The organism is Paraburkholderia strydomiana, assembly GCF_031456815.1.
In the GTDB taxonomy this organism is placed as follows: domain Bacteria; phylum Pseudomonadota; class Gammaproteobacteria; order Burkholderiales; family Burkholderiaceae; genus Paraburkholderia; species Paraburkholderia caledonica.
Genome location: NZ_JAVDVL010000002.1, coordinates 740572 through 798242, shown reverse-complemented (window position 1 = coordinate 798242; position 57671 = coordinate 740572). Strand labels below are relative to the sequence as shown.

At 63.0% G+C, this 57671-nt stretch carries 52 protein-coding genes and 1 pseudogene (2 of these 53 only partly in view); 37 read left to right on the top strand and 16 right to left on the bottom strand.

Annotation, left to right across the window (positions count from 1 at the left end):
• The 5 genes from accC to J2W46_RS09235 form a co-directional block, all read right to left on the bottom strand.
• Positions 1–1085 carry the 5' portion of an acetyl-CoA carboxylase biotin carboxylase subunit gene (gene accC, locus J2W46_RS09255; RefSeq protein ID WP_020071265.1) on the bottom strand. The gene continues 283 nt to the left of window position 1, outside the view, so 1085 of the gene's 1368 nt are visible here — the first part of the coding sequence; the start codon lies at positions 1083–1085; its stop codon lies off the left edge, out of view.
• Positions 1086–1216: 131 nt separating this feature from the next.
• Positions 1217–1690: an acetyl-CoA carboxylase biotin carboxyl carrier protein gene (gene accB / locus J2W46_RS09250; protein WP_020071266.1), complete on the bottom strand. Its 474-nt coding sequence runs from the start codon at positions 1688–1690 to the stop codon at positions 1217–1219.
• A gap of 73 nt (positions 1691–1763) precedes the next feature.
• Positions 1764–2219: a type II 3-dehydroquinate dehydratase gene (aroQ, locus tag J2W46_RS09245; RefSeq protein WP_087752228.1), complete on the bottom strand. Its 456-nt coding sequence runs from the start codon at positions 2217–2219 to the stop codon at positions 1764–1766.
• A gap of 194 nt (positions 2220–2413) precedes the next feature.
• Positions 2414–2971, bottom strand: coding sequence for a TlpA family protein disulfide reductase (locus J2W46_RS09240; protein ID WP_310352992.1), 558 nt, complete (start codon positions 2969–2971; stop codon positions 2414–2416).
• A gap of 7 nt (positions 2972–2978) precedes the next feature.
• A complete protein-coding gene (locus J2W46_RS09235; protein WP_020071269.1) occupies positions 2979–3632 on the bottom strand; it encodes a hypothetical protein in 654 nt (217 codons plus the stop codon).
• A gap of 197 nt (positions 3633–3829) precedes the next feature.
• Here J2W46_RS09235 and mpl point away from each other — a divergent pair, with 197 nt between their 5' ends.
• The 16 genes from mpl to pyrF all read left to right on the top strand — a co-directional run bounded on the left by mpl (position 3830) and on the right by pyrF (position 22360).
• A complete protein-coding gene (gene mpl / locus J2W46_RS09230; protein WP_374726815.1) occupies positions 3830–5302 on the top strand; it encodes a UDP-N-acetylmuramate:L-alanyl-gamma-D-glutamyl-meso-diaminopimelate ligase in 1473 nt (490 codons plus the stop codon).
• The gene (locus J2W46_RS09225) at positions 5299–5901 is read left to right on the top strand and encodes a YqiA/YcfP family alpha/beta fold hydrolase (RefSeq protein ID WP_110405903.1); all 603 of its coding nucleotides are present in this window, start codon (positions 5299–5301) and stop codon (positions 5899–5901) included. The genes mpl and J2W46_RS09225 overlap by 4 nt, the downstream gene beginning before the upstream one ends.
• A gap of 247 nt (positions 5902–6148) precedes the next feature.
• Complete coding sequence (locus tag J2W46_RS09220; RefSeq protein WP_310352985.1) at positions 6149–8287, top strand: ribonuclease catalytic domain-containing protein; 2139 nt, start codon at positions 6149–6151, stop codon at positions 8285–8287.
• Complete coding sequence (gene aroE / locus J2W46_RS09215) at positions 8284–9147, top strand: shikimate dehydrogenase (protein WP_020071273.1); 864 nt, start codon at positions 8284–8286, stop codon at positions 9145–9147. The genes J2W46_RS09220 and aroE overlap by 4 nt, the downstream gene beginning before the upstream one ends.
• 59 nt (positions 9148–9206) lie before the next feature.
• Positions 9207–9929, top strand: a complete 723-nt coding sequence (gene mtgA, locus J2W46_RS09210; protein ID WP_020071274.1) for a monofunctional biosynthetic peptidoglycan transglycosylase — start codon at positions 9207–9209, stop codon at positions 9927–9929.
• 917 nt (positions 9930–10846) lie between these two features.
• Positions 10847–11827, top strand: a complete 981-nt coding sequence (locus J2W46_RS09205; protein ID WP_310352980.1) for an IclR family transcriptional regulator — start codon at positions 10847–10849, stop codon at positions 11825–11827.
• On the top strand, positions 11824–12924 hold the full coding sequence (locus J2W46_RS09200) for a 2-dehydro-3-deoxygalactonokinase (protein WP_310352977.1): 1101 nt from the start codon (positions 11824–11826) through the stop codon (positions 12922–12924). Before J2W46_RS09205 ends, J2W46_RS09200 begins: the two co-directional genes overlap by 4 nt.
• Before the next feature lie 35 nt (positions 12925–12959).
• Positions 12960–13640 (top strand): 2-dehydro-3-deoxy-6-phosphogalactonate aldolase, encoded by a 681-nt coding sequence (locus J2W46_RS09195; RefSeq protein ID WP_088175746.1) that lies wholly within the window; start codon positions 12960–12962, stop codon positions 13638–13640.
• Positions 13637–14413, top strand: a complete 777-nt coding sequence (locus tag J2W46_RS09190) for an SDR family oxidoreductase (protein ID WP_310352974.1) — start codon at positions 13637–13639, stop codon at positions 14411–14413. The genes J2W46_RS09195 and J2W46_RS09190 overlap by 4 nt, the downstream gene beginning before the upstream one ends.
• Before the next feature lie 186 nt (positions 14414–14599).
• Positions 14600–15598 (top strand): arabinose ABC transporter substrate-binding protein, encoded by a 999-nt coding sequence (locus J2W46_RS09185; RefSeq protein WP_020071279.1) that lies wholly within the window; start codon positions 14600–14602, stop codon positions 15596–15598.
• Positions 15599–15754: 156 nt separating this feature from the next.
• The gene (gene araG, locus J2W46_RS09180; protein ID WP_027805132.1) at positions 15755–17293 is read left to right on the top strand and encodes an L-arabinose ABC transporter ATP-binding protein AraG; all 1539 of its coding nucleotides are present in this window, start codon (positions 15755–15757) and stop codon (positions 17291–17293) included.
• Positions 17294–17346: 53 nt separating this feature from the next.
• Positions 17347–18363, top strand: a complete 1017-nt coding sequence (gene araH, locus J2W46_RS09175; RefSeq protein ID WP_006051875.1) for an L-arabinose ABC transporter permease AraH — start codon at positions 17347–17349, stop codon at positions 18361–18363.
• A gap of 38 nt (positions 18364–18401) precedes the next feature.
• Complete coding sequence (locus J2W46_RS09170) at positions 18402–19202, top strand: SDR family NAD(P)-dependent oxidoreductase (protein ID WP_288825089.1); 801 nt, start codon at positions 18402–18404, stop codon at positions 19200–19202.
• Positions 19199–20122: an SMP-30/gluconolactonase/LRE family protein gene (locus tag J2W46_RS09165; protein WP_310352969.1), complete on the top strand. Its 924-nt coding sequence runs from the start codon at positions 19199–19201 to the stop codon at positions 20120–20122. The genes J2W46_RS09170 and J2W46_RS09165 overlap by 4 nt, the downstream gene beginning before the upstream one ends.
• 209 nt (positions 20123–20331) lie before the next feature.
• Positions 20332–21402, top strand: a complete 1071-nt coding sequence (locus J2W46_RS09160) for an aldose 1-epimerase (protein ID WP_027779677.1) — start codon at positions 20332–20334, stop codon at positions 21400–21402.
• A gap of 142 nt (positions 21403–21544) precedes the next feature.
• A complete protein-coding gene (gene pyrF / locus J2W46_RS09155) occupies positions 21545–22360 on the top strand; it encodes an orotidine-5'-phosphate decarboxylase (protein WP_310352963.1) in 816 nt (271 codons plus the stop codon).
• A 29-nt stretch (positions 22361–22389) separates the two neighbouring features.
• Here pyrF and J2W46_RS09150 read toward each other — a convergent pair whose 3' ends face one another.
• Genes J2W46_RS09150 through thiL form a run of 4 tightly spaced genes read right to left on the bottom strand, consistent with a single transcriptional unit; the run spans position 22390 to position 25003 of the window.
• Entirely contained in the window at positions 22390–22905 is a 516-nt protein-coding gene (locus J2W46_RS09150; protein WP_310352961.1) for a cupin domain-containing protein, read from the bottom strand.
• A 23-nt stretch (positions 22906–22928) separates the two neighbouring features.
• Positions 22929–23429: a CinA family protein gene (locus J2W46_RS09145; protein WP_088175741.1), complete on the bottom strand. Its 501-nt coding sequence runs from the start codon at positions 23427–23429 to the stop codon at positions 22929–22931.
• Positions 23430–23457: 28 nt separating this feature from the next.
• Positions 23458–24015 carry a phosphatidylglycerophosphatase A family protein gene (locus J2W46_RS09140; RefSeq protein WP_020071288.1) on the bottom strand — a complete coding sequence of 186 codons (558 nt, stop codon included), beginning with the start codon at positions 24013–24015 and terminating at the stop codon, positions 23458–23460.
• On the bottom strand, positions 24005–25003 hold the full coding sequence (gene thiL, locus J2W46_RS09135) for a thiamine-phosphate kinase (protein WP_310352958.1): 999 nt from the start codon (positions 25001–25003) through the stop codon (positions 24005–24007). The genes J2W46_RS09140 and thiL overlap by 11 nt, the downstream gene beginning before the upstream one ends.
• A 96-nt stretch (positions 25004–25099) precedes the next feature.
• Here thiL and J2W46_RS09130 point away from each other — a divergent pair, with 96 nt between their 5' ends.
• From J2W46_RS09130 to J2W46_RS09120, 3 genes are all read left to right on the top strand, one after another.
• Entirely contained in the window at positions 25100–27439 is a 2340-nt protein-coding gene (locus J2W46_RS09130) for an NADP-dependent malic enzyme (protein WP_310352956.1), read from the top strand.
• Positions 27440–27859: 420 nt separating this feature from the next.
• A complete protein-coding gene (locus J2W46_RS09125) occupies positions 27860–28276 on the top strand; it encodes a ribonuclease (RefSeq protein ID WP_020071291.1) in 417 nt (138 codons plus the stop codon).
• Between the two features lie 7 nt (positions 28277–28283).
• Positions 28284–28853 (top strand): barstar family protein, encoded by a 570-nt coding sequence (locus tag J2W46_RS09120; RefSeq protein WP_020071292.1) that lies wholly within the window; start codon positions 28284–28286, stop codon positions 28851–28853.
• Between the two features lie 205 nt (positions 28854–29058).
• Here the strand turns inward: J2W46_RS09120 and J2W46_RS09115 are convergent, their stop codons facing one another.
• From J2W46_RS09115 to speE, 3 genes are all read right to left on the bottom strand, one after another.
• A complete protein-coding gene (locus J2W46_RS09115; RefSeq protein ID WP_310352953.1) occupies positions 29059–29799 on the bottom strand; it encodes a 16S rRNA (uracil(1498)-N(3))-methyltransferase in 741 nt (246 codons plus the stop codon).
• A gap of 19 nt (positions 29800–29818) precedes the next feature.
• Positions 29819–30232: a VOC family protein gene (locus tag J2W46_RS09110; protein WP_020071294.1), complete on the bottom strand. Its 414-nt coding sequence runs from the start codon at positions 30230–30232 to the stop codon at positions 29819–29821.
• A 110-nt stretch (positions 30233–30342) separates the two neighbouring features.
• Positions 30343–31224: a polyamine aminopropyltransferase gene (gene speE, locus J2W46_RS09105; protein WP_310352951.1), complete on the bottom strand. Its 882-nt coding sequence runs from the start codon at positions 31222–31224 to the stop codon at positions 30343–30345.
• Positions 31225–31536: 312 nt separating this feature from the next.
• Here speE and tkt point away from each other — a divergent pair, with 312 nt between their 5' ends.
• Together tkt and gap are read left to right on the top strand one after the other, a co-directional pair.
• Complete coding sequence (gene tkt / locus J2W46_RS09100) at positions 31537–33558, top strand: transketolase (protein WP_310352948.1); 2022 nt, start codon at positions 31537–31539, stop codon at positions 33556–33558.
• Positions 33559–33665: 107 nt separating this feature from the next.
• Positions 33666–34676, top strand: a complete 1011-nt coding sequence (gap, locus tag J2W46_RS09095) for a type I glyceraldehyde-3-phosphate dehydrogenase (RefSeq protein WP_020071297.1) — start codon at positions 33666–33668, stop codon at positions 34674–34676.
• A gap of 254 nt (positions 34677–34930) precedes the next feature.
• On the opposite strand, the gene fur is transcribed toward gap, so the two are convergent.
• The gene (fur, locus tag J2W46_RS09090; RefSeq protein WP_012434340.1) at positions 34931–35359 is read right to left on the bottom strand and encodes a ferric iron uptake transcriptional regulator; all 429 of its coding nucleotides are present in this window, start codon (positions 35357–35359) and stop codon (positions 34931–34933) included.
• A 158-nt stretch (positions 35360–35517) separates the two neighbouring features.
• On the opposite strand from fur, the gene J2W46_RS09085 reads away from it, so the two are divergent.
• The 12 genes and pseudogenes from J2W46_RS09085 to J2W46_RS09030 all read left to right on the top strand — a co-directional run bounded on the left by J2W46_RS09085 (position 35518) and on the right by J2W46_RS09030 (position 49709).
• Positions 35518–36342: an outer membrane protein assembly factor BamE gene (locus J2W46_RS09085; RefSeq protein WP_310353107.1), complete on the top strand. Its 825-nt coding sequence runs from the start codon at positions 35518–35520 to the stop codon at positions 36340–36342.
• A gap of 191 nt (positions 36343–36533) precedes the next feature.
• On the top strand, positions 36534–37331 hold the full coding sequence (gene dapB / locus J2W46_RS09080; protein WP_020071299.1) for a 4-hydroxy-tetrahydrodipicolinate reductase: 798 nt from the start codon (positions 36534–36536) through the stop codon (positions 37329–37331).
• A 57-nt stretch (positions 37332–37388) separates the two neighbouring features.
• Positions 37389–38099, top strand: a complete 711-nt coding sequence (locus tag J2W46_RS09075; RefSeq protein ID WP_214883908.1) for a MotA/TolQ/ExbB proton channel family protein — start codon at positions 37389–37391, stop codon at positions 38097–38099.
• A gap of 51 nt (positions 38100–38150) precedes the next feature.
• The gene (locus tag J2W46_RS09070; RefSeq protein WP_204522442.1) at positions 38151–38582 is read left to right on the top strand and encodes an ExbD/TolR family protein; all 432 of its coding nucleotides are present in this window, start codon (positions 38151–38153) and stop codon (positions 38580–38582) included.
• Between the two features lie 147 nt (positions 38583–38729).
• The gene (leuS, locus tag J2W46_RS09065; protein WP_310352941.1) at positions 38730–41321 is read left to right on the top strand and encodes a leucine--tRNA ligase; all 2592 of its coding nucleotides are present in this window, start codon (positions 38730–38732) and stop codon (positions 41319–41321) included.
• A gap of 91 nt (positions 41322–41412) precedes the next feature.
• On the top strand, positions 41413–41967 hold the full coding sequence (locus J2W46_RS09060) for an LPS-assembly lipoprotein LptE (protein ID WP_204522440.1): 555 nt from the start codon (positions 41413–41415) through the stop codon (positions 41965–41967).
• Between the two features lie 36 nt (positions 41968–42003).
• Positions 42004–43113 (top strand): DNA polymerase III subunit delta, encoded by a 1110-nt coding sequence (gene holA, locus J2W46_RS09055; RefSeq protein WP_310352939.1) that lies wholly within the window; start codon positions 42004–42006, stop codon positions 43111–43113.
• Positions 43114–43385: 272 nt separating this feature from the next.
• Complete coding sequence (locus J2W46_RS09050) at positions 43386–44657, top strand: glutamate-5-semialdehyde dehydrogenase (protein WP_310352938.1); 1272 nt, start codon at positions 43386–43388, stop codon at positions 44655–44657.
• Between the two features lie 205 nt (positions 44658–44862).
• Positions 44863–45279, top strand: a complete 417-nt coding sequence (locus J2W46_RS09045; RefSeq protein ID WP_020071306.1) for a CopD family protein — start codon at positions 44863–44865, stop codon at positions 45277–45279.
• 581 nt (positions 45280–45860) lie between these two features.
• On the top strand, positions 45861–46286 hold the full coding sequence (locus J2W46_RS09040; protein WP_310352923.1) for an ESPR-type extended signal peptide-containing protein: 426 nt from the start codon (positions 45861–45863) through the stop codon (positions 46284–46286).
• A pseudogene (locus tag J2W46_RS09035) lies at positions 46199–48010 on the top strand (peptide transporter); the annotation flags it as partial. The gene J2W46_RS09040 and the pseudogene J2W46_RS09035, both read left to right, overlap by 88 nt.
• Positions 48011–48017: 7 nt before the next feature.
• Entirely contained in the window at positions 48018–49709 is a 1692-nt protein-coding gene (locus tag J2W46_RS09030; protein WP_310352921.1) for a methyltransferase domain-containing protein, read from the top strand.
• Positions 49710–49891: 182 nt separating this feature from the next.
• Here the strand turns inward: J2W46_RS09030 and J2W46_RS09025 are convergent, their stop codons facing one another.
• Entirely contained in the window at positions 49892–50737 is an 846-nt protein-coding gene (locus J2W46_RS09025; protein WP_087752256.1) for a MurR/RpiR family transcriptional regulator, read from the bottom strand.
• 289 nt (positions 50738–51026) lie between these two features.
• On the opposite strand from J2W46_RS09025, the gene edd reads away from it, so the two are divergent.
• The 4 genes from edd to J2W46_RS09005 all read left to right on the top strand — a co-directional run bounded on the left by edd (position 51027) and on the right by J2W46_RS09005 (position 56007).
• Complete coding sequence (gene edd / locus J2W46_RS09020; protein WP_310352919.1) at positions 51027–52952, top strand: phosphogluconate dehydratase; 1926 nt, start codon at positions 51027–51029, stop codon at positions 52950–52952.
• Positions 52953–53224: 272 nt separating this feature from the next.
• Complete coding sequence (gene eda / locus J2W46_RS09015; RefSeq protein WP_020069319.1) at positions 53225–53866, top strand: bifunctional 4-hydroxy-2-oxoglutarate aldolase/2-dehydro-3-deoxy-phosphogluconate aldolase; 642 nt, start codon at positions 53225–53227, stop codon at positions 53864–53866.
• A 250-nt stretch (positions 53867–54116) separates the two neighbouring features.
• Entirely contained in the window at positions 54117–55502 is a 1386-nt protein-coding gene (locus J2W46_RS09010; RefSeq protein WP_020069318.1) for a GntP family permease, read from the top strand.
• Positions 55503–55512: 10 nt separating this feature from the next.
• Positions 55513–56007, top strand: coding sequence for a gluconokinase (locus J2W46_RS09005; protein ID WP_020069317.1), 495 nt, complete (start codon positions 55513–55515; stop codon positions 56005–56007).
• An 86-nt stretch (positions 56008–56093) separates the two neighbouring features.
• Here the strand turns inward: J2W46_RS09005 and purB are convergent, their stop codons facing one another.
• Positions 56094–57482 carry an adenylosuccinate lyase gene (purB, locus tag J2W46_RS09000; RefSeq protein WP_020069316.1) on the bottom strand — a complete coding sequence of 463 codons (1389 nt, stop codon included), beginning with the start codon at positions 57480–57482 and terminating at the stop codon, positions 56094–56096.
• Between the two features lie 170 nt (positions 57483–57652).
• Positions 57653–57671 carry the 3' portion of a glycosyltransferase family 2 protein gene (locus J2W46_RS08995; protein ID WP_310352916.1) on the bottom strand. Its footprint extends 887 nt past the window's final position, so the window shows 19 of its 906 coding nt (coding positions 888–906); its start codon lies off the right edge, out of view; the stop codon is at positions 57653–57655.

Genomic DNA, 57671 nt, shown 5'->3' with positions numbered 1-57671 from the left:
CCGCCCGGCATGTGCCACGACGTGAGACGTCCCGGCGACGGAATGAACTTGAACGGATCTTCAGCGTTGATCCGGCATTCGATCGCATGGCCCTTGAACACGATGTCGCGCTGACGGAACGCGAGCTTTTCGCCGGCCGCAATGCGGATCTGTTCCTGGACGATGTCGACGCCCGTGATCAGTTCGGTCACCGGGTGCTCGACCTGCACACGCGTGTTCATTTCAATGAAGTAGAACTCGCCGTTTTCGTACAGAAATTCGAACGTACCGGCGCCAAGATAGCCCATCTTCTTGCACGCATCCGCGCAACGGTCTCCAATGCGGTCGATCAGACGGCGCGCAATGCCGGGCGCCGGCGCTTCTTCGATCACTTTCTGGTGACGGCGCTGCATCGAGCAATCGCGCTCGCCGAGCCAGACCGCGTTCTTGAACGAATCGGACAACACCTGAATTTCGATGTGCCGCGGGTTCTCCAGGAATTTTTCCATGTAGACCTGCGGGTTGCCGAACGCTCGGCCGGCTTCTTCGCGCGTCATGTTGACCGCGTTGACGAGCGCTGCTTCGGTGTGAACGACGCGCATGCCGCGGCCACCGCCGCCGCCGGCGGCCTTGATGATGACCGGATAGCCGACTTGCCGCGCAATTTTCACGATCTCTTTCGGATCTTCCGGCAATGCGCCTTCAGAACCCGGCACGCACGGCACGCCGGTCTTGATCATGGTCTGCTTGGCAGTCACCTTGTCGCCCATCATCCGGATGGTTTCCGGACGCGGACCGATGAAGGTGAAGCCGGATTGCTCGACACGTTCGGCGAAGTCGGCGTTCTCCGACAGAAAGCCGTAACCGGGGTGAATCGCCTCGGCGTCCGTGACTTCCGCCGCGCTGATCAGCGCCGGCATATTCAGGTAGCTCAGATTGGAAGGTGCCGGGCCGATACAGACGGCTTCGTCGGCGAGCTTGACGTACTTGGCTTCCTTGTCGGCTTCGGAATAGACGACGACCGTCTTGACGCCCAGTTCGCGGCAGGCGCGCTGGATGCGAAGCGCGATCTCGCCACGATTGGCAATAAGGATTTTTTCAAACATAGCGGGTTTTCGACTCATCAATGGGCGCCGGGTTGCTCAGAACACCGGCTGCCTCAGAGGATCGGGCGCGCGCCGAATGCAACGGGCGCGCGGGGCGGCATGCGCACAGCGGGGGCGCAATGGGCGCCGCGTTAGCCGACCACGAACAGCGGTTGGCCGTATTCGACCGCCTGACCGTTTTCGACGAGAATTTCCTTCACGACGCCGGACTTGTCCGACTCGATTTCGTTGAGCAGCTTCATTGCTTCGATGATGCAGATCGTCTGGCCTTCCTTGACCGTGTCACCGACCTGAACGAACGGATCGGCGCCCGGCGACGGGGCACGGTAGAACGTTCCGACCATCGGCGAGGTCACGACATGACCTTGTGGCGCGGCGGCTGCCGGCGTGGCCGGAGCACCTGCTGCCGTGACGGCGGGCGCTTCACCGCCTGCCATCGGGGCCGGCTGTGAGTATTGCGGCGCGTACGAAGCGGACGGCTGCACATAAACCGGCGGCGCGTTCTTGACGATGCGAACCTTGCCCTCGCCCTCGGTCACTTCGAGTTCCGAGATGCCGGACTCCGACACGAGATCGATCAGAGTTTTCAGTTTGCGTAGATCCATCAGGAAGCCCCTTTTTTCAATGCGTGGAGTGCCGGCGCGTGTGCGGCCGGCGCAAATTAGACGTGTTTGTATTTCAGCCCCGCGACGAACCGGCGGCCAGCCGGTCGAGCGCGAATTCGAGTGCGTACAGATAACCCTTCCAGCCGAGGCCGCAGATCACGCCCTCAGCCTGGTCGGAAAAATACGAGTGATGCCGGAACGGTTCACGACGATGCACGTTCGACAGATGAATCTCGACGAACGGAATGCCGACGCCCGCCAGAGCGTCCCGGATGGCGACACTCGTGTGCGTGTACGCAGCCGGATTGATCAGGATGAAATCGGTTTTTTCTGTCCGGGCGGATTGGATGCGATCCACCAGAGCGCCTTCATGGTTGCTCTGGAACGACGCGAGTTCTACGCCGGCGTCGGCGGCGCGGTCGGATAGTGCCTGATCGATCTGCGGCAACGTCACGCGGCCATAAACCTCGGGTTCCCGCGTACCGAGAAGGTTGAGGTTGGGGCCGTGCAGTACCAGCAGTCGCGTCATGGTCGCTTCTTTTTCCGTGGAATTGGGCGCACTTTAGCGCTGATTAGAGAAACTTGTCTAGTTTCCTGCACGGACGAAGCGTTCGGGAGCCGATCGGAGTAGGGCGCCGGTCGCCTAATTTCTCGCAATTCCAGCGGATTTGCTCCGAATTTTGTGCCTTTCTCCGCAAAACCGCCGTCAAAAGATTGAGAAATTTACAGCGCGTCGAGGGTCTGTTTTAAGGCGACAGGATCGATCTGGCCTAATTTTGTCGAGCGGATGTTGCCCTTTGCGTCAATCACCACGGTGAACGGCAGGCCGCCCGCCGTATTGCCGAACGATCGCGCGAGGTCGGCACCGCCGAACCCCGTCACATAGACCGGGTAGGCCACCTTCACTTTTTGCAGGAAAGCCTGCACGTTTTTCTCGGAATCGACGCCAAGTCCGACGAACTGGATGCCTTTCTTCGCGTAATCGCGCTGAAGTTGCGAGAGCGCGGGCATTTCCTCGACACACGGCCCGCACCACGAAGCCCAGAAATTGACGACGATCGCGCGTCCTTTCAGCACGGAAAGTGAGCCAGGCTTGCCGTCGGCGGTAGTCACCGGGGCCGCCCAAAGCTGGGCGACAGCGCCTTCCTTCGACGCCGAACCGGCGGCGTGAGCGGTCGCGGTCAAACCTTCGTCGCCATTCAGCCAGTAATTGGCGAGGACGCCGCTTCCTGCCGCGACACCGGCGACGAGCGCCGCCATCAAAATGCGTCTGCTGTTCATGGTGTGTCTAGTTGGGTGAAGGCGCTACGCCGCCCGCGGCGAGCAGCGACTGGACCGTCTGAAGATTCGCGCGCGCCGTGCGTCCACGAGCGTCGGCTTTGACAGCGCCGCGCAGGTCGTCCGCCTCATAAAGCGCGACATGAACGCCTACGGGCTCCGAGTCGCGCCCTTCGCTCGCCGGCCGCCACAGAAAGCTCAGCGTCTCGACGTAGCCGCGGCCCGCAAAGTGGCGCGTTTCCGAGACGTCGTATTGAATGTTGGCGTTGAGGAAGTAGATGGCTACTTCTTTTGGGTTGTCGCAGAACGCCTGAAGATGAATGTCCGAATGCTCGCCGGCCGTGCCGCCGAGCACTGCGCCCGTCAAATAAGGGTTGAAAGGTGCAAGCCGCTCCATCCATTCGACAGCGATGCCGCGCAGGCGCCGCAGCAGCGCCGGCTGGCTGTCGCCCTGAAAGAGTGACTGATATTCGCGGATTTCTTCCTCGATCTGATCGTTATCAGGCAGCCATTCGCCGGCAATCCGGCTTTCTCCAATGACTTGTCGAGCCGCTTTGCGCTTGGCCGTTGCATAGTCGAGACCGTCTTCGGCGATCAGGCGCGCAGCCGCAATGGCGATTTCCTCGCGCACGCGCTGCGGATCAAAATGTGATTTGCGAACCATCCGTCAATCATACTAGAGATTGATGACAGCCCTTTCCGGCGGCGCTGGCCGGCTGCCGGGCGTAGCCAAAGCGGGCGAGTCCGCTTAGGGGTTCGGGAGGCGTCGGTTACAATGACGTCCTTCGCGGACGGCTCTTTTGGCCGCTCGCCGCTCTCCCATCCCTCTCAGGAAAACGCCGGGCCGCCCCACAAGTTTTCTTGCCCCTTCGGGGGCCTGGCACGAACCGCCAGGTAAGGGCCTTTCAGGAAAAAACGCCCGCGCGGCACGACAGGCTTATGCATATCCACATCCTCGGTATCTGCGGCACGTTCATGGGCGGTCTCGCGGTCCTCGCGCGCGGCGCGGGCCACACGGTGACGGGCTGCGACGCCGGCGTCTATCCGCCAATGAGCACGCAGCTCGAAGCGCAAGGCATCCGTCTGATCGAGGGTTACGACGCGGACCAGTTGAACGGTTTGAACGCCGACTTGTTCGTGATCGGCAACGTGGTATCGCGCGGTAACCCGCTAATGGAAGCGATTCTCGACCGCGGCCTGCCGTATGTGTCCGGCCCGCAGTGGCTCGGCGAACACGTGCTGAACGGCAAATGGGTGCTCGCGGTGGCCGGTACGCACGGCAAGACGACCACCAGTTCCATGCTCACATGGCTGCTAGAAGACGCGGGTCTGAATCCCGGTTTTCTGATTGGCGGTGTGCCGCTGAATTTCGGCGTCTCCGCGCGGCTCACCGATTCCAGCTTCTTCGTGATCGAAGCCGACGAGTACGACACGGCCTTCTTCGACAAGCGGTCCAAGTTCGTCCACTACCGACCCAAGACCGCGGTTCTGAACAACCTCGAATTCGATCACGCCGACATCTTCCCGGATCTGGCGGCTATCGAGACGCAGTTTCATCATCTGATCCGCACGGTGCCGCGCATTGGGCGTGTCGTGACGAACGGCCGGGAAGACCCGCTCGAACGCGTGCTGACGCGCGGCTGCTGGAGCGAAGTGGAGCGCTTCGGCGTGCAGGGCGGCTGGGAAACCCTGCCTGCGGAAGACGGTGTGCCCGTCGACGAACGTTTTGCGGTGTATCACAACGCCGAGCGCGTCGGCGTGGTCGAGTGGCAGGTGCAGGGTGAGCACAACCGTATGAACGCACTCGCTGCGATTGCCGCCGCGCGCCATGTCGGCGTGCCGCCGGCGCAGGCCGCCAAGTCGCTGTCGAGCTTTCGCAACGTGAAGCGGCGAATGGAAGTGCGCGGCAGCGTAGACGGCGTGACGGTGTACGACGACTTCGCACATCACCCAACCGCGATCGACACCACGGTGGCTGGCCTGCGGGCGCGTGTGGGCCGCGACAATACGCGCATTCTCGCCGTGCTGGAGCCGCGCTCGAACACAATGAAGCTCGGCGTGATGAAGGCGCAACTTCCGGCAAGTCTCGCAGACGCCGATCTCGTGTTCGGCTACGGCGCACCGAGCGGCCGCGACGCGCTGGGCTGGAACCTGGGCGAAGCGCTGGCGCCGCTCGGCGGCAAGGCGCACGCCTTCGACAATCTCGACGCGCTCGTGAAAGCCGTGGTCCACGCAGCGCGCCCCGGCGATCAGATTCTGGTGATGAGCAACGGCGGCTTTGGCGGCGTGCATCAGAAACTGCTCGATGCCCTGTCCGCGAGAGGCGCTTCGTGATTCTTTATCTGCACGGTTTTCGTTCTTCGCCCAATTCGTTCAAGGCGCGCGTGCTCGCGGCACGGCTCGTGGAGCTCGGCCGCAGCGACGAATGGTGCTGCCCGATGCTGCCCGTCTCGCCGTTTGAGACGGTCGCGCTCGCCGAGGCGCTCGTGGCCGCCGCCGGTACAAAGCGCGTGACGGTGATCGGCAGTTCGCTCGGCGGCTACTTCGCCACGTATCTGGCGGAAAAGCACGGCTGGCCGGCCGTGCTGCTGAATCCGGCGGTCGTGCCGCAGCGCGATTTGAGCGCCTATCTCGGCGAACAGCCGTTGTGGCACGGCGGCGGCAGCATCGTCGTCGAACCGCATCATCTTGACGAACTGCGCGCGCTCAGTGTGACGTCCATCACGCGCCCCGAACGTTATTATCTGCTGGCTGCGACCGGCGACGAAGTCCTCGACTACCGTGAAATGCTCGCGCACTATCGCGGCGCGCGCACTACGCTGATCGAAGGGAGCGACCACGCGATCAGCGAGTTCGCCGACTATGTCGACGACGTACTGGCGTTTTGCGACGCAGAAGACGTCGAGCCGCCGGCGCCACGCGAGGCTGCTTGACGGTCAGTAGGCGTGCGGCGCGGGGAGTGAAGTTGAGCGCTGAGTGCGGTTGCGAGCGGGCTTGAAAGCTCGCAGAACCGGCCCGAAACCGAAGCCGCCGACGAAATGGCACCGCCCCATCAGCAGGAGCGCAGCCAACTATTAGATTCATGCCGCCAGCGCGCGCCTCGTGCGCAGCGGATCCATTATCACGAATACGTTGCCGTGCCGTGCACGCCGGCGGATGCAAGTCAGACGAGAGTATTGAGTGAACGTTTTCTTCGAGGAATCGGGAAGTTTCAAGGCAGGCAGCGTGCTGTCGCGCCAAGGCGATGCGTTTCAGGTCGAGTTGCCGGGTGGCCGGCGCGCGAAGGTGCGCGCGAAGGACGTGCTGATCGAATTCGAGAAGCCGGGTGCGGCCGAACTGATGCAGCAGGCCGACGCCGTTGCGCAGGAGATTGACCTGGACTTCCTGTGGGAATGCGCGCCCGACGACGAATTTCCGTTCGCCACGCTTGGTGCGGAATATTTCGGCGAGCGCTTCGGCGCAATCGAACGCGCGGCGCTGGTGCTGCGCATGCACGGTGCGCCGGTATATTTCCGCCGCAAGGGCCGCGGCATGTATCAACGCGCGCCGCAGGAGCAGCTGAAAATGGCGCTCGCGGGCCTCGAGCGTAAGCGTCAGCAGGCGCTCGTGCAGCAAGGCTACGAAGAGGAACTGAAGGCCGGCCGCTTGCCGGAGGCGTTCACCGGCAAGACGGCGCTCGCGTTGCTCACCAAGCCGGACAAGAACACGATCGAATACAAGGCGCTCGAAGCCGCTGCGGCCGCGCGCGGCATTTCGCAAGCGCGTCTGATGCTCGAATGCGGCGCTATTCCGTCGGCGCGAGCTTTGCACGAGGCCAGATTCCTGTCGGAGTTTTTCCCGCACGGCACCGGCTTTCCGCCTGTCACGCCTGGCAGCGTGCCCGACGATCTGCCCGAAGCCAACGTGCAGGCGTTCTCCATCGACGACATTACGACCACTGAGATCGACGACGCGTTTTCCGTCGAGCATCTCGCGGACGGTCGCGTGCGGATCGGCGTGCACATTGCGGCGCCTGCGCTCGGCATTCAACGCGGCGACGAGGTGGACGCCATCGCGCGTACGCGTTTGTCGACCGTCTACATGCCGGGCGACAAGATCACGATGCTGCCCGATAGCGTGGTGGACGCGTTCACGCTCGCCGAAGGCGGCTTGCGTCCGGCGCTTTCACTGTATGTGATCGTCAATCGTGAGACGCAGGAGATCGTGGCGAGCGAAACGCGTGCGGAGCGCGTGTTCGTGAAGAACAATCTGCGTCACAACACACTCGACGAACTGGTCACCGAAGAGGCGCTCGCTGCGGGCACGGGCGACTATCCGCACAAGGAAGATATCGCCGTTTTGTGGCCGTTCGCGCAGGCGCTGTTCGAGAAGCGTCAGGCTGCGCGCGCGGGTTATGGTCTGCGCCGTGAGGTGCAGAGGAATACCGACTTCAACTTCTACGTCGAAGGCGAGCACATCACCATCACGCCGCGGCGGCGCGGTTCGCCGCTCGACACGATCGTCGCCGAACTGGCCATCCTGGCGAATTCGTCATGGGGCGCGTTTCTGCATGACCACGGCGTGCCGGGCATCTATCGCACACAGCGCGCGTTCGGCGCGCCCACCGGCCCCAAGCGCACTCGCATGCAGACGAACGCCGCGCCGCACGAAGGGCTCGGCGTCACGCAATATGCGTGGAGCACGTCGCCGCTGCGCCGTTACGTCGACCTGGTGAACCAGTGGCAGTTGCTCGCCTGCGTCCAACACGGCGTAACCGCGAAGCTGGCCGCCCCGTTCAAGCCCAAAGATGCCGACCTGTTCGCCGTCGTGCAAGGTTTCGACGACACGTACAGCGCGTACGCCGATCATCAGCGTCGCATGGAATATTTCTGGTGCCTGCGCTGGCTGAAGCAGGAAAACCGCAAGCAGGTGGTGGCGTCCGTCGTAAAGGGCGACCTCGTGCGGCTGGAAGAGATTCCGCTGCTGCTGCATGTGCCGGGGCTCGGCGTGCATGCGCGCGGCACGCGTCTCCAGATGGAGGTGATGTCGATCGACGAGTTGACCGTTGAGGCGTCCGTGCGTCTTCTGCATGTGCTCGACGCGCCGACTGTCACGAGCGGCGCCGAAGCTGATGAGGCCGACGACGCGGACGAAGCGGAAGAGGGCGAGGAGGAAATCGTCGAAGCGTCCGATGAAAGCGCCGAAAGCGAAGCCGAGGCGCAAGCGGAAGCCGATGTCGACGGCGCGGAAAGCGGCGCAACCTCGGCGGACAGCGTCGATAACGACAATGGTTCGAGCGATGCCGCCGCCGAGCAGCGCATCACGGAACCGGGTCGATGAGCGGGGTCGAAATGAAAGACCGTTATGCGGTGATCGGTAATCCGGTCGGCCATAGCAAGTCGCCGTTCATTCACAGCCGGTTTGCCGCGCAAACGGGCGAGCCGGTCGAATACAGCGCGTTGCTCGCGCCGGTGGACGCTTTCGTGCCGCACGTGCGCGCCTTTATCGAAGCAGGCGGGCGCGGGTTGAACGTGACCGTGCCGTTCAAGCTCGACGCGCACGCATTCGCCAGCAGTCTGTCGCCGCGTGCGGCCGCTGCGGGCGCGGTGAATACCTTGCGTATCGATCCGAACGGCGTGTATGGCGACAATACCGACGGCTTCGGTCTCGTGCGCGACATCGAGGTGAATCTCGGCGTGTCGTTGAAAGGGGCGCGCATTCTGTTGCTCGGCGCAGGCGGCGCCGCGCGCGGCGTCGTGCTGCCCATGCTGGAGCGCGCGCCGCATACGCTGACCATCGTCAACCGGACGGCCGCGAAGGCCGAGGCGCTGGTCGATCAGTTCGCACAAGCCGCGAGCGGCGTCGCGTGCCGTCTGAGCGGCGGCAACGCGCGAGCGATAGAGCCGGGCGCATATGACGTGATCGTGAATGCCACTGCGGGCAGTCTGGAGGCATCGTTGCCGGAATGCGACGACGGCGCGTTCGGCAACGGCACGCTTGCGTACGACATGATGTACGGCGCGCATCCGACGGTGTTCATGGAGCACGCGCAAAAGCTCGGAGCGCGGGGCGCCGACGGCCTCGGCATGCTGGTCGAGCAGGCGGCAGAATCGTTTTACGTGTGGCGCGGCGTGCGGCCTGACAGCGTTCCTGTGCTGGCCGAATTGCGCGCGTTGCTGACGGCGCCGTCGCACGCCTGAGACAGCATTCTTAGACAGCTTTCGTCAGACGCCCCACGAACTCGAGGACCGACACTACGATGACAGCCACGCGACGCACGAGCCGGCCAGGTCCGGCGCGATGGATCGTTTATCTTGTCGCCGTGGTCGTCTTTGCGTGGCTCGCGACGCAGGTCTTTTACTTCGCGCAGATTGCGGTGTGGAACTATGTGAACCCTCGCTCGACGGCTTACATGCGCTCCGACGCGTGGCGCTTGTCGCAGGAGAAGCCTGGTCTTTCGATGCAGCACACGTGGGTGCCGTACGACCAGATTTCGCGCAATCTGAAGCGGGCGATCATTGCCTCCGAAGACGCGAACTTCGTCAACAACAACGGCTACGAAACCGATGCGATCCTGCAGGCGTGGGAGCGCAACAAGGCGAAGGGCAAGATCGTTCGAGGCGGCTCGACGATCACGCAGCAACTTGCGCGCAATCTCTTCCTGTCGCGCGAGAAAAGCTATATACGCAAAGCGCAGGAGCTGATCATCACGTGGATGCTGGACACCTTGATGAACAAGGAGCGCATCTTCGAGATTTACCTGAACTCTGTTGAGTGGGCCAATGGCGTTTATGGCGCCGAGGCGGCGGCGCGTTATTACTACAAGACGCCGGCGAGCGGGTTGACAGCGGCGCAGTCGGCGCGGCTCGCGGTCATGCTGCAGCAGCCGAAGTATTACGACGAGCATCGCGGGTCGGCGTATCTGGCGCAGAGGTCTAGGGTGATTGCCCGGAGGATGGGGGCGGCTGAGTTGCCCGAGTGAGTTTGTTTGTCTGCGGTTGTTGTTTTGAAACCCGTTGGCCTTTCCTTGAATTCGCGGTGGTCTATTAGCGTTGCCCCTGTGCGGGGCGGCACTTACTTTCTTTGCATGCCGCAAAGAAAGTAAGCAAAGAAAGCGGCTTCAAACCGCTAGCTCATAAGCGGGTCCCCTGGCTCGGAGGGGGTAGCGGTGCATCTGGAGTCTGTGCCCTCGCGCACTCCGCCCCCGTGACAAGGCCGTCATTCTTCCGGCGACGCTTCGCGCGCCGCAGCGATCGTTCTTAGAACCGCTGCCGTTCAAACTTCTTTTCCCGTTTCCCATCGCCGTCTGTCTCGCCACGTCACTGCCTGCGCTCCGCGACGGCGCCAATCGCGAGCCGTTGGTGCTAAGCGGACCTATCCGGCGAGCACGCAGTGCGAGGCGGGAAGTATGACTGCCTTGTCACCGGTGCGGAGTGTGCGAGAGCACAGATTCCAGATGCACCACTACCCCCTCCAAGCCAGGGGCCCCACTTATGAGCTAGCGGTTTGAAGCCGCTTTCTTTGCTTACTTTCTTTGCGGCATGCAAAGAAAGTAAGTGCCGCCCCGCACAGGGGCAACGCCAATAGACCACCGCGAATTCAAGGAAAGGCCAAAGGTCCTCAACACCAACCCCAACACCACCCACAAGCCCGCGGCAACACCAAATCCCATTATCTGACCACACAAATCACATATTGGAGCTTTCTCAAAAACCCCCCTACAATCCACTCCAACAGCAGAAACCCAAAAATTCTGCGACAGCGAAAAAAACCGGAGACAAGCCAAACCATGCCTACCAAAGCCCTCAGGCAGCACCCCCGCGCCCACGCCGCGCACCCCCAAGGCCCGCTCTCCGGCCCCGCGCTGTAAGCGCAGAATCCACCGAAAAGCGAATCGCCATGAATAAAGCGATGCCGAACCACGCCGAAAGCGCAGCCGAAGCCGAACTGGCGCCACACGCCGACCATGACGCGTCTAGCGCCACGCCGCGCACAATGCCCGCAGCCAAAGCGCCACGCGCCACGCCTCAGCCCGCCGCCGTGGTCAATGGAATTGCGTTGCCGAGCACGCTGCTCGACATCACGCCGCAACAGGCCGGCACGCAGACGCTTCTGCGCGGCCTCGCGATTCTCGAAGCGGCCGCCGCCGGCGTGCGCGATCTGCGCACCTTCGGCGCCGCGCTCGGCACGACGCGCAGCACCACGCATCGGCTGGTCAGCAGCCTCGTGCAGGCGCGCTACCTGCGCCAGGTGCAAGGCGGTTATCTGCTCGGCCCCAAGCTGATCGAACTGGGCACCATCGCGCTCGAACAGATGCCGCTCACCGCGGTCGCTCGTCCGCATCTCGAATCGCTGGCGGAACAGACGCTCGACACGATTCACCTCGGCGTGCGCGATGGCGACGACGTGCTTTACATCGACAAGATTCCCGGCACGCGCGGACTCGAGATGCGCTCACGCGTCGGTCACCGGATGCCGCTGGCGTCGACCGGTATCGGCAAGGCCATGATGCTCGATCTCACGCCGGAGCACTGGCAGTCGCTTTTCGACGCATCGCGACGCGCGCTCGCCAGCGTTACCTTTAAGCCCGACAACCGTCCCGACGCGCAGACTTTCATGCAGCGCATGACGAACTACGCGGCCGGCGGCTACACGTTCGACCTCGAGGAAAACGAAGCGTCGATTCGCTGCGTCGCGGCCCCGGTGCGCGATGCGTCGGGCGCGATTGTCGCGGCGCTGTCGGTGGCCAGCACGATCCCTTATATGTCGCTCGAGCGCATGGACGAGCTGATTCCGGTCGTGCAGCGCGAAGCGCGCGCGATCTCCGAAGAACTCGGCTGGCGAGCCCCGCAACCCACAACCCGCAGGATCAAGCGATGAAACACGCGGGTTCTCCCACTCCGTCGGACGCGCAAATCGCGGTCGGCACCGCCGCCGCGAGCGCGCCAGCGAACGCCGAAACAAACGCAGAAGCAAACGCCGATGCGAACAGTCGCGCAGCGCTGATCGCGCTCGACTGGGGCACTACATCGCTGCGCGCATATCTGTACGACGCGTCCGGCAACGTGCTCGCGACGCGTGCATCGACGGCCGGCATCATGAACCTGCCTCGCAGCGCGGAGCAGGGCGGTTTCGACGCCGCATTCGAGGACGCCTGCGGCGCCTGGCTCAAAGCCGCGCCCGGCGCACCCGTCATTGCTGCGGGCATGGTCGGCAGCGCGCAAGGCTGGCTCGAAGCGCCCTACGTCGATGCGCCCGCGAATGCGGATGCGCTCGCAGCGGGCATCGTCCGCGTGAAGGCGGCTTGCGGCGCGACACTGCATATCATCCCCGGCGTGCTGCAACGCGGCGAGCTACCCAACGTGATGCGCGGCGAAGAAACGCAGATCTTCGGCGCATTAAGCGAGGATTCCCGCGACGCGGACAGCAGCAAGCGCGCGCTGATCGGCTTGCCCGGCACGCACGCGAAGTGGGCGGTGGTGCAGGCCGGGCGTATCGAACGTTTCCATACGTTCATGACGGGCGAAGTATTCGGCGCATTGCGCGAACACACGATTCTCGGCCGCACGATGGTCACGCCCGACCGTCCGGATTCCGAAGCGTTTCTGCGCGGCGTGAACATCGCGCGCGACAAGGGACAGGCGGGCGTGCTCGCGACGGTCTTCAGCTCGCGCACGCTCGGTCTAACAGGACAACTTTCGCCCGAGCAGCAGCCGGACTACCTATCGGGTCTGCTGATCGGGCATGAACTGGCCGGCCTCGAAACCGTACTGAAGCAGCAGCAAAGGTCGCTCGCGGGTCAAAGCCTGCGCCTGATCGGCAACGAAGCGTTGTGCGAGCGCTATCGAGTCGCGCTCGCGCGGTTCGGCTGCACGCAGGCCGAGCTCGTCAAGCAGGCCACCGAGCGCGGCCTGTGGCGCGTCGCTTCGCAGGCGGGGCTCGTCAGCCCGGCCGCCCGCGCAGCGCAGGCCGGCTAGTCAGCGCGCCGCCATCCACGAAACAAGGAACCGACATGCAACCTCACATCAATCTGCCCGCTCCGTACATGCCGCACGCGGGTTTGATCGCGGCGTTCGAGGCATGTCCGCTGATCGCGATCATGCGCGGCGTGACGCCCGCCGATGCGGCGGAACACGGACAGGCGCTGTACGAAGCCGGCTTTCGCATCGTCGAAGTGCCGCTGAATTCGCCGCAGCCGTTCGACAGCATTGCGGCAATCCGCAAGGCGCTGCCCGCCGATGCGATCGTCGGTGCGGGCACGGTGTTGCATCCGAGTTTCGTCAAGGACGTGAAGTCGGCCGGCGGTGAACTGATCGTGATGCCGCACAGCGATCCGGACGTTATCGTCGCCGCCAAAGCACAAGGCATGGCCTGCGCGCCCGGTGTCGCCACGCCGACTGAAGCGTTCATCGCGCTAAAAAACGGCGCGGACGTATTGAAGATGTTCCCGGCCGAACAACTCGGCTGCCATGTGGTGAAGGCCTGGCGCGCGGTGATCGCGGCGCAGGTGCCGCTCGTGCCGGTCGGCGGCATCGCACCTGACAACATGGGACCGTTTCTGAGCGCCGGCGCGAACGGCTTCGGTCTCGGCTCTGCGCTCTATAAGCCGGGCCAGAGCGCGGCGGTGACGGCTTCGCACGCGAAAGCCTTTATCAACGGATTGCGCGTTGCGCGCGCGGGTGCGAAGAAATGACACGCCTGGCGGGCAAAGTCGCATTAGTCACCGGCGCAGGGCGCGGCATCGGCGCGGCGATTGCCCTTGCGTTTGCGCGCGAAGGCGCAGCGGTGGCGCTTGCCGAACTCGACATCGACACGGCGCGGCAGACGGCGCAGCAGATCAGTTCGGAAACCGGGGCGCGCGTGTTGGCGGTGCATACGGACGTCACGCAATCGGCTTCGGTCCAGCACGCGGTGAGCGAAGCGGAAAAAAAGCTTGGACCGCTCGACGTGCTGGTGAACAACGCGGGCATCAACGTGTTTTGCGACCCGCTGACCATGACCGACGACGACTGGCGCCGCTGCTTTGCGGTCGATCTCGACGGCGTCTGGAACGGCTGCCGCGCGGTATTGCCGGGGATGGTCGAACGCGGCGCGGGCAGCATCGTGAACATCGCGTCGACGCATGCGTTCAAGATCATTCCGGGCTGTTTTCCGTACCCGGTCGCGAAGCATGGCGTGATTGGCCTCACGCGCGCGCTCGGCATCGAGTACGCGCCGCGCAACGTGCGGGTCAACGCAATCGCGCCTGGCTACATCGAAACCCAGTTGACGCATGACTGGTGGAACGAACAGCCGGACCCGGCCGCCGCCCGGCAGGCGACGATGGATTTGCAGCCGATGAAACGCATCGGCCGCCCGGAAGAAGTAGCGATGACGGCGGTGTTTCTCGCGTCGGATGAAGCGCCGTTCATCAACGCCACGTGTATCACCGTCGACGGCGGCCGCTCCGTGCTTTATCACGATTGAGCCGGCGACTGGGGCAGCAACCGGCCAACAAACAAGCAGCAAAGCAAAAAAGAAACGCAGTACAAAGCGAACCAGAAAAACGTAGCACCGTTTCACCGGACGACGCGCTGGCCGCGTGTGTCACAACCGGTACAAGAAGACGCGGCCGATACCTTCTCGTTATCAATTAGTCAGGAGACACGCAACATGAAACGTAGAATTTTCCTCACGCTGGCAGCAGCGGCGGCGGGTGTGGTCTTCAACGCGCCGGTCGCGCAAGCCGCCGATCCGGTCAAGATCGGTTTCCTCGTCAAGCAGCCGGAAGAACCGTGGTTCCAGGACGAGTGGAAGTTCGCCGAAATTGCCGCCAAGGAAAAGGGCTTCACGCTGGTGAAGATCGGCGCGCCGTCGGGCGAGAAAGTGATGAGCGCGATCGACAACCTGTCGGCGCAAAAGGCGCAAGGCTTCGTGATCTGCACGCCTGACGTGAAGCTCGGACCGGGCATCGTCGCCAAAGCGAAAGCCGACGGCCTGAAGATGATGACGGTGGACGACCGCCTGGTCGACGGCGCGGGCAAGCCGATCGCGTCGGTGCCGCACATGGGCATCTCGGCGTACAACATCGGCAAGCAGGTCGGCGACGGTCTGGCCGCGGAAATCAAGAAGCGCGGCTGGGACATGAAGGACGTGGGCGCGATCGACGTGACCTACGAACAACTGCCGACCGCGCATGACCGCACGAGCGGCGCAACCGACGCGCTGCTCGCCGCCGGCTTCCCGAAAGCGAACGTGATCGCCGCGCCGCAAGCGAAGACCGACACGGAAAACGCGTTCAACGCCGCCAACATTGCGCTGACGAAGAACCCGCAGTTCAAGCACTGGGTCGCGTACGCGCTGAACGACGAAGGCGTGCTCGGCGCGGTCCGCGCAGCGGAAGGGCGCGGCTTCAAGGCCGACAACATGATCGGCATCGGTATCGGCGGTTCGGATTCGGCGTTGAACGAGTTCAAGAAGCCGAACCCGACGGGCTTCTTCGGCACGGTCATCATCAGCCCGAAGCGCCATGGCGAAGAAACAGCGACGCTGATGTACGACTGGATCACGCAAGGCAAGGCGCCGCCCCCGCTCACGCTGACGACCGGCATGCTGGCCACGCGTGAGAACGTCGGTGAAGTGCGCGAGAAGATGGGGCTTGCTTCGAAGTAACGCGCGCTGCAATGAAGGATTGCCGGCGCGTCGCTTACGGTGCGCGCGCCGGCAACTGAAACGGAACATGAGCAACAGGACATAGGCCGTGCGTTGCAGGTGTCGAAGTACGACGCCCAGCGAGGCGCGGTCGAGATGAAACAGCGAGGAGGCGAAGTGTCAGCGACGCTACGTTTTGACAATATCGGCAAAGTCTTTCCAGGCGTGCGCGCGCTCGACGGTGTGTCCTTCGACGTCAACGTCGGCCAGGTGCACGGCCTGATGGGCGAAAACGGCGCAGGGAAATCGACCCTGCTGAAGATACTCGGCGGTGAATATCAGCCCGACTCGGGCCGCGTGATGATCGACGGAAAAGAAGTGCGCTTTACGAGCGCGGCTTCGTCGATCGCGGCGGGTATCGCGGTGATTCACCAGGAATTGCAGTACGTGCCCGATCTGACCGTCGCGGAAAATCTGCTGCTCGGCCAGTTGCCGAATTCGTTCGGCTGGGTCAACAAGCGCGATGCGAAGCGCTTCGTGCGTGAGCGTCTCGAAGCAATGGGCGTCGCGCTCGATCCGAACGCGAAGCTGCGCAAGCTCTCCATCGCGCAACGGCAGATGGTGGAAATCTGCAAGGCATTGCTGCGCAACGCTCGCGTGATCGCGCTCGACGAACCGACGAGTTCGCTGTCGCATCGTGAAACCGAAGTGCTGTTCAAGCTGGTGCGCGATCTGCGCGCCGACAACCGCGCGATGATCTACATCTCGCATCGCATGGACGAAATTTACGAACTCTGCGACGCGTGCACGATTTTCCGTGACGGTCGCAAGATCGCTTCGCATCCGACGCTCGAAGGCGTGTCGCGCGACACCATCGTCAGCGAAATGGTGGGTCGTGAGATCTCGGACATTTACAACTATTCGGAGCGGCCGCTCGGCGAAGTGCGTTTCGCGGCGAAAGCGATCGAAGGCCATGCGCTCTCGCAGCCAGCCAGCTTCGAAGTGCGGCGCGGCGAAATTGTCGGCTTCTTCGGTCTGGTGGGCGCAGGCCGCAGCGAACTGATGCATCTCGTCTACGGCACCGAGCATAAGAAGGGCGGCGAACTGGTGCTCGACGGCAAGACGATCCGGGTGAAAAGCGCCGGCGAAGCGATTCGCCACGGCATCGTACTGTGTCCGGAAGACCGGAAGGAAGAAGGCATTGTCGCGATGGCGACGGTGTCGGAGAACATCAACATCAGTTGCCGCCGTCACTATCTGCGCGCGGGCGTTTTCCTCGATCGCAAGAAAGAAGCGGAAACCGCGGACCGCTTCATCAAGCTGCTGAAGATCAAGACGCCGAGCCGCCGCCAGAAGATCCGCTTTCTTTCGGGCGGCAATCAGCAGAAGGCGATTCTGTCGCGCTGGCTCGCCGAACCCGATCTGAAGGTCGTGATTCTCGACGAACCGACTCGCGGCATCGACGTGGGCGCGAAGCACGAAATTTATAACGTGATTTACCAGCTTGCCGAACGCGGCTGCGCGATCGTGATGATTTCGTCCGAACTGCCCGAAGTGCTGGGCGTGTCCGACCGCATCGTCGTGATGCGCCAGGGCCGAATTGCCGGCGAACTGTCGCGCAAGGATGCAACGGAACAAGCGGTGTTGAGCCTCGCATTGCCGCAAAGCTCGACCGCACTGCCCGCAACCGGAACCGCCGCTCAACAGGCGGCCTGAACATCATTGGACGAAAGTCCGGCAACCCGTGGGGAACGGGAGGAGTCTTCATCATGCAAGCTAGAGAAAACCTCGCGCAACAGGCCGCCAAGAGCGCGGCTGAGGCGCTGATCCCGCAGACGAGCGACAAGGCGAAGTGGTGGCAGCAAATCACCGAGTACAGCCTGATCCTGATCTTCGTGGTGATGTTCGTGACGATGTCGCTGACCGTCGACCACTTCTTCTCGATCGAGAACATGCTCGGCCTCGCGCTGTCCATTTCGCAGATCGGCATGGTCGCGTGCACGATGATGTTCTGTCTCGCGTCGCGAGATTTCGACTTGTCGATCGGATCGACCGTCGCGTTTGCCGGCGTGTTGTGCGCGATGGTGCTCAACGCGACTGACAATACGTTTATCGCAATCGTTGCCGCAGTGGCGGCAGGCGCGGTGATCGGCTTCGTCAACGGCGCGGTGATCGCGTATCTGCGCATCAACGCACTGATCACCACGCTCGCAACGATGGAAATCGTGCGCGGCCTCGGCTTTATCGTGTCGCACGGTCAGGCGGTGGGTGTGTCGTCGGATACGTTCATTGCGCTGGGCGGCTTGAGCTTCTTCGGCGTGTCGTTGCCGATCTGGGTCACGCTGCTGTGCTTTATCGTGTTCGGCGTGATGCTGAATCAGACCGTGTATGGCCGCAACACGCTTGCGATCGGCGGCAATCCGGAAGCGTCGCGGCTCGCCGGTATCAACGTCGAGCGCACGCGCGTGTACATCTTCCTGATTCAGGGCGCCGTCACCGCGCTCGCAGGTGTGATCCTGGCGTCGCGGATCACGTCGGGACAGCCGAATGCCGCGCAAGGCTTCGAACTGAACGTGATCTCGGCGTGCGTGCTCGGCGGCGTGTCGCTGCTCGGCGGGCGTGCGACGATCTCCGGCGTCGTGATCGGCGTGCTGATCATGGGCACCGTCGAGAACGTAATGAACCTGATGAACATCGACGCGTTCTATCAGTACCTCGTGCGTGGCGCGATCCTGCTCGCCGCCGTGCTGCTCGACCAGTTGAAGAACCGCGGTTCGCGCGACTAATCGCGGCTTAACCATCTCGCTCAAAAAGGAATCGAACGATGTCGTCTCCGGCCAATGCAAACGAGCGTCTCGCGAACAACGCATTCGCGCGCTACCCTAGTCTTGTCGACCGCACAGTGTTGATTACGGGCGGCGCGACCGGAATCGGCGCATCGTTTGTCGAGCATTTCGCGGCGCAGGGCGCGCGCGTTGCGTTCTTCGATATCGACGCAACCGCGGGCGAAGCGCTGGCGGACGAACTCGGCGACTCGAAGCACAAGCCGCTTTTCCTGCCCTGCGATCTGACCGACGTCGACGCGCTGCAAAAAGCGATCGCCGACGTGAAAGCCGCCCTCGGCCCGATTCAGGCGCTCGTGAACAATGCAGCGAACGACAAGCGTCACACGATCGGCGAAGTCACGCGCGAATCTTTCGACGCGGGCATCGCGGTGAACATCCGTCACCAGTTCTTTGCCGCGCAAGCGGTGATGGAAGACATGAAAGCCGCGAACAGCGGTTCGATCATCAATCTCGGGTCGATTAGCTGGATGTTGAAGAACGGCGGTTATCCGGTGTACGTGATGTCGAAATCGGCGGTGCAGGGGTTGACCCGCGGTCTCGCACGCGACCTGGGGCACTTCAACATTCGCGTGAACACGCTGGTGCCGGGCTGGGTGATGACGGAAAAGCAGAAGCGCCTGTGGCTCGACGACGCGGGCCGCCGTGCGATCAAGGAAGGGCAGTGCATCGACGCGGAACTCATGCCGGACGACCTCGCCCGCATGGCGCTGTTCCTCGCCGCCGACGACAGCAGAATGATCACCGCGCAGGACATCGTCGTGGACGGAGGCTGGGCATGACGGCAAGCGCGCGCTCACACGCCGGTGCGCAACCTGCGAAAAGCGCGGCGCTGCTGCTCGACACCAAGTGCACGTTGGGCGAAGGCGCGACATGGTGCGCGAGAACCGGCCGCTTCTACTGGACGGATATCGAAGGCGCGCGTTTGTGGCGCTACGACCCGAGCGACGGCCGGAGCACTTTCTGGCCGATGCCCGAGCGTCTCGCCACGTTCGCGCTGTGTGCCGATCCGCATTACCTGTTGCTTGGCCTTGCCTCGCATCTGGCCTTTTTCGACATTGCGACGGGACAGACGCGGCACATCGTCGATGTGGAAGCGGGCATGAACACGCGGGTGAACGACGGTCGCTGCGACCGTCAGGGCCGTTTCGTGTTCGGCACGAAAGACGAAGGCTCGCCGTTGCAGGCGATCGGCGGGTTCTACCGGCTCAATCACGACCTGTCGCTGGAGCGTCTGCCGCTGCCCGCGCCGGCCATTTCCAACAGCATCGCGTTCAGTCCCGACGGCTCGACGATGTATTTCTGCGACTCGCCCACGCGTGAGATCCGCGCGTGCGACTATCGTGCGGACGGCGGCATCGCCAACGACCGGCTGTTCGTGCGCCTCGCCGACGCCACTGGCGAGCCCGACGGCTCGACTGTCGATCGCGATGGCGGCTTGTGGAACGCGCAATGGGGCGGCAGACGCGTCGTGCGTTACGGCGCCGACGGTGTCGAAACGGAGCGCGTGGAAGTGCCCACGGCGCAGCCGAGTTGCGTCGCGCTCGGCGGCGCGCAACTGGGCACGCTGTACATCACGAGTGCGCGCGTCGGTCTCGACGCAGCGGCGCTCGCCGGCGATTTGCGGGCAGGCGGCGTGTTCATCGCGACACCTGCGCGGCGCGGTTTGCCGGAGCCGATGTTCCAGGGCGCGCCAGCGTAGCGCAGAATGACGCAGCTTCGCAGTCGATGCAGTGACCGGAAGCGCGCGGCTGCAGTGACGAGCCGTGCTTGACAGAAACCAGCAACAACCGGGCATTCCGCGCAAAACGGCAGCAAGCAGTTCGGACCAGAGGCGACCTGTTCAAGAAAATCGCCCGACAGCACCCGTCAGCCACGACGGCAACGTCCCAGCCTCTCGAAGGAGCAGATATGACTGTTGCGAATCCTGTTTCCGCCTCGTCCCAAACATCACAAAGCGCTCAGAGCCGGCGCTCGCGACTCGCGGCGGCGGCCAATCCGGTGTTGCCGGGGCCGAGCACGTCGGCGGTAGCGGTCGGTGAGACCTCGGCCGGCGACGTCGCGTGCATCACGCTCGCCAATGCGCATTTGCGTCTCGACGTTGCACCGACGCTGGGTGGCGGAATCACGCGCTTCGACTGGCGCGACGACGGCGCGCTCACGCCCATTTTCCGTCGCTGCCGCCATGTTGCCGCCGACACGCAACCGAACGAACTCGCCTGTTATCCGCTGCTGCCGTATTCGAACCGGATCGGCGGCGGGCACTTCAATTTCGCAGGGCGGCGCGTCGACGTGGCGTGCAATCGCGCGGACGAGCCGTTTCCGATTCACGGCGACGGCTGGCAGTCGGCGTGGCATGTCGTCGATTCAGACCGGGAGAATGTGCGGCTCACGCTCGATCGCCGTGACGGCAAGCCGTACGCGTTTCGCGCGGCGCAGACCTACAAGCTGGACGGCCCGTCGCTCGTCATCACGCTCGAAATCGAGAACGCGGGCCGCGAGGCGTTGCCTTTCGGGCTCGGCGTGCATCCGTTTTTCGTGCGCGACGCCGACACCGAGTTGTCGGCTGCGGCAGGCGGTCTATGGCTCGCCGGCGACGACTGGCTGCCGGTCCGCCACGTGCAGGCGCCGCCGGCTTGGCAGTTCGGCGTCGCTTATCCGCTGCCGGAAACCATCGTCAATCATGCATTCACTGGCTGGAGCGGGCAGGCGGCCGTGGTGTGGCCCAAGCGCCGGCTGTCGCTGAACATTGCCGCCGACACCGATTACTACGTGCTGTACACGCCTCCTGGCGAGGATTTCTTCTGCTTCGAGCCCGTCGATCATCCGATCAACGCGATGAATCTTGCCGGCGGCGCATGCGAAAACGGCATGACGCTGCTTGGGTGTGGCGAGCAACTCGTGCGGACGTTCCGCTTTACCGTTGAACGTACCGGTTTGCGTTCGATGCCGGGCGCGCGAGGATCGCGGCGTCGGCAATAGGGCGCGGTCCGGTGACTCGCGGCGCCTCGAAGGGCTCGCGCTGGACGGAGCGATGGACAGTGAAGCGAGCCGCGCCGCCCGCCCACGCCGGACAGGTAAAATACGCGCCTCTTCCGACTACCGGCTCGCCGCGAGACCCACCATGTCCAACTTCATCCAGACACTCAACGACGCGTGGCAGCGCACTAACTCGCTGCTGTGCGTCGGCCTCGATCCGGAGCCCAGCAAGTTTCCGGGCGCGCTCGCCGGCCGTGCCGACGCGATCTTCGACTTCTGCCGCGAGATCGTCGACGCGACTGCACCGTACGCGTCGTCGTTCAAACCGCAAATCGCCTACTTCGCGGCGCATCGCGCGGAAGACCAGCTCGAGCAGCTGATCGCACACATTCACGCACATCATCCGGGCTTGCCGGTCATTCTCGACGCGAAGCGCGGCGACATCGGCAGCACTGCGGAGCAATACGCGCGCGAGGCGTTCGAACGCTACCGGGCGGACGCGGTGACGGTGAATCCGTACATGGGCTTCGATTCGATCGAGCCGTATTTGCAGCATGAAGGCAAAGGCGTGATCGTACTGTGCCGCACGTCGAACGCGGGCGGCTCCGACCTGCAATTCATGGAAACGGGGGGCCGTCCGCTGTATCAGGTCGTCGCGCAACTGGCGGCGGAAAAGTGGAATGCGAGCGGTCAGTTGGCTCTCGTGGTCGGCGCGACTTTCCCGAAGGAAATCGAAGTGGTGCGCGGAATTGTCGGCGATATGCCGCTGCTGATTCCCGGCATCGGCGCGCAGGGCGGCGACGTGCAGGCGACCGTGAGCGCGGGCCGCACCGCCAACGGCACGGGCATGCTGATCAACTCGTCGCGCGCGATCATCTATGCAGGCAAGGGCGAGGATTTCGCTCAAGCGGCAGCGAAGGCCGCCATGGAGACGCGCGACCGGATCAACGCATTCCGTTGAATCAGGAGTGAGTTGGTGAAGGGGCCGGCTTAGTCCGCAGCCGGCCCAAGCCGCTCGATGTGCGCGGCATGCTGCGGGTATTGCGCTTTCAATGCATCCACATCCGCAAGCTCGAATTCACTGAACTCGAAACCGGGCGCTACCGTGCAGCCCACGAGCGCGAACGCCGCCGGATCTGCACATTCGGCGGCGAACCACAAACCGGCCGGCACCACAGCCTGAAACACCGTGCCGCGATGAGTCAACGCGTTGCCGAGCCGATGTGTAACGAGGGCGCCCGACTCGTCCAGCACGTGAACGTGCAGCGGTTCGCCCGCATAGAAATGCCAGACCTCGTCGGATTTGATCCGGTGCCACGCCGAATGCGCGCCGTCGCATAACAGATAGTAGATCGCCGTGGACGCCGAACGCGTTTCGGCCGACCCGCTTGCGCGGCTCACGCGCTCCGCCGACCGGTAGGTCTCGCTGAAAAATCCGCCTTCCGGATGCGGCTTCAGATCGAAGCGACGGATCAGTTCGTCTCTGGCTGCGTGCGAATCGGACATCGTCTTCCCGCCTTCAACCAAACTCAATGTTCGCGCTCGTCGAGCAGCGCGAGCACGCCGCGCAGCGCGTGCGCTGCGGCCTGCACGCGAATTTGTTCGCGGTCGCCCTTGAAAATCTTCGTTTCGACCGACGTATGCAGCCGGTTGCTCCAGCCGAACGACACCATGCCGACCGGCTTGGTCTCCGTGCCGCCGCCCGGCCCGGCGACGCCCGTGATCGACAACGATACCTGGGCGCGGCTGTTGCGCAGCGCGCCTTCCGCCATCGCGCGCGCCACCTGCTCGCTGACCGCGCCGTACTTGTCGATCATGTCCGCGGGCACGCCGATCATTTCACTCTTGGCCTGATTCGAATACGTGACGAAGCCGCGCTCGAACCAGCCGCTGCTGCCTGAGATGTCGGTGATCGCGGTCGCGACCATGCCGCCCGTGCACGACTCGGCGGTGACGAGCATCAGGCGCTCGTCGCGCAGGCGGTTGCTCACGCGGATCGCGAGCTGGTGAACGACGGAATCGGTAGGCATGGCGTCAATCCGGAGCGGGGCGGAGCGGTTAAACGGACATGCGCCAGAGCGCAATCACGAGCAAGGTGAAAAACGCGGCAACGAGGTCGTCGAACATGATGCCAAAACCGCCTTTCAGCCGGCGATCGAAATAGCTGATGGGCGGCGGCTTCACCATGTCGAAAAAACGGAACACGATGAACGCCCAGAACTGGCCTGTCAGCGTGACCGGCGTGACCATCAGCAGCACGAGCCAGAAGGCGACGATTTCGTCCCACACGACCGGCGATGGGTCGTCAGTGCCGAGCTTCCTGGCGGTAAAGCCGCAAATCGCAATGCCGCCCACGAAGCCGACGCCGATCAGCACCCCCCACTCGATCACGGTCAGATAGCGGCTGAACACGGCAAACGAGGCCCACGCGAACAACGTGCCTATCGTGCCGGGCGCGATCGGCGACAAGCCGCTGCCGAAACCGAGCGACAGAATGTGCAGCGGGTGCGACAGCATGAAGCGCGCGGTCGCGCGGCGCGGCTGAGGGCGCTGCGGCTTGGGCGGCTGACCGCCGACAAGATTGTCGGCGGGCGTGAGCGGGCGATCAGTCTGCATGAAAGTGGTCGAAGCCTTGCAACGTCAGGGAGAGCGGCGCGCCGGCAGAGTCGCGCCAGTCGATCGCCGGGCGGTCGGCCGCCGTTCGGAGAGCGCTTATTGTACCGATGCGCGTGACGGGCACGCCCGCCTTGTGGCCGGCGGCCTGAACGGCGTCGCGCGCGGCCGGCGGCGCGGTGAAGCACAACTCGTAGTCGTCGCCGCCCGCGAGCGTGCAGCGCCGCTGCGTGTCGAGCGGCAGCCTGCGCAGTGCGGACGAACGCGGCACTGCGTCGGCGTCGACGGTGGCCTGCATATTCGATCGATCGAGAATGTGCTTCAGGTCGCCGGCGAGCCCGTCCGAGATATCCAGCGCCGCATGGGCGACGCCGCGCAGCGCCAACCCTAGCGCGACGCGCGGTTCCGGGCGCTCGAGCGCGCGGCGAAACGCCGCGGCGTCGTCGGCATCGGCGGTCCACTCGCCCCGCTGGATGCCGAGGCCTGCGCGCGCGTCGCCGAGGGTGCCCGACACCCAGATGTCGTCGCCCGCCCGAGCGGCGTCGCGGCGCAGCGCGGCTTGCGGCGGCACGCTGCCGAACACGGTGATGCACAGGTTCAGCGGGCCGCCGGTCGTGTCGCCGCCGATCAGCGCGCAGCCATGCCGTTCGGCGAGCGCGAAGAGTCCTTCGCTAAATGCGGCAAGCCACGTTTCATCGGCTTTGGGCAAGGAGAACGCAAGCGTGAACGCCTGCGGTTGCGCGCCCATCGCGGCCAGGTCCGACAGATTGACGGCGAGCGCCTTGTGACCGAGCGCCTCGGGATCGACATCCGCGAAGAAGTGGCGGCCTTCCACCAGCATGTCTGTCGAAATCGCCAGCATTTCGCCCGCGCGCGGCGCTAGCAGCGCGCAGTCGTCGCCGATGCCGAGCGAACCGCTCGGGGTCGCCGACGCCTCGCCCGCTGCGCGGCGCGCGAAGAAACGTTCAATCAGCGAAAACTCTGAAAGCATTGTGAGGAAAAGTGAAGGGACGACTGCCTTTCGCTACGTTTCAGTCTCGGCAGTTGTACCCGTATTGAAGGAATCGGGCCGGCAATTGGGGCTACAATGCCGTCGAACATCTATTCTAATCCGCACTTCGAAGCCCGCCTTATGTCGACTCCCGTCAATAGCAAACTCCGCGAAGCCGCCCTCGATTACCACGAATTCCCGACCCCCGGGAAGATCGCAATCGCCCCCACCAAGCAGATGATCAACCAGCGCGACCTCGCGCTGGCGTACTCGCCAGGTGTCGCGTTCGCGTGTGAAGAAATCGTCGAGAACCCGCTGAATGCCGCGCGCTTCACGGCGCGCAGCAACCTGGTCGGCGTCGTGACGAACGGCACGGCGGTGCTCGGCCTGGGCAATATCGGCCCGCTCGCATCCAAGCCGGTCATGGAAGGTAAGGCGGTGCTGTTCAAAAAGTTCGCCGGCATCGACGTGTTCGATATCGAGTTGAACGAGTCCGATCCGCACAAGCTCGTCGACGTGATCGCGGCGCTCGAGCCGACTTTCGGCGGTATCAATCTCGAAGACATCAAGGCGCCGGACTGCTTCATCGTGGAACGCGAATGTCGCAAGCGCATGAAGATTCCGGTCTTCCACGACGATCAGCACGGCACGGCCATCGTCGTTGCGGCGGCGATCACGAACGGCTTGAAGGTCGTCGGCAAGGACATCAAGGACGTCAAGCTGGTCTCCTCCGGCGCGGGCGCAGCGGCGCTGGCCTGTCTGGATCTGCTGGTCGATATTGGGCTGCCGCTCGAAAACATCACGGTCACGGATCTGGCCGGCGTGGTCTACAAGGGCCGCGTCGAACTGATGGACCCGGACAAGGAACGCTTCGCGCGTGACACCGAGGCACGCACGCTCGCAGAGGCAATTGGCGGCGCGGACGTGTTCCTCGGCCTGTCGGCGGGCGGCGTGCTCAAGCAGGAGATGGTCAAGCAGATGGCGGAACGGCCGCTGATTCTGGCGCTCGCTAACCCGACGCCGGAAATCCTGCCGGAACTGGCGCTCGAAGTGCGTCCGGACGCCGTGCTGTGCACGGGCCGCACCGACTATCCGAACCAGGTGAACAACGTGCTGGTGTTCCCGTTCCTGTTCCGCGGCGCACTGGACGCGGGCGCGACCACGGTCACGCGGGAAATGGAAATCGCTGCGGTCAATGCGATTGCCGAACTGGCGCGCCAGGAGCAGAGCGACATCGTCGCGACGGCTTACGGCATTCAGGATCTTTCGTTCGGTCCGGAGTACCTGATTCCGAAGCCGTTCGACCCGCGTCTGATCGTCAAGGTCGCGCCCGCGGTGGCGAAGGCCGCGATGGATTCGGGCGTCGCCGAGCGTCCGATCGAGGACATGGACGCATACGAGCAGCATCTGCAGCAGTTCGTGTATCACAGCGGCACGACGATGAAGCCGATCTTCCAGCTGGCGCGCGGCGTCGAGCCGGAGAAGAAGCGCATTGTGTTCGCGGAAGGCGAAGAAGAGCGCGTGTTGCGCGCCATGCAGATCATCGTCGACGAAAAGCTGGCCAAGCCGATCCTGATTGGCCGTCCGGCCGTGATCGAGCAGCGCATTGCGCGCTACGGTCTGCGTCTCGTCGCAGGTCAGGATTACACGGTCGTCAATACGGACCATGACGAGCGTTATCGCGACTTCTGGCAGGAGTATTACAAGATGATGTCCCGTAAGGGCATCACCGCGCAGATGGCCAAGCTCGAAATGCGCCGCCGCACGACGCTGATCGGTGCGATGCTGGTCAGAAAAGGCGAGGCGGACGGCATGATCTGCGGCACGATCAGCACGACGCACCGCCACCTGCACTTTATCGACCAGGTGATCGGCAAGCGCGAAGGCTGCGCCGTATATGCCGCGATGAACGCGCTGGTGCTGCCGAATCGCCAGATTTTCCTGGTCGATACGCACGTGAACGTGGACCCGACGCCGGAGCAGCTGGCCGAAATCACGATCATGGCCGCCGAGGAAGTGCGCCGCTTCGGAATCGAGCCGAAGGTCGCGCTGGTGTCGCACTCGAATTTCGGTTCGAGCAATGCGCCGACCGCGCAGAAAATGCGCGATACGCTCGCGATCCTGCAAGAACGCGCGCCCGAACTGCAGGTTGATGGTGAAATGCACGGCGACGTCGCGCTCGATGCGAATCTGCGACGCGAAGTGCTGCCCGACTCGACGCTGGAAGGCGATGCCAACCTGCTGGTGCTGCCGAACATCGACGCCGCCAACATCTCGTACAACCTGCTGAAGACGGCGGCGGGCAACAACATCGCCATTGGCCCGATGCTGCTGGGCGCGTCAAAGCCCGTGCACGTGCTGACGGCCTCCGCGACGGTTCGACGCATCGTCAACATGACGGCGCTGCTGGTTGCGGATGTGATCGCGGCCCGCTGATAGTCCGTCTGCGCTAATTGGCGCCGGCTCCAGCCAGCGCAGTTGGCGTAGAAATTTGCCGGCGGCTCCTGCCGGCCTCGTCCGACGAAAAAAAAGGCGTGCCCGCAACGGGCACGCCTTAGGGCGAACAGGGGATAGCCGCCCAAAACGGCAAACAACAGACTTCCTTGCAAGAACTCAGCGCCCGGCATTCCGTGTGGAAAAGCCGGTGTTGCTGCGTCTTTTGCTTGGTTGAGCTAATGTTAGCGCGCATTGGATAAATTTTGTGTCAAAAGTCGTCAAAGCACTGCTGGTGGGGCTTTCGCGTCGAATCGGATCATTTTGCGACTCCGGCGAACGTTGATTCCGGGGACCATTAGCGATACCCTTACGACTTTCATGGTCGTAAAACTCGTGATCTAACAGCCGGGAAACTTGGTAATGGCACGCAGATGGCAGCGCATCAAGGGCGTGCTGATCAGTGCTATTGCGCTGTGCGTTTTCTGCGGCCCCGTGCCTCACGCCATCGCGCGCAATTACCCGGCACCCACCGGCACGAATGCACAGGGCCAAGGCACCATTGCGGCGGCGCAGTTGCCCCGCGAGGCGGTCAATACATTGAACTTGATTGCCGCTGGCGGGCCTTACCCGTATGAAAAGGACGGCGTCGTGTTCGGCAACCGCGAACGGTTGCTGCCGCCCAACCGGCGCGGCTTTTACCACGAATACACCGTTCCCACGCCTCGTTCACGTAGTCGCGGGGCGCGTCGCATCGTCTGCGGAGGTCCGCTGAAGCGCACCGACAATTGTTACTACTCGGACGACCATTACACCAGTTTTAATCGTATTGTTGAATGACATCGGGATGAACGGCATGAGCGACAACGTCTACGCGCACGACACCGGAGTCGCGACGGATCTTTTCGCGGCCGGCGACGGCAATCTTTTCCAGCGCGTCATGAAGATGCGCGCCGGCGAGCAGGGCCGTGAGAACCGGAGCGAAGCTGACAGTGTGGTTTCATCGAACGAGGAGCCCATGAGTCTTTTCAAGACCGTACGACCGAACATCGTACAGTCGATCCGCGCGTTTCGCGTTCAGGATCTCGCCGACGAGGCGAATCGACTCGGACAGCACTTTCTCTACGCGTATTGCGCAAACGCGCAGTCCAAGCAGGAAGTCCTGGAAACCATCGCTACATCGTTCCTGTTTCCGAAACATTTCGGCAAGAATTATGACGCGCTCTACGATTGCCTGACCGACCTGGTCCACAAGGCCGGTGCCCAGCCTGGCTTCGTGATCGTGCTCGAGCAATTGCCCGTCGCGCAGAAATTCGACAAGGAAGGGCGAGAGACGCTGCTCGACGTGTTTCGCGAAGCGGCCGAATTCTGGGCCGAGCGCAAGGTTGCGTTCCGCGTCTTTTATTCGTTCGCCTGAATGCTTTGAGCCGAACGCCTGAGTTCAGCCATAGCCGGAATCGCAAAGGCCCGCCAACTGGCGGGCCTTTGCTTTTGGCGGATTGGGCTTGAGCCCGGTGTCAGTGGCATTGGTGGTGCTGTGCCGGTCGCGCCTCCGTTCGCTTCTATCGCTGCCGTTGCGGCTGCCTACGCTATAGCCCACAAGCGCCTACTCAATCACCACCTCACCAGCCGCCCCACGCAGCCGCGAGTGCGGACAGAACCGCCATGCCAGCGGTTTCGGTGCGCAAGACGCGCGGTCCGAGCCCGACCGCCTGAAATCCGTGGTCCGTTGCTGCGGCTTCTTCCGCGGCGGAAAAGCCGCCTTCCGGGCCGACCAGCACGGTGACGGGCCCCTTCGGCGGAATCGTGGGGAGCGCTGAAAAATGGATGCTCGCGCGTGGCGACAACAGGATGCGCAGTTCGTCTTCTGCGGGAACGCGCGGCATTGCGGCGAGCCAGGTGGCGATTTCGCGTACAGGCATGACTGTCGGCAGGCGGTTGCGTCCGCATTGCTCACACGACGCCCGCACGATGCCTTCCCAGTGCGCATGCCGCCGAAGCGCACGATCGCCGTTCAGACGCACGACGCTGCGCGTGGTGGTCAACGGGACGAAGGTCGACGCGCCGAGTTCGACGGCTTTTTCGATCAGCCAGTCCATCTTGTCGCCGCTTGCTATGCCCTGAGCGAGCGTGAGCCGATACGGCGGCTCGACTTCGATATTGCGGAATTCGCCGACCTTCACGGTGACCGTGCGGCGTTCGATCGCGACGAGTTCGGCGCTGTATTCGCCGCCCTCACCGTTGAAAAGCACTATGGAGTCACCGGTCTGCAAGCGCAGCACGAGGACGTGCCGTACGACGTCATCGGGAAGTTGCATGATGTCGTCGGACGAAAGAGGCGTACCGACGAAGAAGCGAGGCATCAGAAAAATACTCATTAGTTCACGAAAGGTGGCGAGCGAGCGCCCAACGGTAGCCGTCCAGATCCTCGACCTGGGCGAAGCGGTCGCCCCAGAACTGGTCCTGTGGCTCGCTCAACGATTTGGCGCCGGCGGCAAGCGCCCGGGCGTAAACCGTGTCGACATCGTCGACGTAGACATAGAATGATTGCGGCGCGATCGCGCCCGCGCTGCGGGGTGTTTTTGCGGTGGAGCCGAACGCGCCTTCCGGCGCGAACATCACGATCAACTGACCTTGATAGGTCATTTCGACATGCATGACGACGCCGTCGTCCTGCACGCTATCCCGCAATTCAAAGCCGAATGCCGCGGTGTAAAAGGCACTCGCGGCTCGCGCGTCCCGTACCGTCAGATAGGGGGTCAACCAGGGCACACCGGCTGGGCGGGAGGCGGTCATGGGGTTCTCCAGATCTAGGGTTATTGGGCGCATGCCGGGCCGCCGGCAACGGGTTGCGTATCGGCAAAGAGATAGCGCAATCCGGCGAAGCCGTGCATTTTGCCCGTGCGTCAGTGTGACGGCTTTAAGAATTGACCTAGTTTATCTTGCACCGACGGCGATGCCGTAAAGAGTCCGGCATGCGCGGCAGGGCTGTAGTGCTTCCGTGCGTCGATTCCTCGCACGGCGAGGCGCTCGGCCACGATATCCGCCGTCAGCGCGGCAGGATCGAGCGTGTCGCTGGCGGTCGCCATCATCCACAACGAGCCGTATAGCGGGACGAACGTGTTCATGGTGCGCACCACCGCGAACACGCTGCGCAGATCGCCCAGCATGCCGGCAATGCGTTCGGCGTGGAAATAGGGCGAGCCCAGATGGACGGACAACACGGCGTTCGCGCTCATCACCCGCTTGAGCTGACTGTAGAAGGCGATCGTGTACAGGCCGGCCGCTGGCGAGTCCGGCGGCGTCAGATCGAATACGACCAGATCGAACTGCGCACACCGGGCCTGCGCGGCCGCGGTCACGAAATGCGCCGCATCGCCGATCACGAGTTCGACGCGTGGATCGTTGAATGCGCCGCCGTGTACTTCGGGCATGTGCTCGCGGGTCAGGCGAACCACCTGTTCGTCGAGTTCGGCGACTACGATCCTTTCAATGCCCGGATGCGCCAGCAGTTGCCGCGCGGCGCCCCCGTCGCCTCCACCTAGCACCAGCGCGGCTTTCGGTGCCGGATGCGCCAACGCCGCCGGGTGCACCATGCACTCATGATAGATGAACTCGTCGCCGGTGGACGTCATGGGACGGCCGTCCAGCGTGAAGATCCGGCCGAGCTGGCGCGTGTCCCACACCTCGATGCGCTGATAAGGCGAATCGACTCGTGCAATCAGCGACGCGTCCGGAAATCCGTAGACAGCGTCTGGACTCGGGTGGAACAGCAAAGTAGCGCTCAAGATGGTTTGCCCAGTGTGAACGGGTTGGTTTCCGCTGCCCGATTGTAAGGGCGACGCGCGGCACGGTCTCGCGCGCGCCCCACGATGCGGAACGAGTCAGCGGTTCTTTGGAGGCACCGGGCGGCGCCCGCCATGCGGCTTTGCGCACAGGGAGGGAGACAACGTTCTGTTAGAATGGCACGCTTTCAGCCTTGTCCGTTTGCTCTGCCGTTTCGCGTCTTCCGGCGCCGCACCGTGCGCCGAAGCGGACTGGCCGCCGAGCTTCCGGGCCTCAAGCGCGCACCGCTTTCTGACTCTGTCTCCGGACTCGACATGACGACCCCGTCTCCCGCACCCACTTCCTTGATGGCCAACGCAATCCGCGCGCTGTCCATGGACGCCGTTCAACAAGCGAATTCCGGGCACCCCGGCATGCCAATGGGCATGGCCGAAATCGGCGTGGCCCTGTGGTCGCGCCATCTGCGCCACAATCCGAAGAACCCGCAATGGGCGGACCGCGACCGCTTCGTTCTGTCGAACGGCCACGGTTCGATGCTGCTGTACTCGCTGCTTCATCTGACCGGCTACGACCTGCCGATCAGCGAACTGAAGAACTTCCGCCAGATGCATTCGAAGACGCCGGGCCACCCGGAATACGGCATTACGCCGGGCGTCGAAACGACCACCGGCCCGCTTGGCCAGGGTCTGGCGAACGCGGTCGGCATGGCGCTCGCGGAGTCGCTGCTCGCCACCGAATTCAACAAGCCCGACGCGAAGATCGTCGACCACCACACGTATGTGTTCGTCGGCGACGGCTGCCTGATGGAAGGCATTTCGCATGAAGCGTGTTCGCTCGCGGGCGTGCTGAAGCTGAACAAGCTGATCGCGTTCTACGACGACAACGGCATTTCCATCGACGGCGAGGTGGTGCACTGGTTCCACGACGACACGCCGAAGCGCTTTGAAGCATACGGCTGGAACGTGATTCCGAACGTGGTCGGCCACGATGTCGACGCAGTCGACGCCGCCATCAAAAAGGCCAAGCAATCGGACAAACCCACGCTGATCTGCTGCAAGACCGTGATCGGCGAAGGTGCGCCGACCAAAGCCGGTAGCCACGACTCGCACGGCGCGCCGCTCGGCGACAAGGAAATTGCGGCCACGCGCGAGGCCATCGGCTGGAAGTGGGAGCCGTTTGTGATTCCGCAGGAAGTCTACGCAGCGTGGGACGCGAAGGAAGCGGGCGCGCGTTTCGAATCCGACTGGGATAAGGCGTTCGCGGCTTATGCGGCGAAATATCCGCAAGAAGCGGCTGAATTCACGCGTCGTATGGGCAAGCAACTGCCCGCTGACTGGAAGGAAAAGGCGAAGGCGATCATCGCCGGCGCGAACGAGCGTGCCGAAACGGTCGCGACGCGCAAGGCATCGCAGCAGGCCATCGAGGCTTTGTCCACAGTGCTGCCGGAACTGCTCGGCGGCTCGGCCGACCTGACCGGCTCGAACCTGACCAACTGGAAGGCCGCGAAGCCCGTTCGCGTGAACGGCGAAGGCCGCGCGGCAGGCAATTACGTCAACTACGGCGTGCGCGAATTCGGCATGAGCGCCGCGATCAACGGCGTTGCGCTGCACGGCGGCTTCAAGGCTTTCGGCGGCACGTTCCTGACGTTCTCCGACTACAGCCGCAACGCGCTGCGCGTTGCCGCGCTGATGAAGGCGCCGTCCATCTTCGTGTTCACGCACGACTCGATCGGTCTCGGCGAAGACGGCCCGACTCACCAGTCGGTCGAACACGTAGCGAGCTTGCGTCTGATTCCGCATCTTCAGGTGTGGCGTCCCGCGGATACCGTCGAAACGGCGGTGGCGTGGACTCACGCGGTCGAACACCATGGTCCGTCGTGCCTGATTTTCAGCCGTCAGAACCTGCAGTTCTCGGAGCGCACGGACGCGCAGATCGCTAACATTGAGAAGGGCGGTTATGTGCTGCGCGACTGGAACGACGAGATCGTTGCGCGCAAAATCATCCTGATGGCCACCGGTTCGGAAGTCGAACTGGCGCTCAAGGCGGTCGAGCCGCTGGCGCGCGAGGGCATCGCGGCGCGCGTCGTCTCCATGCCGTCCACGACGGTGTTCGACAAGCAGGATGCGGAATACCGCGAACGCGTGCTGCCGCAAGGCGTGCGCCGTGTCGCGATCGAAGCGGGCGTGACGGATTTCTGGCGCAAGTACGTGGGTCTGGAAGGCGGCGTGGTCGGCATCGACACGTTCGGCGAATCGGCCCCGGCTGGCGTGCTGTTCAAGCATTTCGGCTTCACCGTCGAACACGTGGTAGAGACGGCCAAAGCCGCACTCGGCTGATCTGAAGCAAAGCGTTGCCGCACGGCTGAAGCAGGAGCACGAACGCGCGGCAACGCAGCCGGTCAGACGAACATCGACGTATTTTTTTAGTCATCAGGAGATAGATCATGACGATTCGCGTTGCAATCAACGGCTACGGCCGGATCGGCCGCAACACGCTGCGCGCCTTCTATGAAAACGGCAAGAAGCACGATATCGAAATCGTCGCCATCAACGATCTGGGCGATGCCAAGACCAATGCTCACCTGACGCAATACGACACCGCGCACGGCAAGTTCCCGGGCGAAGTGTCGGTGGACGGCGACTACCTGGTTGTGAACGGCGACAAGATCCGCGTGCTGGCCAACCGCAACCCGGCTGAACTGCCGTGGGGCGAGCTGAACGTCGACGTCGTGATGGAATGCACGGGCTTTTTCACGACGAAGGAAAAAGCAAGCGCGCACATCAAGGGCGGCGCGAAGAAGGTCATCATTTCGGCGCCGGGCGGTAAGGACGTCGACGCAACCATCGTCTACGGCGTGAACCACAACGTGCTGAAGGCATCGGACACGGTGATCTCGAACGCATCGTGCACGACGAACTGCCTCGCGCCGCTCGTCAAGCCGCTGAACGACAAGATCGGCCTCGTGAATGGCCTGATGACGACCATTCACGCGTACACGAACGACCAGGTTCTGACGGACGTGTACCACGAAGACCTGCGCCGCGCGCGCTCGGCCACGCATAGCCAGATCCCGACCAAGACGGGCGCTGCGTCGGCTGTCGGCCTGGTGCTGCCGGAACTGAACGGCAAGCTGGACGGCTACGCGATTCGCGTGCCGACCATCAACGTGTCGGTGGTCGATCTGTCGTTCATCGCCGCACGCGACACCACGGTCGAGGAAGTCAACTCGATCATGAAGGAAGCGTCGCAAGGCGCGCTGAAGGGCATCCTCGGCTACAACGACGCGCCGCTGGTGTCGATCGACTTCAACCACAACCCGGCTTCGTCGACGTTCGACGCAACGCTGACCAAGGTGTCGGGCCGCCTGGTGAAGGTGTCGAGCTGGTATGACAACGAGTGGGGCTTCTCGAACCGCATGCTGGACACGGCCGTGGCGCTCGCTAACGCGAAGTAAGCCGTTCTGTGCTTTTCCGGACGCCGTCGTTGCAACGTCGGCGGTTCGGTTTAGCGCGGTTTCCAAAAAAAGCCGCTCTTCGGAGCGGCTTTTTTACGCCCGCCGAGTGTCGAAATAGACGCCGGACGCCGCGGCGTTTCAGGCAACGAAATTCGCCCCACCAAAAAAAGGCCCGGCCGATTCAACCCGGCCGGGCCATTTTTCTGCTGATTGCTAATCGTTCGACCGCGCCCCCCGACACGGACGGCACCGCGTCAATGCTTGCGATGTGGACAGTTTTCCTTGGTGCAGGCGCCGTAGAGCGCCAGTGCGTGTTCCTGCAGCTTGAAGCCGCGTTCCTTCGCGATGGACTGCTGACGACTCTCGATTTCAGAGTCGAAAAATTCTTCGACGAGGCCGCAATCGAGGCACACGAGATGGTCGTGATGCGACCCTTCGTTCAGCTCGAAAACAGCCTTGCCCGATTCGAAATTACTGCGCGAGAGCAGGCCGGCCTGCTCGAATTGCGTCAGCACACGATAGACGGTGGCAAGACCGATATCGAGCTCCTCGTGCAGGAGGTTGCGGTACACGTCTTCGGCCGTCAGGTGACGCACCGGGCTGTGCTGGAAAATCTCGAGGATTTTGAGGCGCGGAAGGGTCGCCTTGAGCCCGATGTTCTTGAGATCGGTTGGATTGGTCATGACAAGGGATCCCTAGAGTACAATGCTGGGCTCTCATAGTAATGTGTTTTTGCCGTTCTGGTCATCTTCGATGGAATGAAACTCGCGCGGCTCGTCAGCGGGCCCGCACGGTGAGTGAAATGATTTCAAAATCTCAACTGATCTACCGGGGGAGCCGCATGCGGGGTACCTTGACCGCTGTTGCGGCTGTCGCGATTCTTGCAGGATGTTCCACGTACGACAGCCTCACCCAGCGGGTTGCTCAAAGCATCACGCCGTACCGGATTACCGTTGTGCAAGGCAACTTCGTTTCGAAAGAAGCCGCTGCGCAAATGCAGGTGGGCCTGTCGCGCGCACAGGTGCGTCAGTTGCTGGGCACGCCGCTCCTCGCCGACATGTTCCACGCAGATCGCTGGGACTACGTGTTCTATTTCAAGCGCGGCTCGACTAACGTCGTGCAGCAGCGCGACTTCGTGGTCAACTTCGCGGGCGATCGCGTCGCCAGCTGGAGCGGCGGCGAAGATCTGCCGTCCAACCTCGAACTGCTGGCTGAGATCGACGGTGACAAGCGCGGTAAGAAGGCCGCTGCCGCGAGCGTAGCGAGCAGCACAGGCGAGGCAAGCGCGCCGGTAGCCACGGCGCCGGTCACGGTCGACACCGCGCGTTCGCCGTCCGTCGAAGGTGCTGCCGCAGCGGCCGCGCCGTCTACCGACGCGAACGCTGAAGCCGCTCAAGCCGCGAATCGTGCGACGAATGCGGTGCAAGCGCCGTCGCGGAACACGCCGTCGTCGGTGCGCTCAACCGCTCCGACCGCGAATGCCGGCGGCATCCCGCCGCAAGGCCCGACGTCCGGTGGTCAGCCGCAGTTCCAGTTCCACCGTCCACCGCCGCCGCAATCGCCGTCGTCGCAGGACAATCCGGTCGGGCCGACGAGCTCGCAAAGCAGCGGCCCGACGCAGAACGCGCCGGTTGGCACGCCGTCCACTTCGGGAACGAGCCAGTAATAGCGCTGTCCTTGTTTTAAGACGGCCGCTGCGCAATCGCCCGCCGTGGAGTGTCACTCCAAAGTCGCTTCGGGCTTCGCGCGGCGCCGTCGGATTCTCTGCTGTTCCAGTCCCGCGCGGTGCGAGGGCGCGCTGCCCGCCGCCGCTTTTGCCCGCCTCTGCCGGGCTGTGTCTTTGGAACCCTCGTAGCCATGAAAATTGCGATTGCTGGCGCATCGGGCCGTATGGGCCGCATGCTCATCGAAACCGTTCTCAACGATTCCGACGCCACGCTGTCGGGCGCGCTCGACCGTGCGGGTTCTCCGCAACTCGGTCAGGACGCCGGCGCCTTTCTCGGCAAGCAGACGGGCGTGATGCTGACCGACGACATTGAACGTGTGTTCGCGGAATCGGATTACCTGATCGACTTCACGCGCCCTGAAGGCACGCTGATGCATCTGGAAGCCGCGCAGCGTCACAATGTGAAAATGGTGATCGGCACGACCGGCTTCGACAATGAGCAGAAGGCGCAACTGCGCGCCGCGGCGGACAACATCGCGATCATGTTCGCGTCGAATATGAGCGTGGGCGTGAACGTTACGCTCAAGCTGCTCGAGTACGCCGCGAAGCATTTCGCGACCGGCTACGACATCGAGATCATCGAGGCGCATCATCGTCACAAGGTCGATGCGCCGTCGGGCACCGCGCTGACAATGGGCGAAGTGATCGCCAACGCTCTCGGGCGCAATCTCGACGACTGCGCGGTCTATAGCCGCGAAGGCGTGACCGGCGAGCGCGATCCGTCCACGATCGGATTTTCGGCGATCCGCGGCGGCGATATCGTCGGCGACCATACGGTGCTGTTCGCCGGTATAGGCGAACGCATTGAAATCACGCACAAATCGGCGAGCCGCCTGTCGTACGCGCAGGGCGCGCTGCGTGCCGTGCGCTTCCTCGAAGGCCACCAGACCGGCTTCTTCGACATGCAAGACGTGCTCGGCCTGCGCTAAACGCGGCGCGCGCGGCTTATTTATCCGCACGAACTCACTTTTCCCTGGCGAAATCAAATGGCAGGCGGCAGCGGCATCATCCATTACCTGCAAACGAGCGACGCGATCACGCATGGCGTCGCTTATGTGCTGCTGGCGATGTCGATTGCGAGCTGGTGCTTCCTGATCGTCAAGGCCTGGGTGCTGGTGCGGGCCAAACGTCAGGCGACGCGCGCTGTCGCGCGCTTCTGGCAGGCGCCGACCCTCGCGGAAGGTGTCGCCGAATTGAAGCGCGCCGACCGCGAGCGCGTTTTCGCGCCGCTCGCAGAAGCGGCGCTCCATGCAGCCGAAGTCGATATTCCCGGCGCACTGCTTGCGCGCGTTGAGCGCAGCGAACGTGTGGTTCGCGCGCTGCGTCAGGCGCTCAATGCGTCGCAGCGCAGGCTCGAATTCGGCCAGGTGCTGCTGGCTTCGGTGGGCAGCACGGCGCCTTTCGTCGGCCTGCTCGGCACCGTTTGGGGCATTTATCACGCGCTCGGCAGCATTGCCGCGAGCGGTCAGGCGCAGATCGAGAACGTCGCCGGGCCGGTCGGCGAGGCGCTCATCATGACGGCCTTCGGTCTCGTGGTGGCGATTCCCGCAGTGCTCGCCTACAACGTGCTGGGGCGCCTCGTGCGGCAGCTGTCGGAGGAACTCGACGGATTCGCGCACGACCTGCACGCGTACGTGTGCGCGCCCGTGGGCCAGCCGCAAGCGCCGGTGCGCGGTCCGCAGGCCACGACTCACTAAGGGCAATAAGCGCAATCGGCACTAGGCGCGCGTCACGACATAGGAGGTGGCATGGCGTTCGGCGGACTGGAGAAAAAGCAGACGGCTGCACCGATGGCCGAGATCAACATGACGCCGCTGATCGACGTGATGCTGGTGCTGCTGGTGATTTTCATCATTACCGCGCCTTTATTCACGCACGCGATCCGGCTTGACCTGCCGAAGGTCGCGTCGGCGCCGGCGCGCGAAACGCCGCAAACCATTTCTCTTTCAATCGACGCCGCGGGCAAGCTCTATTGGGACGGCAGCGTCATCACGCTCGACCAGATGCGCGGGCGCTTCGCGCAAGCCGGCAAGCAGGCCGACCAGCCCGAAATTCATCTGCACGCCGAGCGCAATACGCGCTACGAGGTGATCGCGCAGGTCATGGGCGCCGCGCAGCAGGCCGGTCTTGAGCGCATCGGCTTCGTGACGGAGCCGCCGCCACCAGGCGCGCAGCAGTAGGCGCGCGGGCGCTCGCCACGCGGCGCAGCCGTCCGCGAACGGTATAATCAGCCCTTTCCCCGCAGTACGGGAAACGACGCCATTTCATCCAGCAAAAGCACCAAGCGGCCGGTGCGGAAGCACCGAACCCAGCGATCCCATCACACCATGCACGAAAAATACGTTCCCTCCGACGTCGAATCCGCCGCGCAAGGGCAATGGCGCGCCATCGACGCGTACAAGACATCGGAAACCACCGACAAGCCCAAGTTCTACTGCGTCTCGATGCTGCCGTATCCGTCGGGCAAGCTGCACATGGGGCACGTGCGCAACTACACGATCAACGACGTGATGTACCGCTATCTGCGGATGAACGGCTACAACGTGCTGATGCCGATGGGTTGGGACGCGTTCGGCATGCCGGCGGAAAACGCCGCGATGGCCAACAACGTGCCGCCGGCAAAGTGGACCTACGACAACATCGCTTACATGAAGAAGCAGATGCAGTCCATGGGCCTCGCGATCGACTGGTCGCGCGAAGTCGCCACCTGCAGCCCCGATTACTACAAGTGGAACCAGTGGTTGTTCCTGAAGATGCTGGAAAAGGGCATCGCGTACAAGAAAACCGGCACCGTGAACTGGGACCCGGTCGATCAAACGGTGCTCGCGAACGAGCAGGTGATCGACGGTCGCGGCTGGCGCTCGGGCGCGCTCGTCGAGAAGCGCGAAATCCCGATGTACTACATGCGCATCACGCAGTACGCAGACGAGTTGCTGAACGATCTGGAAGGCCTCGGCTGGCCGGAGCGCGTGAAGATCATGCAGCAGAACTGGATCGGCAAGAGCTTCGGTGTGAACTTCGGTTTTCCGTATGAAATCGACGGCGAACAGAAGCTGTTGCGTGTGTTCACCACGCGCGCCGACACGATCATGGGCGTGACCTTCGCCGCGATCGCGGCCGAGCATCCGCTTGCCACGCGTCTCGCGAAAGACAAGCCGGAACTGCAGGCGTTCATCGACGAATGCAAGCGCGGCGGCGTGGCGGAAGCCGACGTCGCGACCATGGAAAAGAAGGGCATGCGCACCGGCTTTTTCGTCAAGCATCCGCTCACGCAGGAACCGGTCGAAGTGTGGATCGGCAACTACGTGCTGATGACTTACGGCGAAGGCGCGGTGATGGGCGTGCCGGCGCACGACGAGCGCGATTTCGCGTTCGCGAAGAAATACGGTCTGCCGATCAAGCAGGTGGTGGCGGTCGAAGGCAAGGAATTTTCGACGCAGGCCTGGGAAGAGTGGTACGGCGAGAAGGGCGGTACGCTCGTCAACAGCGGCAAGTACGACGGCCTGAACTACGAACAGGCAGTGGACGCAATCGCCGCCGACCTGAAGGCGCTGGGTCTGGGCGACAAGCAGATCACGTGGCGTCTGCGTGATTGGGGCGTGTCGCGCCAGCGTTACTGGGGCACGCCGATTCCGATCATCCACTGCCCGAAGTGCGGGGACGTGCCGGTACCGGAAAAAGACCTGCCCGTCGTGCTGCCCGAGGACCTCGTGCCGGACGGCACGGGCAATCCCCTTGCGAAGTCCGAAGCGTTCGTGAATTGCACCTGCCCGACCTGTGGCAGCGCGGCCAAACGCGAGACGGACACGATGGACACGTTCGTCGATTCGTCGTGGTACTTCTACCGCTACGCATCGCCGGGCGCACCGACCATGGTCGATGAGCGCACCGACTACTGGGCGCCGATGGACCAGTACATCGGCGGCATCGAGCACGCGATTCTGCACCTGTTGTACTCGCGCTTCTGGGCGAAAGTGATGCGCGACCTCGGTCTCGTCAAGTTCGGCGAGCCGGCGAAAAACCTGCTCACGCAGGGCATGGTGCTCAACGAAACCTACTATCGGGAAGACGCCACGGGCAAGAAAACCTGGTACAACCCGGCCGACGTCACCGTTTCCTTCGACGACAAAGGCCGCCCGGTCGGTGCCGTGCTGAACTCGGACGGCCTGCCGGTCGTGCTGGGCGGCGTCGAGAAGATGTCGAAGTCGAAGAACAACGGCGTCGATCCGCAATCCCTGATCGATCAGCACGGCGCGGACACCGCGCGTCTGTTCGTCATGTTCGCCGCACCGCCCGAGCAGCAGCTGGAGTGGTCGGGCTCGGGCGTGGAAGGCGCGAGCCGCTTCCTGCGCCGCGTGTGGAGCTTTGGTCACGCGAACGAAGCGGCGCTGCGCGCAGGCGGCCAGTTCGACGCCGCGCAACTCGCCGATGCTGACAAACTGCTGCGTCGCGAAATCTACAGCGTGCTCAAGCAGGCTGACTTCGACTACCAGCGTTTGCAGTACAACACGGTCGTGTCGGCCGCGATGAAAATGCTCAACGCGCTCGACAGCGCAAAGGGCGCGCAGCCTGCTGTGTTGCGCGAAACTTATGGTGTGATGCTGCGCGTGCTGTATCCGGTCGTGCCGCACCTCACGTTCCAGTTGTGGCAGGAACTCGGTTACGCCGACGAGTTCGGCTCGCTGCTCGACGCGCCGTGGCCCAAGGTCGACGAGAAGGCGCTCGAGCAATCGGAGATCGAACTCGTGCTGCAGGTGAACGGCAAGGTGCGCGGCGCGCTGACGGTGTCGAAAGACGCGTCGCGCGAATCGATCGAGCAGTTGGCGGCCGCGCATGAAATGGTCGTGAAATTCAGCGAAGGCAAGGCGCCCAAGAAGATTGTCGTGGTGCCGGGCCGCCTCGTGAACGTGGTCGTTTGACGATCCAGCAGCATCTGTCAACAGGCATGGCGCCGTCGCGTGCGGCGGCGCGTGCCTCTCGCCGGGAACCCACTGCGAACCAGGAGCCAATGTGACTCGCAGATCGTTTTTTCTGACGCTGGCTTGCAGCGTATTGATGTTGTCCGCGTGCGGTTTTCAATTGCGCGGCCAGCAGGACTATGCGTTCAAGCGCCTGTTCGTCGCCGGCGGCTCGGCATCGGCGAACGCGCGGCTCGCGCGCATGGTGCAAGGCGGCAGCGACACGGTCGTGGTGAACTCGGTGACCAGCGCGGACGCTACGCTGCAGATTACCGAAGGCCGCGGCTACAGCACGCTGACGCTGAACTCGCTGGGCGTCGTGGAAGAGTATCAATTGAATCTCTCCATGAACTACTCGCTGATCGGCAAGGACGGCACGGTGCTGATTCCGCCGAGCGTGATCGCACTGAACCGCGCGATGACCTATAGCGACAAGTACTCGCAAGCGAAAGCCGCCGAGTCGGACATCCTCTTCGCCGACATGGAAAACGACGCGATCGACCAGCTCACGCGCCGTCTGTCGAGCGTGCGTTCGCTGCATCCGGCGCCGGGCGAGCAGGTGCCGGCCGTCGCGCCGCGCGCGCCTTTGCCGCCGCCGCCGCTGTGAGCGCGGGCGTCGACGGGATCTGAGAAATACATAGCCATGCAACTGCGACTTGACGCGCTCGAAGCGCATCTCGCCAAGGGACTCGCCGGACTGTACGTCGTGTACGGCGACGAGCATCTGCTCGCGCAGGAAGCGTGCGACCGGATTCGTGCGGCGGCGCGCGCGGCCGGCTTCACCGATCGCTCGGTGTTCACCGTGGAGCGCGGTTTCGACTGGAGTTCGCTGTTGGGCGCGAGCCAGTCGATGTCGCTGTTCGGTGACCGTCAACTGGTCGAACTGCGCATTCCGTCGGGCAAGCCCGGCAAGGAAGGCGCAGATGCGCTGAAAGCGCTGGCGGCCGCCGTCAATGACGACGTCTTGACCATGATCACGCTGCCGCGGCTCGACGCGGCCACGCAGAAATCCGCCTGGTTCACAGCGCTTGCCGACGCGGGCGTCGCGTTGAAAATCGATCCGGTCGAGCGCGCGCAGTTGCCGAACTGGGTCGGCCAGCGGCTCGCGGCGCAAGGCCAGCGGGTCGCCGCCGGGGAAGAAGGGCGGCGCGCGCTCGCGTTCATCGCCGAGCGTGTCGAAGGCAACCTGCTCGCGGCGCATCAGGAAATTCAGAAGCTCGGCTTGCTTTATCCGGCCGGCTCGCTGAGCTTCGAGCAGATTCACGACGCCGTGCTCAACGTCGCGCGCTACGACGTGTTCAAGCTGAACGAGGCGATGCTCGCGGGCGACGTCGGCCGTCTGTCGCGCATGCTCGACGGACTGCGCGGCGAAGGCGAAGCTGCGGTCCTCGTGCTGTGGGCGGTCGTCGAAGAATTGCGTACGCTTTTGCGCATCAAACGCGGCGTCGCGGCCGGCAAACCGCTCGCGATGCTGGTGCGCGAGAACCGCGTGTGGGGGCCGCGCGAGCGGTTGATCGGGCCGGCTTTGTCACGCGTTACCGAGGCCTCGCTGGAAAAAGCGCTGGCGCTGGCGGCGCGGCTTGATCGCCAGGTCAAGGGTTTGTCGGGTGGCACGCCTGGCAATCATCGCAATGACCCGCCGCCCGATCCTTGGGACGGCTTGTTTGAACTCGCGATGACGGTCGCGTCGCCGAAAACGGCGCCTGTTCCGCCGCCGCGACCTCGGGGCGCAGCCGGGGGCAGGCCGGCGTGATCCGGTAATGCAGGCCAGGCTGTGGTCACATTCGCTGTGGGCACATGCAGGGGTGACGAGCGCCGCGGCTCTGGCGGACGGCTAAACCGTCCGGACCACGAGTTCGCTTTAGCCTGCCGGGCTTCGCGTGCTGAAGATTGGCGGCTTCCGCGGGATAGATAGCGCTGGCCACCATCGCAAGCAGAGCGCGTTGCCCCGACTTACAATCGTTGAATCATTCGCTAAACAGCCTTTGCGCCGCACGTCGACGTGCGCGCCATCACGAGAATCACATGGATATCGACCAGTACATGACCGACCTCGGCCGCCGCGCCCGCCAGGCCTCGCGTGCGATGGCGCGGGCGTCGACGGCCGCGAAGAACGCGGCACTCGCGGCAGTCGCAGCGGGTATCGAGCGCGACGCCGCGTTGCTCAAGGAAGCCAACGCGCGTGACCTCGCGCGGGCACGCGACAAAGGCCACGACGCGGCTTTCATCGACCGGCTGACTTTGTCGGACAAAGCGCTGAAAACGATGGTCGAAGGCCTGCGCCAGGTCGCGGCGCTCGCCGACCCGATCGGCGAGATCAGCAATCTGAAGTACCGCCCAAGCGGAATTCAGGTCGGGCAGATGCGCGTGCCGCTCGGTGTGATCGGCATCATCTACGAATCGCGTCCGAACGTGACGATCGACGCCGCCGCGCTCTGCCTGAAGTCGGGCAACGCCACGATCCTGCGCGGCGGTTCGGAAGCGTTGGAATGCAACACGGCGCTCGCGAAGCTGATCGGCGAGGGGCTCGAAGCTGCCGGTTTGCCGCAGGACGCCGTGCAGGTTGCCGCGACTGCGGACCGCGCCGCGGTCGGCAAGCTGATCACAATGACCGAGTACGTCGACGTAATCGTTCCGCGCGGTGGCAAGAGCCTGATCGAGCGGCTGATGAACGAAGCGCGAGTGCCGATGATCAAGCACCTCGACGGCATCTGCCACGTGTACGTGGACGATCGCGCGGATCTCGCGAAGGCGCTGACGGTTTGCGACAACGCCAAGACGCACCGTTATGGCACCTGCAACACGATGGAGACGCTGCTCGTCGCGCGTGATATCGCATCGACGGTGTTGCCGCCTCTTGGCAAGCTGTATCGCGAGAAAGAAGTCGAGTTGCGCGTGGACGCGGCGGCGCGTGCGGTGCTGGCCGACGCGGGCGTGGGCCCGCTGGTCGATGCAACGGAAGATGACTGGCGCACCGAATATCTCGCGCCGGTGCTGGCGATCAAGGTGGTCGACGATCTGGACGCGGCGATCGAGCACATCAACACCTATAGCTCGCAGCACACCGACGCGATCGTCACCGAAGACCACGACCGCGCCATGCGTTTCCTGCGCGAAGTGGATTCGGCAAGCGTGATGGTGAATGCATCGACACGTTTCGCCGACGGCTTCGAGTTTGGCCTTGGCGCCGAAATCGGCATCTCAAATGACAAGCTTCATGCGCGCGGTCCGGTGGGGCTGGAAGGTTTGACGTCGCTGAAGTACGTCGTGCTCGGACATGGCGAAGGGCGTCAATAAGCGCTCATCCAATGGTAAGCGTGGCCGTGCAACGCGGCCACGTTTGTCCGCCTGTCTACGCCTCGTGGCGATGCCGCGACCGTCGGTCACTGTGCGTCGCAATGGATGACCGCCATGATTGCCGCCGCTGATCACAACAGGCTGTCACCACAGGCTGGCCACGACACGCTGGTTACAACACTCAACACGCACCCAAGGACATCCGATGCTCTGGATCAAGACGTTTCATATCGTTCTGGTCGCTTCCTGGTTTGCCGGTCTGTTCTATTTGCCGCGCATTTTCGTCAACCTGGCGATGGAAACCGAGCCGGCGGCGGTGAAGCGTCTCCTGATCATGGCGCGCAAGCTGTTTCGCTTCATGTCGTTTATCGCCGTGCCGGCGCTCATTTGCGGGTTATGGCTCTGGCTCGTCGTGGGAATCGGACAAGGACAGGGCTGGATTCATGCGAAGGTCGGCGTCGTCGCGCTGCTGGTGATTTACCATGCGTACTGCGGCGTGTTGCTGCGGACATTCGAGCGCGGGCAGAACCGTCGCACGCACAAGTGGTATCGGATGTTCAACGAACTGCCCGTGCTCGGGATGCTGGCAGCGGTCGCACTGGTGGTCATCAAGCCATTCTGATTTGAGCCACACGCGTAGCGTGTCGGATGACTAATTGTTCGCATGTTTCGCTGCGAGTAGTGTCGCTCGCGGCGTGACGAGTAACGTAGTGGCTTGACTTTAGCGACGCGGCATTCCCCGCCGCTCGGCTGCAAGAATGAATGCGTGAAGCGCGCCCCCTGGAAGCGGTCCGCACACTCTGTGGGCATCCTAAATTTCCGCTTTCTCATCGGTTTCAGGCGCTGAACCCTGCCGCGTTGGTTAAGACTTTTCTGAATTGTGGTGCGGCAGGTTTGCCGCGCTTGTCCGTGCGCGGCATCCTTCGCCGCTAATATCAGCGGACTCGCTTCTCATCGAATTTCCTGCTTGCGTCCATCGCGCAAGCGCCTCACGGACTCTTCCATTCTCTCGCCGCTAGTCTGCTAGACGGCAAGCCCGCCTATGCGCCCTAAAGCGCGCCGCATCGACTCCACGTTTGTCTGCAAACGCCTGCCGCCGCAGGACGCGCTTTTAGTCCTCGTCTGATTCTGTCTGTTGGACGCGTCTCATATTCTCAGCTTCGAACATTAGCAAAGCACGACGGCATAGCCCCGCTTCGCTCAATGTCGAGCCGCAGTGCGCGGTTGTCGTGTGTCCAACTTAATTATGAGTCTTTCATGAACAAGAATCGGTTCCGCCGGGTATTTAGCAAACGTCTCGGCATGCTCGTCGCTGTTGCGGAAAACGTCGCGAGTCAAGGTAAGCAAGCAGGTGAAAGCGCCGGCGTGGGTCCTTCGGGCCGCGAACTGGGCGTCGTTTCCACGATGACCGCCATGGCCGTCGCGCTCGTCGCATTTCAGCCGTCGGTGAGCCGCGCGCAGTCGCTGCCGACCAACGGCCAGGTGATGGCCGGCCAGGCGAGCATTTCGCAAAACACCAACACGATGACCGTCAATCAAGGTACGCAACGTACCGCCGTGAACACGAAAAGGCGAGCCGCGAACTGCTTCAGCTGCTCAGCAAGATCGACCAGCATTACGGCATCCTGATGGACGTCGACGTCTGGGCTCAATCGAATGAAGCCCAGGACATCATGGACGATCACCTGCTCGCACGTCTCACGTCCGCAATCACGAGCCTTGTGACTGATCCGAAGTTCACGTTCTCCGACGCAGGTATTGTTCGCACGGCGTTGTTCCAGCGTTGGCTTGCCGCGATGTTTGCCGCGAGCCCGTTCCGCAACGCCGATCACATTCTTCGGTCGCTTGGCGTCGACGAGCACGCGCGCAATGCCATCGAGCTGCGCAACAGCGAAGTCCGCAAGTTCCAGCTGTTTTATCTGCCGGAGTCGGAAGTCCGTCTCGACTGGGACGCGCTGTGGAAACTCGACAAGACGATGGCCGCATCTCTTGCGATGACGATCATGTCGTCGCGTTTTCTCGGCACGCCGTCGGCGCACCAGAAGCGCGAACTGCTGCTGCGTTGGTTGCCCGAGCGGCTCGAGCAGATCGACAGCATCGATTCCCTGCCGATGGGCGTCTTGCACGACGTCTACATGCACTGCAGCTACGCGGACATGGCGGCCAAGCACGACATCAAGAAGCCGATCAACGCGCTGATTCGCCGCAAGCTCGAGTCGCTTGGCATTACGGACGTCACGCGCACGGCCGCTCGTGTCGAGGGTGAGAAGCCGGTGCTCCTGGTCGTGCTCGAATGGTTCTCGAAGAACCACTCCATCTATCGCACGCATTCGCAGACGCTCGTCGCGATGCGCGACAAGTTCCACCTGATCGGCATGGGCTACGACGGCCGTGTTGACGATGCCGGCAAGGCGGTATTCCATGAGTTCATCCCGCTGCAAGGCGCGAACGTGTGGGAAGCCGCGCGTCATGTACGGGATACGAGCGAAGCGCGCAACGCGCAGCAGATGTACATGCCGAGCGTCGGCATGTTCCCGATCACAATGGTCCTCGCGTGCCTGCGCGTCGCGCCTTTGCAATTGATGGCGCTGGGTCATCCGGCCACGACACACGGTCATGCAATGGATTACGTCGTGGTCGAAGAAGACTATGTGGGCGACGAAGCATGCTTTAGCGAAAAGCTGTTGAAGCTGCCCTCTGACGGCATGCCGTATCGCGCGCCGGCCGCCATGCTAGAACTGGAACTGCCGGCTGAGAAAGAGCCGTCCAATGTCGTGAAAATTGCAGTGGCGGGCACGACGATCAAGCTCAATCCAGGTTTCCTGCACACGTGCGCAGCGATCGCCCGCGAAGCAAGCGTGCCGGTGGAGTTCCATTTCCTGGTAGGTCAGGCAACCGGTCTCGTATTTCCGCAGGTGCGCAACCTGATACGTCGATTGCTTGGGAAAAATGCTGTCGTTCACAAGCATCAGGGCTACGCCGGTTATATGAAGGTGATCGCCGGTTGCGACATGTTCCTGAACCCGTTCCCGTTCGGCAACACGAACGGAATCGTCGATACGGTCTGGGCCGGGCTCGTGGGTGTCTGCAAGACAGGCCGCGAAGTGCATGAACATATCGACGAAGGTATGTTCCGCCGCCTCGGTTTCCCCGAGTGGACCATCACGAAGACGAACGACGAATACAAGGCATCCGCGCTGCGTCTGATCGAAAACGCGCACGAACGCCGCGAATTGGCCGCGGCAATGGCAGGCCCGAAGGCCATTGAAAAACTGATCTTCCACGGACGTCCGGAAATCCTGGGTGAGCGTATGCAAGCGTTGTGGCTCGACAAGCTGCATGGAGCGCAGTGAGACGAACATGAAAGAGACCAGCAAATCCGCTATGCGTCGCGCACGCGACCCGTCGTTCCAGCAGCACTACTTCGCGGGCAAAGGCATTGACATCGGCGCCGGCGACGACCCGCTGAACGCGCATGCACACGCCTTTCCGCGCGTGACGGAGATCGTGTCCTGGGACAAGGCGCAAGGCGACGCGCTTCGCATGGCGGGCGCACCGGACGCATCGTTCGACTTCGTGCACTCGAGCCATTGCCTCGAACACCTGGCCAATCCGTTTCAGGGACTGGCCAGATGGCTGGAACTGCTCAAGCCGGGCGGCTATGCGATCCTGACCGTTCCCGACGAAGATCTGTATGAGAAGGGCAAGTGGCCGAGCCCGTTCAATCGCGAGCACAAGGTCAGCTTCACGATCTGCAAACCGGAGAAAACGCTGCCGGGCTCAGTGAACGTGCTGGATCTGGTGCGTGCATTCGCGCCGGTCGCGTCGTGCGAACGCGTAACTCTGGTGCGTGAGAATTACGATGAGCGGCGCGCGAATGTCGATCAGACAGCGCGTGGTCTCGCCGAATGTGCGATCGAAATCGTGCTGCGAAAGCGCGCGTTACCGAGCGCGCGCGAGATGATGAACGTTGCGTCGAAGGCGCGAGACGCGCAGGAAAGTCTGCGTGCCTGGCGACTCGCCGTGAAAACGTATCCCTACCGCTTCGAGGTCTATCACGGTGCGACGCTTGCATGGTTGCGCTGGGAGCTGATCGAAGATATCGACCGACTGTGGGCTCAATGCATCGAATGTCTGCCGGATCAGCATCTGCCGCGGCTCTATCACGCGTTGCACACCATCGCGCGAGGCAAGATACAGGAAGGTTTCCGCACGCGCGAATCGTGGATGAGCAAGTTCGGATGGCAGCGCCGCACGACAGTGCAACCGCCGTCGACGATTCGTGCCTGGTCCGGCGAGCCGCTCGGCGGGAAGTCGATCGTGATATGGAGCGAGTTCGGTCTCGGCGACGAAATATTCTTCTTGCGATTCGCGCGTATTCTGCGTGAGCGATGTGGCGCTGCGCAGGTGTCGGTGGTATGTCAGGCACCGCTCGTGGCGTTGTTCGAGCGCTCGGGAGAGGCCGACACGGTGCTCAGCGTCGCGCAAGCCGCCGAGTTGCCGCCGCACGACTACTGGGTTTTTCCGCATGCGATTCCCGCTCACGTCGCGTTGGACCTCGAAGCGTTGCCGAAGTCGGTGCCATACCTGCACGCGCCGGGCACAACCGGCTTCGCTGCGTTGACGGAAAGTAAGAGCAAGCTGAAAGTGGGTGTCGTGTTCAAAGGCGCGCCGACCCATGAGAACGACAGACAGCGGTCATTGCCATCGCTTTCTGTGCTGGACGACCTTTTCAAGGTAGATGACGCGGAGTTCTTCAGTTTGCAGAAGGGCGCAGGTGCCGACGAAGCTGCGGACTACGCGAAGCGTCTGCCGAACTTCCACGATGTCGGCGCTTCGCTGCGCACCATGGACGAGACCGCCAACGCGATCGCCGCGCTCGACGTCGTGCTGACCGTGGATACGTCGGTCGCGCATGTGGCGGCTGCAATGGGCAAGCCGGTGTGGTTGATGCTGCCGTTCTTCGGCGACTGGCGCTGGCACTACACGCGCAATGACAGTCCGTGGTATCCGACGATGCGTCTGTTCCGTCGGCTTCCGGGCGGCGACTGATCGGAAGTGGTCGCTCGCATTCGCGGCCGCTTGCTGATGGCGCTGACCTCGGGCGACGCAAACTTGTGATTACCCAGGTGTCCCTTCGAGCGACACAAAACAAACGGGCTCCCTTGGGAGCCCGTTTTGCATTCAGGTAAATGAACACACAGCGAAAGCGGATTGCTCCCCTGCGCAACCCTTCATCCGTCTGTCCCGATCCTTCTGCGCGCAATCAGTTCCTTCGCATCGGCCAGTTTCTCCGCAAGCTCCGGCCCGCGTTTTAGCGCGACGCCCACCGCGAGAATGTCGCCGATCGCAAGATGCGAAGTGCGCGACGTCATCGGCGAAAAGATATCGGTGTCTTCGTCGATGTTGGCGAAAAGTCCTACCGACGCAATCCGCGCGAGTGGCGAGTTGCCATGCGTCACGGCGATCACTTTTGCGCCGCCGGCCACCGCCGACCTGGCTGCATCGACGATATCGCGCGTGCGCCCCGTGTTCGAAATCGCGACCACGACGTCGCCCTGGCCGAGCATCGCTGCCGACATCAGGAACGTATGCGGATCCGAGTAGGCGACGCTAGGCATGCCTAGCCGGAAGAACTTGTGCTGCATGTCGAGCGCGGTGATACCCGAACCGCCGGCGCCGTAGAACTCGATCCGCTTCGCTTGCGCGAGTACGTCGATCGCCGCCGCGACACTATCTGACGACAGATTGTTGCGCACCTGGATCAGCGCGCCGATCGTCCGGTCGAATACCTTGGCGGCGACGCCCGGCGCCGGTTCGTCCGCGCGCACGTCCCGATAAACGGCAGGTACTTCAGTCGCAATGCCTTGCGCGAGCCGGATCTTGAACTCGCGGAATCCCGAGAAGCCGAGCGCATGACAAAAACGCGCGATGGTCGGCTGGCTCACGCCCGCACGCGCGGCGACTTCCGTCATCGAAAGGTCGAGCACCTCGCGCGGCGCCTCGATCACGTAATCGGCCAGCTTGCGCTCGGACGGGCGCAACTGCTCGCGCATCTCTTCAACCTGGGACAGCATCATCGGAAATCTCGCACTATGCTGAAGAATGCGTGGACTATAACTGATTGCCAAGTATGTACAAAAACTACATCCGTGCCGTAGGTGTTATCCCTTAGCTCTTCGCCGAATCTCGCGGATCAGCCGTCAGTAAGGCGTTGAGCGGGATTTCTGATGTCGCATTGCAGCAGGGATTCCGATTGCGAACGTGTAGTTTTTCTACTAACATTGCCGTCGTTGGTTGATTCGACTCTCTGCGATATCTATCTCGCATCATGTCCGCGCGCCCGCCGCCAGCGACGAAGGAGCTCCGATGGTTTCCCCGCATTCGCAATTGTTAAAGGTCACGCAGCGCGTGGTCGAACGCAGCAAGCCGACTCGCGAGGCGTACCTCGCGCGCATTCACGAGGCGCAGGGCAGGTTCCCGGCGCGCGGCGCGCTTTCCTGCGCCAATCTGGCCCACGGTTTCGCGGGCCTGGAAGGCAATGACAAGCTCGTCATCAAGCAGATTCGTGAACCGAACATCGGCATTGTCTCCTCGTACAACGAGATGCTGTCGGCTCACGCGCCGTACAAAAACTACCCGGACATCATCAAGCAGGCTGCGCGCGAGAACGGCGGCGTCGCTCAGTTCGCGGGCGGCGTGCCGGCCATGTGCGACGGCATTACGCAAGGCAACGCGGGCATGGAGTTGTCGCTCTTCTCGCGCGAAGTCATCGCGATGAGCACCGCGGTTGCGCTTACGCACAATATGTTCGACGCGGCGCTGTGCCTCGGCATCTGCGACAAGATCGTGCCGGGTCTGTTGATCGGCGCGCTGCAGTTCGGCCATCTGCCGACCATCTTCGTGCCGGCCGGCCCCATGACGAGCGGTCTTTCGAACGACGACAAAGCCAAGACGCGCCAGCAGTTCGCGACCGGCCAGTGCGGCCGCGACGCGCTACTCGAAGCGGAAGCCGCCGCCTATCACGGCCACGGCACCTGCACGTTCTACGGCACAGCGAACAGCAACCAGATGCTGATGGAAATCATGGGCCTGCACCTGCCCGGCTCGGCTTTCGTGCATCCGCATACGCCGTTGCGCGACGCGTTGACCGCGCAGGCCGCGCGCCGCGTGCTTGATCTGACCGTCGAGCGCGGTCACTACATGCCGATTGGTCACGTGATCGACGAGAAAGCGATCGTCAACGGTATCGTCGCTCTGCTGGCGACAGGCGGCTCGACCAATCACACGCTGCATCTCGTCGCGATTGCCCGCGCCGCCGGCATCGTGATCGATTGGGACGACTTCGACACGCTGTCGCAAGCGGTGCCGCTGCTCGCGAAGATCTATCCGAATGGCAAAGCCGACGTAAATCATTTCCACGCCGCCGGCGGCGTGGCGTTCCTCGTGCGCAATCTGCTCGAAGGCGGATTGCTGCATGAAGACGTCAACACGGTGGCGGGCAAGGGCCTTCATCACTACACGGAAGAACCGAAGCTGCTCGACGGCAAGCTGCAATGGGTTCCCGGCGTACAGGCCAGCGAAGACACGGCAGTGTTGCGCGGCATCAAGGAGCCTTTCCAGGCGGACGGCGGCCTGCGTTTAATGCAGGGCAAGCTTGGCCGCGGCGTAATCAAGATCTCGGCCGTCGCGCAGCAGCATCGCAAGGTGAAAGCGCCGGCCATCGTATTCGACTCGCAGGAAGCCGTGCAGGAAGCGTTCGATAACGGCGAACTGAAGCGTGACTTCATTGCCGTGGTGCGTTTCCAGGGCGCGCGGGCAAACGGCATGCCGGAACTGCATCGTTTGACGCCGCTGCTCGGTGTGTTGCAGGATCAAGGTTTCCATGTCGCGCTGGTCACGGACGGGCGCATGTCTGGAGCGTCGGGTAAGGTGCCCGCGGTGATCCATCTGTCGCCGGAAGCACTGCTGCAAGGGCCGATTGGCAAGGTGCGCAGCGGCGACATGCTGGTGATCGACGCCGAAGCAGGCGTGCTCGACATCGAAATCGACCCGGCCGAGTGGGCTGCGCGCCCGAACGCTGTGCCGCTGCATCAGGCGGAGAACGAAGTCGGTTTCGGCCGCGAGCTGTTCGGTGTGTTCCGCGCGGCGGCAGCGCCTGCGGAGCAGGGCGCGTCGGTGTTCGGGCCGATGGTGGGGGAACGTGCGACATCGCACGGCGAGCACACCGCGCCTGCAGAGAACCATGTGGGTGAGTCGGGCGTGACTGTTGCGAGCACCACGCAGGCGGGGTAAGCGGTACCCGCCGCGTGAGTTGAGTGGCGCAGCAAATCGGACGAGACAGGTACGAACCGGACCGGGTAGGTTGATCGACCAACGCGACTAACGGGACTAACGGGACTAACGGGACTGACCAGGCAGCTGACGAAGCGGATTGACCGGCACGTCCAGCTAAGCCGATTGACCAACGGACTTGCCAGGCGAGCTGAGTCGTCAGAAAAAACCGGCAATCAATCCAGCCAGCCAAGCGCGCCAACCGGCAGCTGGCAGAAACAAGGAGTTTGACAATGACGTCGAAAACAGTAAGCGATATCGTGCGCCTCGGTCCGGTGATTCCGGTGCTAGCGTTCGATTCCGCCGAGCAGGGCGAACACGTGTCGCGCGCATTGCATGCGGGCGGCGTGAAGGTGCTCGAAATCACGCTGCGCACGGCTGCCGGCCTGGAAGCGATTGAGCGCGCGAGCCACCTTGCCGATGACATCGTCGTCGGCGTCGGCACGATCACGCGACCCGAGCACTGCGCTCAGGCGAAGAAAGCAGGCGCGCAGTTCGGTGTCTCGCCGGGCCTCACGAAGGACATGCACAAAGCTGCGCAGGACGCCGGATTGCCGCTTCTGCCTGGCGTGATGACGCCGAGCGACATCATCACCGCGCTTGAACTCGGTTACGAGATCGTGAAGTTTTTCCCGGCGCAGCAAGCGGGCGGTGTGCCAATGCTGCAAGCTTTTCATGGCCCGTTCCCGACGCTGAAGTTTTGCCCGACCGGCGGCATCACCGCGGAAACGGCCACGCACTTCCTGTCGTTGCCGAACGTGGTGTGCGTCGGCGGATCATGGCTCACGCCGAAAGCCGCACTGGCCGCGCAGAACTGGGAAGAAGTCACGCGTCTTGCTCGCGCCGCGAGCCAGTTGGCCGCGCCCGCTCACTAGCTCTTATCCGCCGCATCTAGCCAGGTCAACGAGCCAGGAAAGCAAAAGCCTCGTCGATACAGCCGCTTCGGCTGTCGCGGCGAGGCTTCGTTGCAAATATGCTCGTTAGTTTCGCGGGCATTTCGAGACAACAAACAGTAAAATTCAGCGTCCGCGCGGTTCGCACAGTTCTGATGCGTGCCGTCGCCATGAGACGAGGGGGCTGCTGTCTTGCGCACCCACAATCAATAACGCAAAAAGGAGGAGCTTCATGGAAGCTGTTCACGGCAGCACGCTGCTGGTATTCGGGGTAATCGCCATTGCCTTGCTGATCTTGTTGATCACGCGCTACAAGGTCTATCCGTTCCTCGTTCTGATCATCGTGTCGCTGCTGCTCGGGCTCGCGTCCGGCATGCCGATGGCGACCATCGTCAAATCGTTCGAAACGGGCAACGGCAACACGTTGGGTCACATCGCGGTGGTGGTGGGCCTCGGCACCATGCTTGGCAAGATGATGGCCGAATCGGGCGGCGCCGAACGCATCGCCACGACGCTCATCAACTGGTTCGGCGAGAAGAATATTCACTGGGCGATGATGGTCGTCGCGATCATCGTCGGTCTGCCGGTGTTCTTCGAAGTCGGCTTCGTTCTGCTGATTCCGATTGCCTTCAACGTCGCGAAACGCACCAATAAATCGCTGCTGCTGGTCGGCCTGCCGATGGTCGCGGGCCTGTCCGTCGTGCACGGGCTGATTCCGCCGCATCCGGCCGCAATGCTCGCGGTGCAGCAGTATCACGCCGATATCGGCAAGACGATCGCCTATGGCCTGATTATCGGCGTGCCGACGGCTATCGTCGCCGGTCCGCTGTTTGCGCTGCTGATCAGCCGCTACGTCAAGCTGCCGCAAGAAAACGCACTGGCCGCGCAATTCCTCGGTCACGACGACGCGGCGAAGAACGGTGCAACGAACACAGCGCCGAAGCGCGAACTGCCGAGCTTCGGCATCACGCTCTTCACGGTTCTGCTGCCTGTGATTCTGATGCTGGTGGGTAGCTGGGCAGACCTCGTGTTCACGCCGAAGACCTTGCCGAACGACCTGCTGCATTTCGTCGGCAACTCTGACGTCGCGCTGCTGATCGCGGTGCTGGTCAGCTTCTGGACCTTCGGTGCAAGCCGTGGCTTCAATCGCGATCAGATCCAGAAATTCTGCGGCGAATGTCTTGCGCCGATCGCGGGCATCACGCTGATCGTCGGCGCGGGCGGTGGTTTCGGGCGCGTGCTGATGGATAGCGGCATTTCGAAGGAAATCGTTGCTGCAGCCACCGCAGCGCACTTGTCGCCGTTGCTGTTCGGCTGGCTGGTCGCGGCGCTGATCCGTCTTGCTACGGGTTCGGCGACGGTCGCAATGACCACTGCCTGCGGCATCGTCGCGCCAATCGCGGCGGCAAGCGGTGTGCAAGTGAAGCCGGAATTGCTCGTGCTGGCAACGGGCTCGGGCTCGCTGATTTTCTCGCACGTGAACGACGGCGGTTTCTGGCTGATCAAGGAATACTTCGGTATGACGGTGGGGCAGACCTTCAAGACATGGTCGCTCCTCGAGACCATCATTTCGTTGATGGGTTTGGGCTTGACCTTCGCGCTAGCGGCGGTCCTGTAAGGAGTTTTTGATGATTTTGATCGCAATGGGCGTGTCGGGCGCCGGCAAAACGAGAATTGGCGAGATGCTGGCGGAACGCCTGCACTGCGCGTTCACCGACGGCGACGCGTTTCATAGCGCCGCCAACAAGGAGAAGATGCACCACGGCATTCCGCTCACCGACGAAGACCGGTGGCCGTGGCTCAAAACTATCCGCGCCGCGATCGAAGAAAAGCAGAAGGCGGGCGAGACAGCGGTGTTCACATGTTCGTCGCTGAAACGCTCGTATCGGGACATTCTGCGCGACGGCGACAAGGACGTGTGCTTCGTCTATCTGAAGGGCTCGCGCGAGGTGTTGGAACAACGTCTGACCACGCGTACCGGGCACTTCTTCGATCCGTCGCTGCTGCAGAGCCAGCTCGATACGCTCGAAGAGCCGGGGCCAGACGAAGCAGTGACGGTGAGCATTGAACTGTCGCCGGAACAGATCGTGGACGAGGTGTTGAAGCAGGTCCAACAACGGTAAGCTCCGGCGCAGTGTTTGCCGGTTAGATAAAAAAAGCCGCTCGATCGAGCGGCTTTTTCTTTTGACCTGCAGAACGACGAAAGCTTTTAGCGGATGCGCTTCGCCAGTTCGACGGCCTTGCCGATGTACGAGCCCGGCGTCATGGCAAGGAGGCGGTCTTTCGCGTCTTGCGGAATAGCCAGGCCACCCACGAACGTTTGCAACGCCTCGCGCGTGATGCCCTTGCCGCGCGTCAATTCCTTCAACTGCTCATACGGATTCTCAATGCCGTAGCGGCGCATCACCGTTTGCACCGGCTCGGCCAGCACTTCCCAGCAATTGTCGAGGTCTTCGTTCAGGCGCTGTGCGTTCACTTCGAGCTTGTCGAGACCGCGGATCAGCGAGTCGTACGCGAGCAGCGAGTAACCGAACGCGACACCCATGTTGCGCAGCACCGTGGAGTCGGTCAGGTCGCGCTGCCAGCGCGAAACCGGCAGCTTGTCGGCGAGATGTCGCAGCGTAGCGTTTGCGAGCCCCAGATTGCCTTCGGAGTTTTCGAAGTCGATCGGGTTGACTTTGTGCGGCATCGTCGACGAACCAATCTCGCCGGCCTTCGTGCGTTGCTTGAAGTAGCCGACCGAAATGTAGCCCCACACGTCGCGGTCGAGATCCAGCAGGATCGTATTTGCGCGCGCGACCGCGTCGAACAGCTCGGCCATGTAGTCGTGCGGCTCGATCTGGATCGTGTACGGATTGAATGCGAGCTTCAGACGCTGTTCGACCACTTCACGCGAGAACGCTTCCCAGTCGAACTCCGGATACGCCGACAGATGCGCGTTGAAGTTGCCGACCGCGCCGTTCATTTTGCCGAGCAGTTCGACCTTCGCGATACGGTCGATCGCGCGTTCGAGGCGCGCGGCCACGTTGGCGATCTCCTTGCCGAGCGTGGTCGGGCTGGCCGGCTGGCCGTGCGTGCGCGAGAGCATCGGCTGCTCCGCTTGCGCGTGAGCGAGTGCAACGAGCTTCTGATGCACCGTGCGCAGCGCCGGCAAAATGACGTGTTCGCGGGCGCCCGCAAGCATCAGGCCGTGCGACGTGTTGTTGATGTCCTCCGACGTGCACGCGAAGTGGATGAACTCGCTCGCGCGCTCCAGTTCTTCCTGACCTTTGACCGATTCCTTCAGCCAGTACTCGACCGCTTTCACGTCGTGATTCGTCACGCGCTCGATTTCCTTGATGCGCGCGGCGTCGTGCGCGGTGAAGCGCTCGGCCAGTTGCAACAGGAATTGCTCGGAGGCATCGGAGAAGCGCGGCACTTCCGCGAAACCCGCGCGCGAAAGGGCGATCAGCCAATGGATTTCGACCGTCACGCGATTGCGCATGAACGCGGCTTCCGAGAGCCAGTCGCGCAGGGCTTCAGTTTTCGACGCATAGCGTCCGTCGAGCGGAGAAAGCGCATTCAGCGCGAACAGGGTGTCGGGGCGGGTGTCGGACATGATGGCGGCTGGCTCTGGGCGTTGAGCGCTCACTAAACTAACGGTGAGCGGATCGGAACGGAAGGGAACCGCGAATTTTACCACTAGAGCAGCATCCGCCCGGAACGCCGGCCGCCGGAGCGCCGGCCGCCAGCCTTCATTGAACGTTCCGCGACGAAAGGCTGCGACGCTCAAGCCGGCGAGTCTTCG

Excerpts from the sequence above, each read along its gene's own strand:
- accB (WP_020071266.1), bottom strand. The coding sequence starts at position 1,690 with ATGGATCTACGCAAACTGAAAACTCTGATCGATCTCGTGTCGGAGTCC.
- aroQ (WP_087752228.1), bottom strand. The coding sequence starts at position 2,219 with ATGACGCGACTGCTGGTACTGCACGGCCCCAACCTCAACCTTCTCGGT.
- J2W46_RS09240 (WP_310352992.1), bottom strand. The coding sequence starts at position 2,971 with ATGAACAGCAGACGCATTTTGATGGCGGCGCTCGTCGCCGGTGTCGCG.
- J2W46_RS09235 (WP_020071269.1), bottom strand. The coding sequence starts at position 3,632 with ATGGTTCGCAAATCACATTTTGATCCGCAGCGCGTGCGCGAGGAAATC.
- aroE (WP_020071273.1), top strand. The coding sequence starts at position 8,284 with ATGAGCGGGGTCGAAATGAAAGACCGTTATGCGGTGATCGGTAATCCG.
- mtgA (WP_020071274.1), top strand. The coding sequence starts at position 9,207 with ATGACAGCCACGCGACGCACGAGCCGGCCAGGTCCGGCGCGATGGATC.
- J2W46_RS09205 (WP_310352980.1), top strand. The coding sequence starts at position 10,847 with ATGAATAAAGCGATGCCGAACCACGCCGAAAGCGCAGCCGAAGCCGAA.
- J2W46_RS09200 (WP_310352977.1), top strand. The coding sequence starts at position 11,824 with ATGAAACACGCGGGTTCTCCCACTCCGTCGGACGCGCAAATCGCGGTC.
- J2W46_RS09195 (WP_088175746.1), top strand. The coding sequence starts at position 12,960 with ATGCAACCTCACATCAATCTGCCCGCTCCGTACATGCCGCACGCGGGT.
- J2W46_RS09190 (WP_310352974.1), top strand. The coding sequence starts at position 13,637 with ATGACACGCCTGGCGGGCAAAGTCGCATTAGTCACCGGCGCAGGGCGC.
- J2W46_RS09185 (WP_020071279.1), top strand. The coding sequence starts at position 14,600 with ATGAAACGTAGAATTTTCCTCACGCTGGCAGCAGCGGCGGCGGGTGTG.
- araH (WP_006051875.1), top strand. The coding sequence starts at position 17,347 with ATGCAAGCTAGAGAAAACCTCGCGCAACAGGCCGCCAAGAGCGCGGCT.
- J2W46_RS09170 (WP_288825089.1), top strand. The coding sequence starts at position 18,402 with ATGTCGTCTCCGGCCAATGCAAACGAGCGTCTCGCGAACAACGCATTC.
- J2W46_RS09165 (WP_310352969.1), top strand. The coding sequence starts at position 19,199 with ATGACGGCAAGCGCGCGCTCACACGCCGGTGCGCAACCTGCGAAAAGC.
- J2W46_RS09160 (WP_027779677.1), top strand. The coding sequence starts at position 20,332 with ATGACTGTTGCGAATCCTGTTTCCGCCTCGTCCCAAACATCACAAAGC.
- pyrF (WP_310352963.1), top strand. The coding sequence starts at position 21,545 with ATGTCCAACTTCATCCAGACACTCAACGACGCGTGGCAGCGCACTAAC.
- J2W46_RS09150 (WP_310352961.1), bottom strand. The coding sequence starts at position 22,905 with ATGTCCGATTCGCACGCAGCCAGAGACGAACTGATCCGTCGCTTCGAT.
- J2W46_RS09145 (WP_088175741.1), bottom strand. The coding sequence starts at position 23,429 with ATGCCTACCGATTCCGTCGTTCACCAGCTCGCGATCCGCGTGAGCAAC.
- J2W46_RS09140 (WP_020071288.1), bottom strand. The coding sequence starts at position 24,015 with ATGCAGACTGATCGCCCGCTCACGCCCGCCGACAATCTTGTCGGCGGT.
- thiL (WP_310352958.1), bottom strand. The coding sequence starts at position 25,003 with ATGCTTTCAGAGTTTTCGCTGATTGAACGTTTCTTCGCGCGCCGCGCA.
- J2W46_RS09130 (WP_310352956.1), top strand. The coding sequence starts at position 25,100 with ATGCCGTCGAACATCTATTCTAATCCGCACTTCGAAGCCCGCCTTATG.
- J2W46_RS09125 (WP_020071291.1), top strand. The coding sequence starts at position 27,860 with ATGGCACGCAGATGGCAGCGCATCAAGGGCGTGCTGATCAGTGCTATT.
- J2W46_RS09120 (WP_020071292.1), top strand. The coding sequence starts at position 28,284 with ATGAACGGCATGAGCGACAACGTCTACGCGCACGACACCGGAGTCGCG.
- J2W46_RS09115 (WP_310352953.1), bottom strand. The coding sequence starts at position 29,799 with ATGCCTCGCTTCTTCGTCGGTACGCCTCTTTCGTCCGACGACATCATG.
- J2W46_RS09110 (WP_020071294.1), bottom strand. The coding sequence starts at position 30,232 with ATGACCGCCTCCCGCCCAGCCGGTGTGCCCTGGTTGACCCCCTATCTG.
- tkt (WP_310352948.1), top strand. The coding sequence starts at position 31,537 with ATGACGACCCCGTCTCCCGCACCCACTTCCTTGATGGCCAACGCAATC.
- gap (WP_020071297.1), top strand. The coding sequence starts at position 33,666 with ATGACGATTCGCGTTGCAATCAACGGCTACGGCCGGATCGGCCGCAAC.
- fur (WP_012434340.1), bottom strand. The coding sequence starts at position 35,359 with ATGACCAATCCAACCGATCTCAAGAACATCGGGCTCAAGGCGACCCTT.
- J2W46_RS09085 (WP_310353107.1), top strand. The coding sequence starts at position 35,518 with ATGCGGGGTACCTTGACCGCTGTTGCGGCTGTCGCGATTCTTGCAGGA.
- dapB (WP_020071299.1), top strand. The coding sequence starts at position 36,534 with ATGAAAATTGCGATTGCTGGCGCATCGGGCCGTATGGGCCGCATGCTC.
- J2W46_RS09075 (WP_214883908.1), top strand. The coding sequence starts at position 37,389 with ATGGCAGGCGGCAGCGGCATCATCCATTACCTGCAAACGAGCGACGCG.
- J2W46_RS09070 (WP_204522442.1), top strand. The coding sequence starts at position 38,151 with ATGGCGTTCGGCGGACTGGAGAAAAAGCAGACGGCTGCACCGATGGCC.
- leuS (WP_310352941.1), top strand. The coding sequence starts at position 38,730 with ATGCACGAAAAATACGTTCCCTCCGACGTCGAATCCGCCGCGCAAGGG.
- holA (WP_310352939.1), top strand. The coding sequence starts at position 42,004 with ATGCAACTGCGACTTGACGCGCTCGAAGCGCATCTCGCCAAGGGACTC.
- J2W46_RS09050 (WP_310352938.1), top strand. The coding sequence starts at position 43,386 with ATGGATATCGACCAGTACATGACCGACCTCGGCCGCCGCGCCCGCCAG.
- J2W46_RS09045 (WP_020071306.1), top strand. The coding sequence starts at position 44,863 with ATGCTCTGGATCAAGACGTTTCATATCGTTCTGGTCGCTTCCTGGTTT.
- J2W46_RS09040 (WP_310352923.1), top strand. The coding sequence starts at position 45,861 with ATGTCGAGCCGCAGTGCGCGGTTGTCGTGTGTCCAACTTAATTATGAG.
- J2W46_RS09030 (WP_310352921.1), top strand. The coding sequence starts at position 48,018 with ATGAAAGAGACCAGCAAATCCGCTATGCGTCGCGCACGCGACCCGTCG.
- J2W46_RS09025 (WP_087752256.1), bottom strand. The coding sequence starts at position 50,737 with ATGATGCTGTCCCAGGTTGAAGAGATGCGCGAGCAGTTGCGCCCGTCC.
- edd (WP_310352919.1), top strand. The coding sequence starts at position 51,027 with ATGGTTTCCCCGCATTCGCAATTGTTAAAGGTCACGCAGCGCGTGGTC.
- eda (WP_020069319.1), top strand. The coding sequence starts at position 53,225 with ATGACGTCGAAAACAGTAAGCGATATCGTGCGCCTCGGTCCGGTGATT.
- J2W46_RS09010 (WP_020069318.1), top strand. The coding sequence starts at position 54,117 with ATGGAAGCTGTTCACGGCAGCACGCTGCTGGTATTCGGGGTAATCGCC.
- J2W46_RS09005 (WP_020069317.1), top strand. The coding sequence starts at position 55,513 with ATGATTTTGATCGCAATGGGCGTGTCGGGCGCCGGCAAAACGAGAATT.
- purB (WP_020069316.1), bottom strand. The coding sequence starts at position 57,482 with ATGTCCGACACCCGCCCCGACACCCTGTTCGCGCTGAATGCGCTTTCT.